Source organism: Streptomyces sp. NPDC126497 (genome assembly GCF_040302425.1).
In the GTDB taxonomy this organism is placed as follows: Bacteria; Actinomycetota; Actinomycetes; order Streptomycetales; family Streptomycetaceae; genus Streptomyces.
The window spans coordinates 1-55605 of sequence record NZ_JBEORT010000039.1; the positions used below are offsets into that span (position 1 = coordinate 1).

The window sequence follows — 55605 nt, forward strand, 5'->3', positions numbered from 1 at the left end:
CTCCTCCCACCTCCCCGCCCCTGAGCCCGACTCCCCGGGACGGCCCGCCGCCCACCCCCGCGGCGCCGGCGACGACGGGCACGGTCCGACGCCTGACGGAGCGGGGCGCGGGCGGGAGACGGGACCCGAGCGCGGACCCCGGGCTCCGGGGGCCGGTCAGCCCGCGAGCAGCCGCTTCACCGCGGCGGCGACCCGGCCGCCCTCCGCCTGCCCGGCCACCTTCGGGTTCACGATCTTCATCACGGCGCCCATGGCCCGCGGCCCCTCGGCACCCGCCGCCTTCGCCTCCTGCACGGCCTGGGCGACGATCGCGTCCAGCTCCTCGTCGGACAGCTGCTGGGGCAGGTACCGCGCCAGCACCTCGCCCTCCGCCTTCTCCCGCTCGGACTGCTCGGGACGGCCGCCCTGCGCGAAGGCCTCCGCCGCCTCACGGCGCTTCTTCGCCTCGCGGGTGATCACCTTCTGCACCTCGTCGTCGGAGAGCTCGCGCTTCTCCTTCCCCGCGACCTCCTCCTTGGTGATCGCGGCGAGCGTCAGCCGGAGCGTCGAGGAGCGGAGCTCGTCGCGCTCCTTGATCGCGGCGTTGAGGTCTTCCTGCAGCTTCGACTTGAGCGTGGTCATGGCTAGATTGTCGCAGGTGCGCGCGGCGGAACGCCTGCTGATTTAAAGGGCTCCGCGTCCCCGGGCGTGCGGAGCGCCCGACCGGGTCTGACACGATGGACGCATGCGCGCGCGATACAAGATCCCCCTGGGAATCACGGCGGCCGGCGCCGCCGGGCTGCTGTACGCGGCGGGCTTCGAGGCCCGCTTCTTCCGCCTCCGACGGGTGACCGTGCCCGTCCTCCCCTCCGGGATGCGCCCGCTGCGCGTACTGCAGGTCTCCGACATCCACATGGTCGGCGGCCAGCGCAAGAAGCAGCGCTGGCTGCGTTCCCTGGCGGGCCTGCGCCCCGACTTCGTGATCAACACGGGTGACAACCTGTCCGACCCCGAGGGCGTGCCGGAGGTCCTCGACGCGCTCGGCCCCCTGATGGAGTTCCCGGGCGCGTACGTCTTCGGCTCCAACGACTACTACGGCCCCAGGCTGCGCAACCCCGCCCGCTATCTGCTCGAGAAGGTCCAGGGCCGGCACGGCCTGAACGGCAACCCGCCGGCGGTCGGCGTGGTCCACAACCCGTGGGAGGACCTGCGGGACGGCTTCGACGCGGCGGGTTGGCTGAACCTGACGAACACCAGGGGCACCCTGAAGATCGAGGGCACCTCGATCGAGCTGACCGGCCTGGACGACCCGCACATCAAGCGCGACCGGTACGCGCAGGTCGCGGGCGGCCCGTCGGACGGGGTGGACTTCTCGATGGGCGTCGTCCACGCCCCGTACCTGCGCGCCCTGGACTCCTTCGCGGCCGACGGCTACCCCCTGATCCTGGCCGGCCACACCCACGGCGGCCAGCTCTGCATCCCCTTCTACGGCGCCCTGGTCACCAACTGCGACCTGGACACGGACCGGGTGAAGGGACTGTCCACGCACACGTCCGGGGGCCGCACGTCCTACCTCCACGTCTCCGCGGGCTGCGGCGCCAGCCGTTACACCCCGGTCCGCTTCGCCTGCCCCCCGGAGGCGACGCTGATGACCCTGGTGGGCCACGACCAGGACGCCCGCGGGTAACCCGTCCGGCCCACCCGCGTCGCCCCGGACCGGACGTCCGCCCACCCTGGGGTGCATGACCGCCCCGATACCCAGGGACCTCCCGGACCTCCCCGCCCTGCCGCGTACGCATCCGGCGTCGGCCCCCCTCTTCGCCCCCGCCAGAGCCGTCGTCCCCCTGGCGCGCCGCCCGCTGACAGCGGTGTACCGCCTGCTCCTGGCCCTGCTGGCGGCGGGCGCGGTGCTGGTGGAGACCCTCCTCGGCGGCCCGGTCCGGGTCCTGAGCCACTTCACGGTCCAGAGCGCGCTCCTGCTGGCGCTGGTCATGCTCGCCTCGGCCCGCCGGGCCTGGAGCGCCCGCCACCCGCTGCCGGGCTCGATCACGGGGGCGGCCCTGCTGTACGTGATCACGGCGGCCCTGGTCCACCACGTCCTCCTGGCGGACGCGGTCCCGTCCTTCTCCACCACGGACGGGACCACCGGGGCGGTGGGCCGGCTGGAGCCGCTCGCCGCCCACACCCTGCACACGGTGCTCCCCGTCGCCGCGGTGCTGGACTGGCTCCTGCTCTCCCCACCGGGCCGCCTCCGCCTCCGCCGGGCGGCCGCCTGGATGCTGTACCCCCTGGCCCACCTGGCCTTCACCCTGGCCCGGGGCGAGCTCTTCCCCGGCTCCCCCGCCCGCTACCCCTACCCCTTCCTCGACGTCGCCCGGCACGGCTACCGGCACGTCCTCGCCAACGCCCTCCTGCTGGGCCTCGCCCTCTACGGTCTGGCCGTCCTCCTCGTGGCCCTGGACCACATCCGCCCGAACCCGGTCCGCCGCCCCTCGAAAACCGGATTTCGTCTCCGGCTCCCGGTGGGCTAAAGTAAACGTCGTCGCCGCGAGAGCAGCGACGATCGGGGTGTAGCGCAGCTTGGCAGCGCGCTTCGTTCGGGACGAAGAGGTCGTGGGTTCAAATCCCGCCACCCCGACAGCCATAACAGCAGGTGGGGCACCTAGGAAAGTTCCTAGATGCCCCACCTGTTTTCGTGTGCGTGCCTATCTGCGTGACTACCGCTTCCCGCGTGTCTACGGCCGCTGTGGATCAGCGCCGAAGATCCCGTCCATGACCACGGCGCCGGTCTGGATCACGGGCCGGATCTGCTTCCGATAGACCTCCTCGGTCACGGCCGTCCCGGAGTGCCCGACGAGCCGGGAGATCACTTCCAGCGGGACGCCGCGGTCGGACAGCAGGGACACGAAGCTGTGCCTGAGCTCCCGGGGCGTCCACTCGTCTGCGTTGATCCCGTCGATGCCCTTGAGCGCCTGGCGGAAGGCGCGGCGGACGTTGGCCGCATCCAGCGGCTTACCCACGGCCGAGGAGAAGACGAGCCCGTGTTCCTCCCACTTGTCGCCGGCCGCCAGCCGATCCCAGCCCTGATCCTCGAACTGCTGCCAGAGGGCATCGACGCAGCGTGCCGGCAGAGCGAGCGTGCGCCGGGACTTCCGGGTCTTGGTGTCCCCGCCCCGCCGGACCGAGCGCCACACCGCAATGTGCGGAGGCTGCGGCGGATCGGCGTCCGGCTTGCCTTTGAGGAAGACGTGGTCCCAGGTGAGCGCCCGCAGTTCCTCGGTACGGGCACCGGTCAGCAGGGCGACGACGATGTACGCGTACATCGAGGTCCCCTCGGCCCCCTTGAGCACGGCTTCGGCTTGGGCGAAGGTGAGCGCCTTAGAAGGGCGCCCCGCTTGCCCCTGGGGCACCGAGCACAGCTCGACGACGTTCCGCTTCACCTTGTCCCGAGCCATGGCCCGCTTGACCGCACGGTTCAGGCACGAGTGGATCGCCTGGAGCGTGCGCGTACTGAGCGTCTTCGCCTTGGCAGCCAGCCAGCGGTCTACGTCCTCCGCACTGAGGTCGCGGAGCTTGCGTGCGCCGAGTGACGGGATGACGTGCTTCTGGCTCAGCAGCGTCGTCGTCTCGACGGTGCGCGGGTCGAGACCGGCCAGGCCGTAAGTGAGCCAGTCCGTCACCGCGTCCTCGACCGTGTAGTTGGTGGGCGCGATCGCAAGACCGTCCTCGTGGTCCCGCAACACCTCCTTGAGCTTGTTCTTCGCCTCCGTCTTGGTCTTGCCACTCCCCCGCTTGACGATCCGCTTGCCGCTCGGATCGAAGCCGAGATTCGCCGTGGCGATCCACCGTTGCCGCTTCTCGTCCCAGTGCAGGCCGCCATCCCCGCGGCTCCGACGCTTGGTCATCAGGCCGCACGCTCCATCTGTTCCGCGATGAAGTCGCCCAGGGCGGAGGCCGGGATACGCCGGCATCGGCCGATGGTGACCGAGGGAAGCCGTCGTGTGCGGATCAGGTCGTACACGGTGGACCGGCCGAGCCTGAGACGGGCCATCACCTCGGCGACGGTGAGCAGTTCGTCATCGCGCACGGTCGGGTTCTCCTTCTGCATTGTGAGAAGCGGGGTGCGAGGAAGTGAAAAGGGCTTCTGCGTCCGTGAGACCGGTGCCGGCGAAGCGCCAGTGCGAGAGGACAAGCACGGTGTCCGGGTCGGGCAGGGGGTGACCGGCTTCGGTCGCGCGTTCGCGGGCCAAAGCTTCGTTGTGGTCGGCTCGTTCCTGGCGGAGAGCGTCAAGGGTGACGGAGTAGGCGCGGGACTTGGTGGAGAAGTGGCCGCGGAAGCCGAGCATGTGGGCCCACTTGCGCAGGCGGAGGTCTTCCAGCTCGGGGAGCGCCCCGAGGTGCCAGCAGGTGAGGATCATGCGCCGGGCGTGGTCGGTGACGTCGGAGCCGATCAAGTCCGTGATCGGGTTGCGGATGGGCCGGTCGAGGGTGCCCGCCGTCTCGGCTCCCTTGGTGGCGTACTTGGCGATGTAGGCGGCCACGGCCCGGCTGGACAGTTCCGAGCTGCCTGTGAAGTCGGCCGACCGGATGGGGCGGATGTCGAGCTGGTCGCCGAAGCGGAAGGTGTACGCGTGTCCGTCGAGGACCGGACCGGGCACCTCGGCTTCCTTGGCCGCCCAGCGGATCGCATCAGTGAGGAGTTCGGTCGTGGCCCAGGCCGGCGGGGCGTCCTCGGCTCCGTCCGGGCCGTCGAGGCGGATGACGGCGTGGAAGTGGACGGCGCCGCGCCGCTGGTACTCGGCGACCTTGGCGTAGGAGACCTTGAGGCAGTGACGCAGCGCCGAGCGGCTGAGGCCCGCCCGGGAGGCGAGGTGCTGGCGCAGGTAGGTGGTGAAGCGGCCCCAGAGCTTCCCCGCGTGAGCGTTCCACAGGACGGCCGCGCGGTAGTCATATCGGTCCGGGTCCAGGGGCGTGCCGAGGGCGGGGTCGTCGTCCGGGTGAAGGCGTCCGCAGCGGCACCGGCCACCGCCGGGGCGGTTGTGCACGGGGCCGAAGGACGGTGCGGTGAAGGTGGCGAAGACCCGAGGGTGTTGGGCCACGGCCGGGCCGATGCCTTTGCCGCCGCTCAGACCGGCCGTGACGAGGTGGAAGGTGTCTTTGCGGTACACCTCGGCGCACGAGACGCACCGAGTGGCGCGGCGGTTGTTGCAGCGGATGAGGAGCTGTCCGGCCGGGAGGTCGCGGTCGGTGATCTCCCGGACGATCTCCCCGGTGGCGGCGTGGACGTCGAGCCGGTGGCCCTCCATTCGGATGGGCCGCTCGCAGCCGCCGAGGCGCTGGATCTGGTGGGCGTAGCTGCTGAGGTCGCCGTGCTGGGCGAGTGCTGCCAGCTGGCGGATAGCTGCGGTCGGAGCCGCAGGAGTCATGTTTGGGGTCCTCCTTGTGTGGGTGAGCGTGCAGTTGGGCGTGTCGAGGGGGCTAGACAGCGCGAGAACGCCGGGAGGTCGGGTCGGTGGTGTCAGCGGCGGGCGATGCAGGAGCGGACAGTGAGGGCACACACGGCCACGGATGTGGCGGTAAGGGCGACGGCGAGGAGCATGGAGACCAGGACGGCGCCGACGACCAGGACCACGGCGGTGCCGCCGCCGACCAGGGCGAGCACGGTGCCCGGTGTGAGCTGGACGGCCGGACGGTTCCGGGCCGGGGTGGCGGCTGTCGACGCCGGGGCCGGGGCGTGCGGCGTGACTGCGGTCGGTTCGACGACTGCGGGCGGGGTGGTCAGGCCGGTGGGCTGCGGCATGGTCGGGACCTTCGGTCGGAACATGAGCGGTCTCCCTTCGCGGGTCACTTGAGGGCGGGGTCGATGACGGGGGCGAGCAGGCTGTCGGCGAGGAGGTAGCCGCCGAGGAGCAGTACGGCGATGAGCCACCAGGGCGGGCGGATGAGCTTGATGCCGAGGACGCCGACGACGAGGAGGGCGAGCCAGAGCGGAACGTCCATGTCGGGTGGTCTCCTGTCAGGCCGGGCAGCGATGGGTGCGGGCGGTGAGTTCGGCGGCGGCGCGGCTGTCGTACTCGGCGGAGAAGTCGCAGCGGGGCGCGGTGCAGGCGGCCAGGTGGCGGTTCCGGCCGCGTTCGACGTAGGAGGCGACGTTGACGGGGCCGATGCGTCGGAGGTTGCGGAAACGGCGGTTCACGGTGGGGCTCCTCTCAGAGGTGTGTGGCGACGGATGCGGTCATGGACGGGGGCAGGCCGAGCCGAGTACGTACGGCGTCGGGGTCGGCGGGGCGGCCGGTGGCCGAGCGGTGTTCCTCGGCCAGGGCCCGGACGCGGTCGACGAGGGCGGGCGGCAGGGCGACGGCTGGAGCAGGCGCCGGGGCGGGAGCGGTGGCCGGGGTGGCAGCAGGCTCGGAAGCCGGTTCGGGGTCGGCCGGGTACGGAACCTTGTGATCGGGCCCTTCCACGCCGGACGAATCGCCGTCAGGAGCCGCTACCGCGTCCGTCGCGGGAGAGGCAGCGGGCCCTTCCGGGGTGTGCGGAGCGTGGGCCAGCAGCGTGCCGCCGAAGAAGGCGACAGCGGGCCAGCCCGCGACCGTCACGCGGAGCCAGGCGGGTACGTCGTCCAGGTCGAGGAGGCCGGCCGTGGCGACGTTGGCGCCGAGGGACGCGGCCAGGGCTACGAGGAACCACAGACGCGGACCGCCGGCCGCCTGACCCGCTCGCTGTGACTGGCGCATCCGACGCCAGGCGGCGACCAAGAGTAGGTCGACACTCACGGGGTAGGCCCACGCCTTCCAGCCGTCCTGTCCGGCCGCCGCGGCGACGTCGTGCAGGTGGGAGAAGGACAGGGCACCGGCGATGACGGCCTGCACGATCACGGCGTCCACACGGGCCAGGTGGGCTCGCATCGGCTCGGGCTCCTTCGGTTTCAGGCATGGCAGGGGTAGGGACTTGGCGTGAGGCGGTCACGCCGACCGTTGGAGGGGAAGTGCGGCTACCCGGTCACCGGGCGCGCGGTGGGCTGTGCGGCGGGAGCAGCGGAAGGCTGCGCCACAACAGGTCGGAAGGTGTCCAGGCGGGGCAGTTCCGGAATGAGGCCCGAGGTGTCGCGGCAGACGGCCGCCGCGTCTTCGAGGGTGAGGTGTGGGGAGCGGACCCGGGACCAGCCGCCGGAGGAGTCACCGACCACCGCGACGCCGGGTCGTTCGGCCGGGATCCTGGTGGCTGCCAGCGCCGCTTCCGGTGCGATGTCGCCGAGGGCCATGTTGGCGGACGTCTCGTCGTTGACGCGATGGCAGACCCGCCCGGTGAGCTGGGCGCGGAGCATGGTGGCGCCCTTGCCGAGTTCGGCGCCGAAGCGCTGCCCGCACACCTCTAGATAGATGCCGGCCGCGCGCCCGAGCTGGGCGAGGCGGATCAGCTTGGTGACCATGGCGTCTCGCCGCTTCTCGTCGTCCTTGCTCGCGGCGAGGAAGAGTTCGGCGACCTCGTCGACGACGACCACGACCGGCACCGGCCGCGTCTTCTCCGGCAGGCCCCAGACGTCCGAGGTGAGCACGGCATCCGGACCGGCCCCGCCCCTCATGCCGATGAGGCGGAAGCGTGCCTCCATCTCGTCCACCAGGACGTCAAGGAGGTCGTTCGCGCGGTCCGGTGTGTCGGCGAGCGCCGACAACCGGGCCGCGAAGGGCGCCAGTTCGACGCCCCACTTGCAGTCGATGCCGACGAGTGCGACGGGCTGCCGAGCCAGCCCGCAGAGCAGGTTGCGCAGGTACACGGACTTGCCCGACTGTGTTGCACCGAGGATGAGTTCGTGCGGCACGGTGCGGAAGTCCCGGACGTGCCAGTGTCCGTCCTCGCGCAGCGCCAGAGGCAAGGTCAGCGGTTCGGTCTGCAGCCACCGACGCGGGGGCCGCACGTCAGTGAGGACGTCCCAGCCGACCAACCGGAGCTCCAGTCGCCCTGGCTTGGTGGGCCGGACGTGCACGGCGTGCGCACCCCAGGCGTGCCGTAGCCGGTCGGCCGACGCGTTGAAGTCTTCGGGTACCTGGCCGGCCGCCATGCGCAGCCGCATCACGAGTCCGGACGCGGTCGGCAGTGGCAGCGACCGACGAGGCGGCACGGGAGCGGCCTGTCGCCCCACCATCCGGGCAGTGGCCCGGCGCATGGCAGAGGCGGGCACCGTCAGGCCGCAGGCGTTCATCGTGGCCCGGTACGTGGCGAGCACCCGCAGCATCACGGCCGGATACCCGACCAGCCACCAGAACAGGACCGGCAGTCGACGACGCACAACGGCCAGCGCAGCCGCCACCAGCAGCGCTAACAGCAGAATCCACAGGGCGTCGGTCATGACGGTCAGCCCTGCACCGCGGCCGGGGTGCCGGCCATGACGGCGTCCGCCCGGTAGGCGATGCCGTGCCGAGTACGGCCGCCGAACTCACTCTCCCAGGGCCGCGCGATCAGGCCGGACAGGAACACCGGTGCGCCCATGACCAGTCCCTCGCCGATGCCCTTCTCGGGCACGGTGACCTTGATCATGTCCGAGCCGCCCTTGGCGATGAACACCAGCTCCAGGACCATGAGCCGGTCGTTGGTGACCGGGTCCACGGCCACCTCGCCGGTCTGCCGGTCCCTCACCTTGACCTCGGGGAGCTTGGTGACCAGCAGAGTGGCGGACGAGGTGTCCACGGGGATGACACGCATTCTGAACCTCACTTGATCCGGGCGCCCTCGTGAACGCCGAGCCGTTGAATATCCCCCTAGACAGCACAGGGAGGCGACCACCCCAACTGTCTAGGGGGGTTGACGACAACCGTAAACCGATGCCCCGTCAACTGTCTAGGGGGGTATACGAGCGTGTCGCGCAAGCGTCGATAGGACCACCCGATCTCGCAGCGGCCGGTGACGCCATTCGGGAGCCCCTCACCCGCTTTTAGACCACCACCGTCACGGGTTGTCGAGCAGGCCCAGCGCCGTATCCGGGCGGCAGTGCACGCACGCCGGCACGCCATGCCGCAGAGCTTCAACCACCTGCTCGCGGGACGCGGGACGACACCGGCCCGACTTCGTCGCTGCCCAGCAGTCCCCGGCATGAACGGCATCCACGTTCTTCCGGTTGAGCCCGTACTGGAGCAGCCAGTCCGGAGGCGGCGACCGCACCTCCCCACCTCGACGCCGCTCGGCCTCGCGCCGCTCCTCGTCCGCGATCCACCCGTCGAGCTGCCGCACGGCGGCCGTCGCCTGCTGCACGACCACACGGCGCGCGAAGCGCAGGAGCTCTAGTCGGGACGGTTGGTCGCTCACACGTTCGATTCTACGGTTGGGTGTGTGCGGCTACAACGAGGGCACCCAGTGGATGACCGTCTCAACGAACCTTGACGGCGTCGCGGCGAAGTTTGACCGGTCCCCGCTGGACTGCGCATCAGGTGAAACGCACGGTCAGTCTCTCGTCCGGCGCGTTCGACTCGTCTTCCTCGGCAGCTCGGACCAGTACGGATGCGATCGCCTCGAACGCTTCGTCACCCATGCGGGCACGACTGGCTTCGGCGTTCTCCCAGACGATCTCGACCGGGCGCTCGACATCCCTGCTCAGGCGGTCCCACAGAGCGTTCAGGTTGTGCCCGTAGTACGGACCGAAGTCCAAAGGCCCGGCAAGAAACCGGTGCAGGTCCGCCTGGCTTCCGATGTGTGTCCCGTCAATGGCGATGCGCATGGTCCTCCACCTCTTCGACCAGCCAGGCGACTCTACGAAACCCCCGACGCCCTTGCGCCGTCGCCGCCACGAACCCTGGCAGTCAAACTCCGCTGAGACAAACTGCCATCGATCAAACTTCACTGAGACTCGTCGAATCTCGGTGAGATGGGACAGTGGAGAACCGTGGCGTCGTCCCTCGCCTTTCCGCGAGGCCATCGCTGCCCGTCGGGATCGGCGTTCTCCGCTTCCCGTACACGGCGGATGAGTTCGTCCGGGCCGGCGGAGGCAAGCACGTCCAGCACGTCCGTCCAGTCGGCGAGGCCGAACCGGTCGACGAGGCGTGTCGCGCCGTCGCTCAGCAAGGTCACGGACGCCAGCGACTCCAGCGGCACCGTTCCGGTGAGGGCGTGCTCGGCTGCCCGGGGTTCGGGGCCGGCGATCCAGAAGCCGCTCGGCCGGTTACGGAGTCCCGTCAGGTCGTCGCGGTACTGGGCCAGGGCGGCAGCGTGCTCGGGCGTGCCGGTGGGTAGTCGGTCGACCAGCGCGCGGAGCTGCTTGCCGACCTGGTCCAGACGGTCGTCGGTGACAGCGGTCGTCTTCCCGTCCTGGTGGGCCAGGAGGAGGGTCGAGTCACCGAGGACGAGGTGTTCCAGCGCTCCCTCGCCGACGCGGACCGCGACGACTGTGCTGGTCGGGCTGGCCCGGTAGGTCAGATCACACGTGTCCTCGTGCAGGGACCGGACGCAGCGGAGCGCGTCGGCGAGACAGTCGGCGAGCGGCCGGGCGGGATCTTGCGCGATGTTGCCCAGCAGCAGTCCGCCCAGGGTCGAGGAGAACCACGCGATGCCGTGCACGCAGCCGGTCTCGGCCCCGGCGACGCCGGCACCGTCGAGGAGGACGGCCGCACCGGGAGCGGCGGCCGCGAAGTCCTCGTTCTGCTGGTCTGGTTCGGCGGGCAGCGTGCCGAGGGCGACGTTCACGCCGTCGCCTCCTCGTCGTGCAGGTAGAGGGGGCAGAGGAGTTCGGCGGATTGCGGCTCTTCGGTCTCGGGGTCGTACTCGACACTCACCAGCGTGGAGAAGTGCCGCTCCCCCACCTGTCCCCACAACGTGCTGAGGTCCGAAGTGAGCAGGTGGACGACGCCGAGGGAGCCTGCCGTGTGGATGCCAGCGATGGCCAGCACCGAGCCGTTGCCGTCCGGGCGAGGCAGTCGCCCCAGGTATCCGACGTCATGCGGGCGGCTCGGCTCGAGGTCCGCCCCTGCGTGGTACGCCGTGCCGGTACGCCGGTCCACCAGCGCCCAGGGCTCACCCTCCGGGTGTTCCCAGGCGAGTACCGGGTCCTGGGCGTACAGGTCGCGCATGGCCTGGGACATGCCCGGCCCACAGACGACGACCAGGCCGTCACGGTCGAGGTCGACCTCGCCGCTCACCTGCACGTGGCCGGAGCTGACGTCGAGCCCGTACGACTTCGCCAGCTCCTCCAGCCGCTTGCCGGAGTTCATGTCGGCCATGGCGACGACCGGACGCTTCTTCGTGTCGTCCCACCGGAGCGGTGTCACCACCGTGACGGAGCCCGTCCCGAGGAAGGCACCCTCAGGTGCCGGGCCGGTGTGCCGGATCTGATGGATACGCCCGCGGCTCAGGCCGGCCTTCTCGGCGATCTGCGCGTAGGACATTCCTTGCGCGTGGAGGTCCTGAACCACGCGGCGGCGGAGCCGGGCGAGTTCGGTCACCTCCTGCTGCGCAGCGGCCAGCCTCGTGGTGACCTCACGCAGGAGCAGGTACGGATCACCGATCGCCATGATCCGCTGCAACTCGTCCGACATGACCACACCTCCCAGAAGTACCCAGGAGTCTAGGGCCCTAGACGGAATGGGCGGGAGGCGCCGTCCCGTACGACTTTCAACGACGAAGAAGCGCGACCTCCGCCGAGGCACACCCCGAGGAGTCACCCGTCACCGCCGGCACGGCAACGGCCACCCATCAGCGGGCGGCACCCGATCACGCGCCCTCCCAGGCCAGCTCCGCCCACACGGAACGCCCGTCGGGCCAGTTCTTCACACCCCAGCCCTTCGCACAGGCCGCGATCAGCAGCAATCCGCGCCCGCCCTCTTCCTGGCTGGTCACATCGCACAGGTGTGGGACGCGTTCGCCGCCCTGGTCGACCACCTCGATACGGATGAAGCCGTCGCCGAAGCCGACGACGACGAGGAACCAGCCGCCTTCCGCGCCGCTCAGCGAGTGACGTACGGCGTTGGTGGCCAGTTCGCTGACGACCAGGGTGGCGTCATCGACCGGCCCCTTCTCGGCGACTAAGGCAGCGACGAAGTGACGGGCCTGGACCACCTGCTCGGCAAGACCCGGGAAGGCGCGGCACCACTTGGTACGCATGGCAAGCTCCTTATCTGCGTCTAGGGGACTAGACAGCGCGACGGCAGGCTATGCCCACGAGAAGCCAGCAGGCTAGGCATGTAGAGGAATTATTCCTCTAAGGAGTGACCGTGTCTCCCAGCTCGCGGAACTCCTGCATCACCCGCAACAACAGCTCACGCGCCTCGCCACCGAAAACGGCTGCCTCTTGGAAGCGGCGGAAGGTCTCCTCGTACGCAGCCACCTCGGCGGAGTCCACCGACACCCGCTCACCGGTGAACGCCTCGATCACGACGGCCTGCTGGTCGCACAGCGTGAATCCGTGACGAGGCAGAAGCGGCACCGGGCGGCGCCACGGGATGACGCCGAGCCGGACGGTGCTCAGGCTCTCGACGGCGAGCAGCCGGTCGAGCTGAGCGAGCATCAGCGCCGGCGTGCCCGGCCAGGTCCGCAGTACGGCCTCCGTCAGCACGAACACCGACTCACGCCCCGGCTCGTACAACACGCTCTGCCGCTGTACTCGGGCAGCGACTGCCCGACCGACCGCCTCGGGGGTCAAGTCTGGCGCACTCTCGAAGACGTGACGGGCGTACTCGGCGCTCTGGAGCAGCGACGGCAGAACGACACACTGGAACGACCGCACCAACTGGGCACCGTGGACCGCGTCATCCACGATGAGCCCAGCGGGCAGCCCTGCCGCTTCGGAATCGCTCTCGATCGCAGACTCAACGGCGACGAGAAGGTCACGGACTCCCCGGGCCGCCGACTCATCGAGGTTGAGCGCCCGGCACAGCCGGTCCAGCACATCGACGCTTGGGACCATGCGCCCGGTTTCCACCTTGGAGACCGTCGGCTGACCAACGCCGGCCCGCTGAGCCAGAGCAGCACCCGTCAGACCAGCTTCCGCACGCAGAGCCCGAAGACATGCCCCAAGCACCCGCATCCGCTCGCGCCGTTCACTCCCCATACCCAGGGTTCTACACCACGAGCCGACAGCGACCAGGCGCAAGAGCAGCGTCAACAGCCGTCGGCATGAGCGTGATTCAAAGTCTCTCTACTAGTTCAAGGCGGCTCGCTCCGCTCCCCGCGCGCGGCCCGGCCCCCGGCCGGGCCTGCGCTCCTGTCTCCGCCCCGCTCCAGCCCGGCCGGCACCCGTACCGCGCGCACAGCAATCAGCCGCCTGACGTTAGAGAAGGGGTACGTCGGGGCTGGGGCGGTCGGCTCCACGGCTTTAGGCAGCCACTTTGGCGCGAGCCTCGAAGATCATGGCCCCAACGTCGTGCTTTACCGGGCAGGTCCACAGACTGCCCGACGCGCCGCAAGCTTACGGGGCCATGATCACTCGCGCCAAAGCAGCTCCAGCCCAAAGCCGCTCCACCGACCTTATGCGTTAGAAGCCATGTCAGTACCTTGATTCGGCACTCTTGCAGTAACCTCCATTGCCTGCTGCGCAAGCTTTCTATAGCTAGTTGCGGTGATATTTTTCCAAGCGGCATAGAAGCCCGCTGCACATAGCAGTCCCAGAAACACATCTACACTAAGCAGAAGTACCCGATCTTGGACCGGGAACCGCCAGATGAGCAGAGCAGAAGCAACCGACAGGAGCACACTGTTCAGGAACCACCCGCGACAGATTCTCATTCGAGACCGCGCGTAATCTGCCATCGCCACCACGTGTGGAGTTTCGACGATGGCATGACGGGCTTGGCTATAAGCGGCGTCCGACACAAAGTGACGGCTCCGCAGTCGCCGCCTAGGCGAGGTGAGTAAGTAGTCAGCTGCGCGATCAACGACAATACCCAGAGCGTACGAAAAGGCCAGCGCTGCTCCAGATGCAGGCGTGGAAGCAATAATCGGCGCAATTTCACGCATGTTTGAGTACCCGGCAGCAGCCGATACACAACCAACAACCCCCACGAGAGCACCGATGCCAACCACGAGGACTTCGACGAACATCGCAGTAGCAGCGATAACACCTGAGGCCTCAGGCTTGCTAGGTTGACTCACAAAGAAACCCCCCAGGCATCTGCCATGTCATTGAGCATGGATTCAGGTAATTCGTCGATCCAGCGCCCTTGCAAAAGGAGCTTCGCGCTAGATAGGCGTTCAAAGATGATCAAGCTCTCTGGCTGGCTGGCAAGTATGTAACGCCCATGCCGCAGAAAGTGATCACTATTAGGTCCGAAGTCCTTATAGGCACGTTCTAAGTCCTCCCGGCGATCTTCAACGAATCGAGAGAGTCGTTCAGGGTACGCGGCGAGGTCGGGAATTGTTTTCACCAGAACATCGACCACTTCTTCAGATAGATCGCGTCGAGGCTCATGTTCAGTGAACATGCGGAAGAGGTGCTCGACTTCATCCAGAAGAAGGTTACTCTGGGCAACATCGGGGTACTGTGCCATCGCTTCAACCCCCCGTCGGACCTCAAGATCGTAGAGCTCGATCAGAGCAATCAAACGGTACAGCGAGCGTCTGACATCGGATGGTACGGCTGACGCCTCAGCCTTGTACATGAGCTTGTGGGACATCCTTGCCCACAAGTCGATGGCCTCGGTACGTATCTGGATTTCACACTCGTACGGCTTGCCGTCGTCACTCATTTGGTCGCCGTACGCGATCACCTGAACGTGGAGCCGTGGGTACCGAAGGCGATCTTCCGCTCCAACCACGAGACGATCATCTTCCGGCTCACCAACTACGCTTAGTGACTCTTTGACGAGCTCGAGCATGGGGTCGAGTAGGCCGGCATGCTGCACTATTACGCGCACACCGGCCTTATCGGTAATTTGAGTCCAAGGATCTGCATAGTTTTTGTGCTGTGCTTTGGTTACAAAGCTACTCACTTCTTTAGAACGGTGAAAGACCTCACAATTTATCTTCGCCCGTGCTGCACGTCTCCGCACATGCGCCGCGGTTAGTTTGGCAGCCGTTTCGATACGAGGACGCTCACGTCGGTACCGAGATAGCGCTTCGCCGATGGCAGTCATTTCACCCCTGCATAGGGATATCTCCGTCAACTACCCCTTGGCTGGTATCTTGACTTTTACTCTGTCGCTGGGAACGACGTCCGCCACCTGGCGGAGCATATGCAGTCGTCGTGGTTACCGTACCAGTAATAGTGACGCTCGTAGTTCCATCACCTCGGTCTTCCAGAGTCATGTTGTTGTGGTCATCCCCAGCATCCACTGGCGCCACAATGAAGGCTCCGTTCGCGAAGCCGACACGCATGTTCTTCAAGCGGTTATCAAGAAGTTCCGTGTCCTTGTCGAAAGTTCGACACGGGATATTGGAAGCTTGCAGGTGTTCGATGAATGCATCGCGGTGCGCGATATCTAGGTGCTGCTGCGCGAAGGTGACTGGATTGAGGAAACGCATGGGGCTTTGCAACTCAGCCAGCGTCGCCAAGAGATAGTTAATGCGGGTGTCCGGGTCCGCGATGTACGAGTTGATCCACTCTGTAGTGGCATCATGGAAGCGCCGGGTTATCTCGCGCGGCTCATTCTTCTGGCGGCAACCCAGGAACCGTTCTAGGAAGAATGCCGCCATTTTTCCAGAAAGTTGACGGTCGGCAGCCCATCCTTCAATTCTTTCCTCACTGATCCCGTCCTCAGAGAAAAGCGCTACTTTGTGAATCTTCGACTTTTCAGTGAGTAGTAGATCGGCAAGGTATTTCACATCGAAGGTACGCAAGCCATTGACAACCGTTTCGACAGCCTGCATACCTGTCTCTTGCTCGAGCTTGACAATGAGCAAAGAACGCTTTCCACTCAGTCGAGCGTCTGCCACGAGGAGCAAGCCAGCGGAGTTCACACCTGACTGGCTGCTTCTTAGCAAGTGGACCAACTCTACAGATACATCAACAAGATTGGTCTCATCGGTTAAGAACGCGTAGACGTAGTCAGGAAGCGAGGACTTCGAATCTGGATTCTCAATGATCTCTCGGCCAGTAGAGGCGAGTACTCCCCTGAGTTTCGCTTGGAGCGCAGTACGCACGTCGTGATTCAAGTTGCACGGAGCTTGACTCAGTGGGATCGACTCGTTTGGGTCCGTGCGCCTGCGTTGCGGCACAATGTGCACGATCGCCTGCTCAATGACGAGGTCGCCGAAGTCTGTCCGCAACGCTTCCCACCCGTAGTTCGTTCGTCGGCCTGTCGGCCGTGCACCTCATCCCCCAAGCGCACCTCCATGTGCTTTGACACAGAGCCATCTGGGATCCGAACCCGGCAACGGTGCGCGTACCCGTATGGTGACACACCGCGACGATCCTGGGGAGGTGGGGAGAGGTTTTGAACAGATCAAGATCGTTATCCCTCCCGGTGCACTTTCCTTGTTCACGGATGGAAAATCGAACATGCTGTCGATTGTGGCGTTAGGGCACTAAGACCGTGTCCTATGTGGTGATGGCTCATTGAGCTGCGTATGGGCCGGGGTACGTGGAGTTGGATTGTTCCGGACGGGCTGTGGGAAATCGCGAGGCCGCTGATCCCGCCGTCAAAGGTGCGGCCGCAGGGTGACGGGACGCAGGACACGCCTGATGAGACGCTGTTTGCCGCGATCATCTATGTGCTGGTCAGCGGCTGCGCCTGGCGGGCACTGCCACCGTGCTTCGGTATATCGAAGTCCACTGCGCACCGCCGTTTCGTGATCTGGTCGCGGGCCGGTGTGTGGGGCCGGCTCCATGAGGAGATCCTGCGCCGGCTCGACGACACGGACCTCCTCGATCTTTCCCGTGTCGTCCTCGACTCCGCCCACGTGAGGGCTAAAAAGGGGGCGAACACACAGGTCCGAGTCCCGTGGACCGGGGCAAGCCGGGTTCCAAGATGCACATCCTGTCGGACGCGAAGGGACTGCCCCTTCTCGTCGGCATCTCCGCCGCCAACGTCCACGACAGCCAGACCCTGAAGCCCATGGTGCTCGGTCACCTAACGAGACACGACCCGCACACCGGCCGGTACTTCAAGCCCCAGTGCCTGCATGCCGACAAGGCCTACGACGTCCCCGAGCTGCGGAAATGGGTACGCGGCAAGTACATCGGCCTCCGCATCGCCCGCAAGGGCATCGAGTCCAGCGAACGGCTGAGCCGGCGTCGTTGGGTGATCGAACGGACCATGTCCTGGCTGACCGGCTACCGTCGGCTCAACCACCGCTACGAACGCAATCCCCGCAACTACCTGGCCTTTCTGGGGCTTGCCGCAGTCCTCCGCTGCTACAAGCGACTCCTCAAGCCCACCACATAGGACACAGTCTAAGGCCGCCCTCAGGTGCTGTGGCTAGCCTCGGCAGCACCGTCGTCAAGACCCTCTGCGATCTCCTTAATGCGATTCGTGGCATCATCGAAAGCAGTCGGCGGAAGATCCCTCCTGTGGTGCACCACATCGTTCCGCATAAGCCGCAGAAGGTCGAGCTCTTCTCTAATTCCAGGCGGCATCGGCACGCTTCTCAATAGCTGAACCATAGGTAGCTTATACCGTTGAGATTGGCCGGCGTTTCGCGCCAGTCGATTCAAAGTATTCTCAAGCTCTACCCAACTATGTAGGAAATCGCGCATTGCGCGTCCTGTCTCACGCTCCAGTTCAGACCTACCCAATTGCGAGGTATCACGAATTTCGTTATACGCTACGTAGCGCGATGAATCCTCGGCAAGCAGCGCGTCAATCACCTGCTCCGCCAAAGGACGTTTCTCTACGGCGCCATGCAGAGATTCAAGGTATGGCTTCAGCTCAGCGGGCGTGGTCTTGTTGAGCTGCTTGAGAAGTTTGAATAGGTCATCAACTCTTCCCAGGCCCGAATCGCCGATCGGCTGGCTTAGGGAATCGCTGGCGTGACGCAGCAGGTGCGCGGCGAGCTCGTAGTGATTCAAGAAACTTGTGCCATTGCGCGCCACGCGAGCTTCGCCAGCATCTTGAAGGAGCTTCAAAGAAATCTCCCCAGCAATCACGAGGCCATTCAGCTGGTCAAGGATGGCGTATTCCTCGTCGGAAAGGTCGCCGTCCATTTGCTTATAGACAAGATCGTGTTGCACTTCAGACCAGGCGTGCATGAGAACCGACGCCACTTGGATCTCCACTCGCGCCTTCAGATACCTCTTATTCGCGTCTCCGATATATTGCTCTCTCGGTTGAACGCGGTAGTGCACTGCCGAATATCCCGAAAACCTGCGGTCGTCATTTTTCTGCCCGGCGGGGTCATCTTTTTCCTGGCCGGCGGCAGGAAATACTCTTTTCTCATCCCACTGCTTAAAAAGGCGCGCAATTGACTTGTCTACCTGTTCTTGCTCTCCCGGAAAATAGAGCGCTACTCGGACCCCAGCCAAGTCAACAATGTCGCGAAAGATCTCCTCCACCGACTCGTAATTACTTCGAGAATTGCGTTGTATGCATTTTTCCCTGAGTCGCTCGATGTCCTTCGCTCGGTGAGTGACTATACAACGGACACCTGAAGAACGCAGGTCACTTTCTAGCATTTGAGCGACTAGGCGGGCTGCTTGACTATAGTAGTCATACTCTTTTGTGTACCGGTCGATAAACTGCTCGATCAATTCCATTGAGCCCGCCCCTGATCACCACAGCAAGTCGCACCCCAGAATGCTGTACTGTGGTTCAGCTCCGCAACTCCGTCCGAGGCGTACGCCCGATGGCTGTAATCGTTCAGCCACCGCCGAGCGCCAACAGGGTCCTGCAGCCGGACATGAGCAGGACCGCCACCCCTCGTCCTCGGGAGGAGCGGCTCGTGGACCATCCCGTGCCAGGTTCGTGCCAGATCGTGCGGGGAACCATGCGGAACACCGGAGACTGAGCCGGCGGGCAGCTGGGGGCCTGCACCGTTCCGTTGCTCGTCAGCCAGGCAATCGCCCCTAGAGCACTTAGCTTCCCAAGCCGATGGCTCCGAACTTGTCCCTAGGCTCGTTGCCGTGTCGCAACTGCCGCACCCAGCGAGGATCCACGTCCCCAAGGTGCGTGATTCTGCGCGATGAGAGGGGAATGCAGCTCTGGGGAGCCGAGCCAGGGGAGGGGCTAGCGAGTGGCGCAGCGCAGTGGTGGCCGAGGCAACGAGTACCAGCGGCAGCAGCAGGCTTTGCGACGGGCCCAGGAGCAACAGGCCCGCCAAGCGGAGCGTGCCCGCAAGACTGCTGAAGCGGCCAGCAAACGGCGGGCACAAGAGCGGAAGGCTGCGTATCTGGAGCAGCAAGCCGAGCAGGCCAAGGTGCAGACGATCGGGGTCGAGCACGAGGTCGAGCAGCTGAGCCAGTTGCTGCGTGACGCTCTGGTCGGTGACCCGCCCACAACGTTCGAGCGCCGGCGGAGGACTCATACGCCGACAGTGTTAGATGAACGGCCTTGGTCCCGACCAGAGCCTTCACCACGGTGGGAAGGCTTCGCACCCCCAGAGCCCGGCGGGCTCGCTGCCGTCCTGGGCATCGGCAGGAAGCGATACGAGGCACAGGTCGCCGAGGCCCGTGAACGCTTCAGCGAAGCGCAGCAGCGGCACGCGCGAGCTGAGGAAAAGCGCCGGGAGGCGCTGGAGCAGAAGCGCGCGGAGCACCGCCAGACGGAGCAGCGGGCTGCTGAGGAGGTCGAGGCCTTTAACAGGCAGTTGGATGAGCAGCGCGAGGCGTATCGCGCTGGCGATCCTGAAGCAGTGGAAGCGCACCTGGGGGCCGTCCTCGATGCTTCGTCCTACCCGATGGGCTTCCCACACGAGCATCGCATCGCCTTCCGACCCGCTACAGGGGACGTCCTTGTCGAGATTCAGCTGCCGCCGGAGACGATCGTGCCCGCCGCGCGCGGCTACAGGTATGTGAAGAGCCGGGACGAGATGACCGCGGTACCCAGGCCGGAGAAGGAACGCAAGGAGATCTACTCGTCTGTCTTGGCACAGGTCGCATTACGGACTGTCCACGAAATCCTGGCTAGCGACCCCGACCGGGTAGTCAACGGCGTCATCCTGAACGGTCGCGTCAAGACCATCGACCGAGCTACTGGTCAGGAGGTCTCACCCTGTCTCGTCACACTGAGCGCCAGCAGGGAACAGTTCGGCAAGCTGCGCCTCAGCCAGGTCGATCCAGCCGCCTGTCTCAAGGGACTCAATGCCCTTGTCTCTCCCAACCCTTACGACCTCGAACCCATTCGGCCCATCATCGAGTTCGATCTGACCAAGTACCGCCTGATGGACAGCATGGACGTGGTAGCTGACCTCGACAGCAGGCCCGTACTGGTCAAGCTGACCCCCACCGAGTTCGAACACCTGATCCGCCAACTCTTCGAAGCGATCGGGATGGAGGCATGGAACACCCAGGCCTCAAAAGACGAAGGTGTCGATGCGGTGGCCGTCAGCAAGGACCCAGTCTTCAACGGCGAGTGCATCATCCAAGCCAAGCGCTACAGCAAGCTCGTAGGTGTCGAGGCAGTTCAGGCGCTGGCCGGCGTTGTGGAGCACAAGCGCGCGGCCAAGGGCATCCTGATCACTACTTCATGGTTCGGCAGGGCCAGCCACGACTTCGCCCGTCAGCATGGTCGGCTTCAGCTCATCGAAGGACCGGAGCTCAAGTACCTGATCAAGGAACACCTAGGCAAGGACGTGATCCCGGGACCGGTCCCTCCAAAGCGTCCGTCTCGCTGAGATCAGACGGCCTACACGGGCCCAGTCGAGCCGTGATCCGGGCCGTCTCTGGGCCGTCCGAGGCCGCTCAACAGTGGCCAATGACGACCAACGACGACCGCCAGGCGGGCGAGCCCACGGCTCTTGAACAGGCAATTCCCAGCTCCCCGAGATCTCTGGCAAGACCCAGGGCAAGAAGAAGTAGGCCCGCGCTGGAAGCACAAGCGCCCGGTCCCGTTCTCAAGCAGGCACCGCAGCGGCTCATGCTGGCTAACTAGGCTGATGACCGGGGTTGTGCCGCACCGACGCTTCAAGGTTGATAGACATAGGCCATCGACGGGAGGGGACGGATGGGCATCCGGCCAACGGCATTCAGTGCCTTCGGGTTTGGCGTCAACTGGGAGTTCACGAAGTCGGACAGGGCCATCGCGCAGGAGGTCATGGACTTCCTAGCTGACAAACGCGTGTTGACGATCGGCTACGCGCGCCCAGAGAACGAAGCCACGGCGTGCCTCGCGTCGGCCACAGAGTGCCGGGCGCGGCTGTCCGAGTACCTGAACCAACTGAAGAAGCCGGGCGGAGACCTACGTACCTGGCTACGTGCCATGCGTCAGGGCTTCGTGGACTTCATCGAAGCAGGTGGTGTCGACGGCGAACGCTTCGGCCCCGGCCACTACACGGAGTTCAACGAGGCCTTGGCAAGGCTACGGAACCAGATCCAGCAGCAGGCTGACGAAGTCTCGGGACGCTATAAGCTGACCGGTCTCCGCCTTCCGATGCACTAAGTCAGCCCAGGAGCGGCGCAAGTCGTCCCGTGCCACAGTCGTGCCAGATGCGGGGGGAAGCCACGGTCAACAACGGGTACGAGCAGGTACATCTGTGCCCGCTTGCTCGCCCTAAGACGCCGCAGGTCACCGGCAAGACACCCCCGCCTCTCTCCTAAAGCGGGCGTCGCAGGTTCGAATCCTGCCGGGGCACACAGGTCAGAGGGGCACCTCCGGATCCTCGGAGCTACCCCTCTCTCTATCGAGTGCCCGAGCACCCGCCGACCTGTCTACTTGCCTCCTGCACGGATTCCAAGCGAGCACTCAGCCTCATAGTCGCACTGTTCCGTGTAGCTTGGGTTATGTCTCAACTTGTAGTTCAACTTCGAGTCCAACTTGGACTTGCGAACCACGCGATGAGTCATCTGAGGTCGGCTCCGTGGCGTGGCCCAGCCTGGTTGCGCCCAGGCTGGGCCAGCACCCACGGAGCAGTAGGTGAGCCTGGCCGTTCATCACACGGCCAGGCTCACCGCCCTACTTGCTCCGCGAGAGCAACGACCGCCACCAGAAGGCTGAGCGTCGACAAAATCACTTGCCAACGGTCGGAGTCAGGCCACTTCCTCCCGGCCTTCTTGAACAATCGAACCCTCATTGCTGCCCCTCTCTTCTCAGAGCACCCCGACACCGGGAAGCTTCGGCCGACTTGGCTGTCGGCCGAGACGGCATGGAGGAAGAGGAGTAACGCGTAGAGCGTAGCGTGCCAACTCGCCGCCACGTGAGGGCTCTTGTGCGCCCTGGCCCCGCTAATAATTATCGGCCGTACTTATGCGCATACTTATTTCGGAACCTCTCCTTGTTCGGGAGTCATTTTTGACCTCCAGCCTCCAGAGAGGCCGCTAGGCGACCGCTCAGCGATTGAGCGCGCTCAGACAAGTTGTCGACCTCGTCACCATGCTGCTCACGACATCGCGACCTCTGTGACGGATGTCACATGTTGTCGCGTAGTACAGGCGCATCAGATGGGACGGGGCCAGGGGAAGGGGTCCAGTGCACGAGGAGCAGCAACGGTGAGTGTCTAACTGCGTGACAACGCCGACGAACGATGGCGGACGAGCACGGACTTCTACGGAACATCAGCGCAGGTGACAGCCAGGCCGACCCGAGGCAGCACCGCCGTCCCAGTTGCTTCGGGACGAAGCGGTCACTCCGTTAGGGTGCACCGCATGACCGATGACGCCCCGGCCTGACCCGAGTGCAGCCAGCCCATGAAGTCCGGCGGCTTCGTCCTCGTCAAGCGGAAGGACGATGGCCGGCGAACCTGCCGGACACTGCTGAGGTGTACTGGTCGGCACGTCTGGTGGCGCTGGGCCGACCGGCCGGAGGGGCCGCTGGAGGCTCGCCCGGTGCCCGAGCTGTTCCGTTGACATCCAATGCTGACATCAACGACCCCGGACGACGGCGGCGCACAGCAGCTCTGGACGGCACCGGTTCACGAGGCGAGCCCCGACCAGGCCGAGGGAAGATCGAACTCCTAAAGCGGTGCTCTCTCGACCGACGGTGGGCTCAGCCTTCCTCTTCTTCGACCAGGCCGCAGGCGAAGGGGAACGACTGCAAGAACTCCCTTCGCGCAGGGTTCGGTTCTGCTTCGGCCAGGTCGGTGAGCACCTGCAAGAGGCGGTCGCGCTGGTCCAGAGGCAGCCGCAGCAGTTCCCCGCACACGCTTTCCATCATCTTCACCGCGGAGTCGGGATCGACTTCGTCGTCACCGCAGCTGTCGAGGAACCAGAGGGTGTCGGCAATCAGCCCGGCAAGAGCCGGCACAAGCGGATCCATCACAGTCATCCCCGCAACCTAGCCGACCCCTACGACAGCAAGGGCGCCATCCCCCGAGGCATGAGGAGGCTTCGAACGTCCCGGCTGGTGAGTGTCCAACTGCGTGACAACGCCTACGAACGAGCACGGACGTCTACGGAACATCAGCGCAGGTGACAGCCAAGCCGACCCGAGGCAGCACCCCCGTCCCAGTTGCTTCGGGACGAAGCGTCGCGGGTTCAAATCCCGCCACCCCACCTGCTTGGTCTGCGTGACCACCGGTCCCCGCGAGCGGGCGGGGGGACGGGAAGTTCCCGGCGCGGGGGTCCGGTGAGCCGTTACGCGCCTTCGGCGCTGCGGCTCGGGTGGGGACGCATCAGCACCGCCGCACACACCACCACGGGTACGGCGACGGCGGGCACGGTCCACCACGGGATGCCGGTCCACACCGCCGGCAGGCCCACCCCGAAACAGACCGCGGTGGTGGTGAGGAGCAGCCGCTTGCCGTACGGATTCCAGGTGAGGGGTTCGCAGTCCCCGGGCCTGACCAGACGCACCGCGCCGAACACGAAGGCCTGGGCCGCGACGAGTCCGGCGAGCACGCCGACGGCGGCGTTCATCTGGAGCTCGTCACGGGGCGCCTTCGAGGTGTTCTGCCGTACGCCGTCCTTGCTGAGCACCACGATGTCGCGGCGCCAGGCGGTGGCCTCGACCCGGTCGCCGGACTCGAGCCGCTCCAGGAGCGGACCGGGGTCGCCGAAGGACACCGTTCCCCGCCAGGAGTCCCGGTACGTCAGGGTCGCCTTGTAGGAGGAGCCCTTCCCGGCGGTCTTGTTCACCGTCTCCTCCACGGTGAGGTGCCAGGTGCTCAGGCAGTCCGTCCGCCCCCGCTCCAGCGCGCGGGGGGAGCACGGCTCGGCCGCGCGGTAGTCCCGGTAGCGCTCGCCGTCGGAGGGCAGCCACCGGGCGAACACCCAGTGGCAGACCGCCGCCGTCATCAGGGACAGCAGGATCAGCAGCACACCCGTGAACCGCGTCCGGCCCGGCGACCGCCGGTCGGCACGGCCTTTGTCCGGCGGCCTGCCCGTGCTGTACGCCGTACTCCTCGCCCGTGTTGTCATCACCTGCCTCCTCCGCTCCAGCCTTCACCCACCGGAAGCGGGAACACCATGCGTCCGGGCGGCAGTTCGGAAGAGGCAATGCCTTCCGCATTCCGGAAAGCACAGCCGCGACGAGGGCCACTGCCGGCCGTCCGGTGACCGCGGCCGGCGTCTCCGGCGACGCCGGCGGCATCCACCCGCTCCCGCGCCGACGGGAACGGCCCCCACGGAGCGCACGGAGCGGGTGTCACCGTGCGTGACCGTTCCGTCCCGGCGGGCCGTGCGCCCGGGGGTGCTCCCCGGCGATCGGGACGTCGGCGTCGTACCGGCGCCCCCGGTCGCCGGCCGCCCTCCGCAGCCGCGCGCCCAAGGGAGACAAATCCCGATCCGCGAGGATCCTCGGGATCCCAACGGAAAGCGCACTACAAATACCGGCTTATCGGCGAATCGGGCGGAAATTTAATTTCAGTACCCAACTGGTCGTCGGGTCCGGCCGGACCGACCGAATTCACGACGCGTACGGGAACCACGGCTTCCGGTGGAGCGTTTCCCTTTTCGAGAGGGGGATCCCATGACTGAGGATCTGACGATGGGCGAGCAGATCGTGCTGCTCGCACTGGACGAGGAGACCGGCACCCTGCGCGAAGCGCCGCTGCGGGTGTCCCTGGCGGTTTCGGCGGCCGCCCTGCTCGAACTGGGCTTCTCCGGGTTCCTGACGGAGCGTGACGGCGCACTCGTGCCCACCGGAGCGCCGACGCCGGTGGACCCGGCGGCCGCGGCCATGGCCGAGCACCTGCGGAGCCGTCCCGGGGAGACGCCCCGGGAGTGGCTGCTGGCCGTACGCGAGCAGACACTCGGCGCGGCGTACCGGGGACTGTCGGAGAAGGGGCTGGTGCGGGAGCAGGGGCGGCGGGTCCTCGGCGCCTTCGGATCGGTGAAGTACCCGGTCACGGGCCTGTCGGAACGCGCGGCGCTGTGCGGACGGCTGACGGCCGTCCTCACCCGGGGCCAGGAGCCCGACGAGCGCGCGGCGGCGCTGATCACCGTGCTGCACCACGCGGGCCTGCGGGCCGTCCTGCCGCGGGACCCCGGGGAGGAGGTGCCCGAGGAGCGCCTGACCGCGATCGCCGGAGGGCAGGGCTCGGCCGCGGCTCTCGGGGACACGATCCGCACCACGGTCGCCGCCCTCACCGCGGTCATCGCCTCGTCCGCCCTGTAGGGGAAGGCGCCGCCCCGGCCGGTGGGCGGACCCGGCCGTCGGGTCCGCCCACCGGCCGGGCGGCTTATTCGCTGCTTCGCTGCAGTGATTGACAGTTGCATGCACCAATGTTCGAATAGAGCCATGGGGGAAATGGCCTTGACCGCATTGGGCATATCCAGTTTCGATGAATCCGTGTACAAAACCCTTTTACAAGAAACAGAATGGGGGGTATCCGACCTGTGCCTGCTCCTCGACCGTGACGACGAGGACATCCGCGCCTCACTGCGAAGACTCGCCGAGCAGGGCATGGTCCGCCTGGACGAACACGGCGAGCCGACCGTCCTCAGCCCCGACGAGAGTGTCGGGCGGCTCCTGGACCAGCGGCTCAGAAGACTGCACGCGGAGCAGCAGGAGGTACTGTCGTTCGGTTACTCGCTGATCCGCCAGTCCGTCGCCTGGCGTTCCCGCGGACAGCCGCGGGAGGACGACAGGAGCGTGGGCGACCGGGCCGAGGAGCTCACCGGCCGGGCCCGGCGCGAAGTGCTGGCGATGCATCCGGACTGGACCCTTCCGCCAGAGATGATCCCGGTCGCGCGTCGTGTCGGCCTGTCGTGCCTGCGGCGCGGTGTGACCGTGAAGGCCCTGGTGCACAAGCGGGCCCTGGAGGACGAGGCCACGTCCGCGCTCCTCACCGAGATGATCCGGCACGGTGCACAGGTCCGCCTCCTGGACGGAGGGTTCGAGTACGTGCTGATCGCCGACCGGGAGACCGTCCTCGTGCAGGCCGAGCCGGGCGCTTCGCCGAGCACAACGCTGATGGAGCAGGAGGCGCTGGTCGGTACGCTCCTCTCCTTCTTCGATCGCTGCTGGTCCCAGGCGCTCGACGCCTCGGCGCTGCTCCTGCCGGACCACGGCCCCGCCCCACTGGACGGGACGCACCTGAAGGTGCTGCAGGCCATGACGCGCGCCGACAAGGACGAGGTCGGAGCACGTGAACTGGGCATGTCCGTACGCACCTACCGGGGGCGGGTCGCGGAGCTGCTGAAGCACCTCCACGCCGCCACCCGCTTCCAGGCGGCCCTACGAGCCAAGGAGAAGGGCCTCATCTGACCGGCGCGCCCGCCCGCCGGGACCGCCCTCGGCCAGGTTCCTCACCAGCTCCAGCACACGCGGCTGGACGGAGGGCACCAGCCGGGCGGCCCGGCGGGCGTGCTCCACGCGGGAGCAGAGCAGGTTCCGCGCGAGGGCGTACCGCCCCTGTTCGGGCACCAGCACGAGCTCCTCGAAGAGCCTCACCTCGCCCGAGACCACGCGTTCGATCTCCTCGTCGAGGTCCCCGCTCCAGTCGAGGGGCCGTACCAGCGCACCGGAGTCGTCCATCCGCCGGTACCAGTGCCTCATGTCCGCCAGTACGGCGGCGCGGAAGGCCTCGTCGTACCGGCCGGCCCTGAGTTCGCACAGCAGCGCATGGGCGGTTCTCGCGTCGTCGAGGACGACCAGGGGCAGCCGGTGGGGGCGCGGCATCCGGTTCCTTCGGGTGCCGCCGTCCATCAGCAGGGCCGCCGTCGGTGCCACGACGGTGCGAAAGGTGTGGCCGGCGTCGGCCGCCCGCAGCCACAGGTCCCAGTCCTCCAGGCCCGCGCCGTCGCGCCAGCCCCCGACCCGTTCCACGAGACCGCGGCGATGCCCCACCCTCGACGGCTCGAACATGGGGCCCATCAATTGGAGTTGGGGGTGCCAGAAGGCCGACAGCGGCGCGAACTCGGCGGCCTCCCCGCCGTCGGCGTCGTGGTAGGTGCAGCCCGTCGCCGCGAGGTCCGCGCCCGCCCGCAACATGCCGAGCAGGACACGAAGGTGATCGGGCCGCCAGACGTCGTCGTGGTCCAGGTAGGCGATGAACTCGCCACGTGCGAGGGCCAGCCCCGCGTTGCGCGGCCCGCTGGGGTGGCCGCTCCGTTCGATGCGGTGGAGCCTGACGCGGGCGTCCTGCCGCGCGGACCGGCGCACCCAGTCCTCGGTGTCGTCGTCGCTCCCGTCCGAGACCACGAGCAGCTCCCACTCCCGAAGGGTCTGCGCGCGGACGGAGTCGATGGTCTCCGTGATCTTCCGTGACCTGTTGTAGGTCGGGCAGATCACGGAGACCGCCACCGCGTCGTTGCCGTTCACGGTCCTTCCCACCCTCCGTCGTCGAACCGGTTCACAGGAACACCGGCGTCCCCGGAGCGGTGTCCGCGGCGCTCAGGGCGAGCATCACGCCTGCGGCTCCGGTCGCCAGGTCCGTCGTGAGGCGCACGTTCTCCAGGCCCAGGAACGCCGGCCCGTCCTCGTGGGTGACCTCGTACAGGCCGATCGTGGCGGCGAGACGCTCGACCGCGGCGGTTTCCGCCGGTCCGGCCAGACGGGCGGCCGCCAGCAGCACGCCGGCGAAGCCGTGGAACAGCCCCGCGGTGTGGGGGACGCAGTCCAGGGCCGCCCGCAGGACGGTCTCGCAGGCCAGGGCGAAGCGCGGCTCGTGGCGCCGGGCGAGGTACTCCCTCAGGACCACGGCGGTGCCGCCACCGCCGGCGGCGAACGTGGGACGCGCGCCGGCCGCGCCGGCCGCCCAGCCCTCCTCCGCGCCCGGTTCCGCCCTCCACCCGAGGGCGCGCAGATCGGTGTCGAGCAGTTCACGGGCCCCGTCGAGCAGGCCGGTGTCGGGTGTGTGGGCGTGCAGGCGCAGCAGGAGCAGCGCACCGCCGGACCTGCCGCGCATCAGACCGGCCTCGCCGCGGCGGGGAGGCCGGGTCGCCGCGTTCTCGACCAGCTGCTCCGCCAGGACCGTGGCGTGCTTCAGGGCGGCGTCGTCCCCCGTGGCCCGTGCCATGTGCAGATGGGCGAGTCCGAGCCCGGCCCGGCCGTCCAGGAGGCTGTCGTTCGCGGGTTCCACGCCGGACGCCTCCTCCAGCAGGGCCGCGGCGGCATCGGTACGGCCGAGGTGCTGCAGGGCGCACGCGACACCGGACGTGCCGGTGTAGAGCCCCGGGGACGGGTGGGTGAACCGGCGCGCGGACTCCTCGAGCCAGTCGACGTGGGCGGCGGGAACGTCCGTCCCCGTCTCGCTGAGGGCCCACAGCACCCCTGCGGCTCCGTAGGCGAGGCAGGCTCCGCCCTCCGGCAGGATGAACTGGGCCGTGTCACCGGGGAAGAGGCGGTCCGTGCGCCGGGGCGTGGCCGTCGCGAGAACGCCCCGGCCCACGGTGGCCGGGTCCGGCCGGCCCGCGGTGGCGCGCCGGGCCGGCGCGGTGGGCGCATTGCCGGCCGCGCCGTCGCCGGCCGTGGGGGGCGCGAGGTCGGCGCGGACCTTGGCCCCGTAGTCCTCCGGGACCGGGTACCGGGCCTCCACGAGCTCGATCAGCCGGTCCGTCTTGCCGGCGTCCCACGGCAGGAGACTGGTGAGCGGGGTGAACAGGGCGATGCGCAGGCAGCCCAGGGCGTACCTGTCGATGTCCTTGCCTCGGTGACCGGGGGGCGCGGCGAAGCCGGGTGCCGCGTGGATCTGGCGCGCGGTGAGGTCGGTCGACGCCGTCTCCAGGTCGATGAACGCGACGGAGCCGTCCGGGCGGACCATGACGTTGCCGGGGTGCAGGTCGCCGAAGACGACGCCCCGTTCGTGCATCGCCCGCACCCCCTGCTCGATCTGGTCGAGCACCTCGACCGCCCACCGGGTGTAGGCGGCGGTCCTGTCCGGATCGGCGTTGGGGGAGGACGGGTTGTCCCTGGTGATCCGTACCGCGAGCGTCTCGCCCTCCACGTACTCCCGGACCAGGAAGTGGTGTTCGTGCCCCACCCGGGCCTCGATGAGTTCCGGCACCCACCGCAGACCGGCGAGCTTCCGCAGGCAGTCGCGCTCCCGGAGGAGCCGGGCGACCGCGTCCTCACCGCCGGTGTCGATCCCGGCGAGCGGTCTCGCCTCCCGGAGCAGGACGGGCTCGCCGGTGCGCAGATCGGTTCCGCGGTAGACGCCCCCGCCGTTGGAGAAGTGCAGGGCCTGTTCGGCGCGGTAGGGGAAGTCGCGCAGGGTGCCCGCGTTGCGCGCCTCCACCGCTTCCGTCAGACAGTCGGGGACGGTCACCCACTCCGGGGGCCGGAACGACGGACCGCGCACATCCGGCACCAGCCTGCCCTCGGGGTCCTCGATGCAGGGGACGACCTCCCCCCTCTCCGACTTCATCGTGCGCGCGACGAAACCGCCGTAGCGCACGTAGAGGGGACCGGAGCGCCATCGGAGGTCGCTGAGGATGTAGGGACCCCGCTCCCCGTCGAGGACGGCTCCCAGCTCGTGCAGCACGGAGGCCAGGCGGGTCTCGTCCTCGGGGTAGACGGTGATGAACTTGCCGCTGGCTCCGCGGTCGCCGTACTTGCCGTTGCGCCGCAGCAGCACCTGCCTGCTGCGGATGAACTTGAACGCCATGCGGTGGGCCACCAGCCACTCCCAGGACCGGACGAGGATGCTGTGCGCATTCTCCGAAGTGGCGGACACATGGACCTTCCAGCCCTGCGACGGCATCCGGTACCCGTGGGGGGTCAGCATGGTCCAGTCGGGCCCCGTGTGGCACGACCAGTCGTCGGGCGTCCCGGACGTCACGGCACGGAAGTCGTCGTCCATGTCGCCGGTGCCGGCCTCGTCCCGGTCGAAGAAGGGCGTGCCGGGCGCCAGGAACATCACACGCCGATGAGCATCCATGACAGGTTCAACCGCCTTCGGGAGTACGGAGGGATCGGAAGTGGCGGGCGGGGATCAGCGCCAGAAGGGCGCCAGGTACTTGAGGTAGAGCCAGTCGCCCAGGCGTCGCTCGCCCGCGCTCACCACGGCCTGGCCCGAGGTCCCCGCTGCCGGCCGTCCGCCGTCGAGGGTGATCCCGGAGGCCGGTACCCGTACCGGGTCGAGGCCCTCCACGGGGACGAAGGCGGAGAGCGGCGCCGACAGGTCCACGAAATCGGTGGAGTTCACCGTGGCCGTGCCCACCTGCTTCTGGAGCACGACGCCGCCGCTCAGCAGACGCACCTCGGCGCCGGGTTCGATGGCGCCGCGGTCGGTCGTGCCGGTCGCCACGAACACCGTCCGGCCCTGCTCCTCGACGAAGCCGCCGGTGACGGTGTAGGGCACGGACACCCCCCACAGGACCGCCGCCACAGCCGCGACCCCCGTCACGGAGACGGCGACGCGACGCCACAGGGGCGCTTTCGCGGCCCGGGCCTCCGCGTTCAGCCTGAGGGCGCCGGCGTAGAGGCGCAGCATCAGGTACCCGAGGGCGACGGAGACGACGACCGCGCCCACCAGTCCCGTGCTCTCCAGGACCGGGCCCCAGAGCGTGAAGGCCATGCTCACGACGTACAGCGGAAACAGCATGCACGCCAGACCGAACAGGGGCGCCCAGTCGACCCCGGGGAGCGCGCGTTCGTGGCGTCCGCCGAACAGCAGCCCGGCGACGAACCGGCGCGCGTCCGTCATGGACCGGTCCCGCAGGTGGGAGACGTCCAGGTGGCTCATGAGCGCCAGGTAGCCGTCCAGCTTGACGAACGGGACGGCGTTGAAGAGACCGGAGGCGTAGCCGGCCACCGTGAGGAGCAGCAGGAACTCACGCAGCGCGGGGCTGCCGCCCGCGGCCGCCACGACCACGGAGCCGACGCCGGCCAGACCGGCGATGACCGCCTGGGTGGCGATGCCGGCCAGTGCGACGCGTACCCGCTGGCGGTTCTTCGGCAGCCGCCAGCCGTCGGACACGTCACAGAAGAACGCGGGCGTCAGGTAGAAGAGCATGAAGCCCATGCGGCTGGGCCGGCCACCGTAGTGGCTCAGCACCAGGCCGTGCGAGAGCTCGTGCAGCATGGTGCCGCAGTACGTGGCGGCCACCAGCGCGATCAGCGCCGGGACGGAGATCGGCTCGGTCAGGGCGTTCGAGGTCGCCTCGACCTGGGCGACGAGACACAGCAGTCCCGCCACGGCGATGACCGCGGCCGCGACCGCCCAGCCGCGGTTGGCGAGACGGGCGGTGAGCGGACGGAACCTGCCCAGCATGCGGTCCGGACGCACCAGGGTGAACTGGACGGTGAGCGGCGGGACGAAGGTGATCCTCCGGTCCCTGCGCGGTGGGTGTTCCGCGTCCTCGAGGAGCCGGGTGCGCTGGGCACGCAGCAGGCCCTCGCCCACCAGCTCGGCGGTCCAGGGATCGCCGAGCTCCCTCGCCATGTCCTCGGGGTTGCGCGTGCCGTCGGCAAGGCTCAGGAGTCTCGCCATGCCGGCGGCCACCCGCAGGTAGCGCTGCGGGCCGGACTGGACGAGCCAGGGGGCGCCGTCCTCGACCGGCTCGTGCACCCGCACGTCCGGCGCCAGGCGCGGACGCTCGGGCAGGGGTGCCGGGGCCGTGTCCGCCCGCGGCCGGATCAGGGTCGGTCTCACGGCAGGTCCCTGCGCAGGAACAGGGTCCGGGCGGCGACGGTGCCCGCGGCGATCCACACCGCGAGGACCACCAGGGCCCACGGGATCGGCAGCAGGTCCTCGTGGCCGCCCCGGTACACGGACGCCATGGCCTCGTCGATGGTGAACCTGCCGACCTCCGGGATCAGCCGCAGCAGGCCCTCCCCGACCAGCCAGGTGCTGATCAGCAGGACGAGGACGGCGGCGACCTGCTGCCGGATGAGCAGCCCGAGCAGCGCACCCCACACGGCGCCCACCACGATGACCAGCATCACCCCGAGCAGCGTCCAGGTGGTGGTCGCCGTCCACTCGGGTTCCTGTGCGCGCCCGGCCAGGAACACCCACGGGCTGGCGGCGGCCAGCACACCGGCCACCAGGGCGAACACCGTGCCGCAGCCGACGACGGCGATCAGCTTGGCCGTGAGCAGCCGGCCCCTCCCCCCGCTCAGCAGGACCGACCGGCTGATGGCGCCGTTCCCGAACTCCCTGGTCACCGCGAGCATGGCGACCACCGCGGCGGCGAGTTCGACCATGAACCACCCTTGCACCAGGGTGGAGGTGATCTCGCGGGTGTCGCTCCCCTCCGGAGCCGCGGCGAGCTCCTGCTGCAGGAAGCCGGCGTCGGCCATCACGCACATCAGCACGGCCGCGGCGGCCACGCCCCACCAGGCACGCCCGGTCCAGACCTTGCGCCACTCGGCTGCGATCAGGTCACGCATGGGCGTTCTCCTTCACCGCGGGTCCCACCAGCTCGAAGAAGCGGCTCTCCAGGCTGACGCCGCCGTTCCGCGTCAGGTCGGCGACCGTGCCGCTGTAGCGCAGCGTCTTCTGGAGGATGACGATGTCGTCGGCCATCTGCTCGACCTCCGCCAGGATGTGACTGGAGACCAGCACGGTGCGCCCTTCGTCCGCGAGGGACCGCAGGAGCTCCCGGAGCCAGCGGATGCCGTCGGGGTCGAGTCCGTTGGCGGGTTCGTCGAGGACGAGGAGTTCGGGGTCGGCGAGCAGCGCGGTCGCCAGGGCGTGCCGCTGTCGCATGCCCTGCGAGTAGTCGCGGAGTTTGCGGTGGGCGTCCCCGGCGAGTCCCACCTGTTCGAGGACGTCGTCCACCCTCGTCCGGGGGAGGCCGAGGGTCTTCGCCCAGATCCGCAGGTCGGCTCGTCCGGTGCCGGCGCCGGAAGGACCGATTCCGTCGATGCTGACCCCCACCCGGTGCGCCGCACGGGGCAGGCGCGCGTACGGATGACCGAAGAGCGCGGCGCGGCCCGAGGTCGGACGCGCGAGGCCCAGCAGCATCCGCAGGGTCGTCGTCTTTCCGGCCCCGTTGCGTCCGAGGAGACCCACCACCCGGCCCGACCGGACCGTGAAGGACACGTCCTCGACCGCGGTCAGCTCGCCGTAGCGTTTCGTGAGTCCCGTGATGTCGACGATGTCGGTCACCCTCCGACCCTCCCCCTCGCACGGAGGTACAGGCCGACACAGACGATGAGCGCCAACTCGACCCCGATGCAGATGAGGAGCCCTCTGGTGCGGTCCGGCCCCTGGGTGAGGGCGTAGACCACGCCCGGGGCGGCCACCGCGGTGACGAGCCCGAGGGCCATGAGGAACCGGACATGGCCGCGAGAAGCTGCTTGAGGCATCAGGTATTTCTCCTCTGCGGCTCGGGGCCGCACGTATATTCATCGGTGCGGCCCTGTTCCGGATGCTCATGGCCAGCATCCGGAACAGGGCTTCGTCCGTCAGGCGTCCGACCGGTCAGGTCGCGATGACGGAGGTGACGGCGATGGTGCTGTAGGCAGCGCTGACGCCGGCCGAGATGGCGGTGCTCGCGAGGAAGCTGTCCCACCAGTCAGGCGCCTCCATGCCCTCCAGCTCCTCCATGGCCAGCTCCTGCATGGCCAGCTCCAGGGCGGAGTTGTTGTCGTCCTTCATTCCTTCTCACCTCCTTCGAGGGGTCTTCGGCGGCTGCTTCCGGAGGCCGCCCCGTTCGGCGGCCCTCCGGATCAGGTCGCCAGCGTGACGATGGAGACGTAGGAGATGACGCCTCCTGCGCTCAGGCCTCCGACGGCGCTCAGCGCCTCGCTCCAGCTGAAGTCCGGGGCGTCGAGCGCCTCCAGCTCCTGCATGTCCAGCTGCTGGGCCTCCAGCTCCTGCAGAGCCAGTTCCAGAGGTGCGGACACGGCGCTGTTGTTCGCGGTCTGCATGGTGTTTCCCCCTCCCGTGGTGTCGCGGGCCGTCCGCCGGCGGACGCCGGCGGAAGTCTGTGGTGTGTGATGTCCTCGCGGTGCGCCGTCACCGCGCCGCGAGCTGTGGCTGTCCGACGGCCTCGGCCATCACCCGCCGGACATCGGCGAGTGCGAGGGCGCCCAGGGTGGGCAGGCCGTCGCCCCACGCGCGCATCGTGGACCGGGCGATCCGGTCCGTCCGCTCCGCGGTCGCGTCGATGCCGCGCCCGATCCGCCAGGCGTCCAGCAGATCCGTGACGCCCTCGACCGGGTCCGCGGACAGCGCCGGCCGGTGGGCCGGGGCGACGGCCTCCCAGAGCCGCCGCAGCCGGCGGGCGCAGCCCCAGCGGTCGTCGCCTTCCGCGATCCGCCGCCACAGGGGTGGCAGCACCGCGGCCGCGGCCGTCATCTTGCGGAGGCCCAGACCGGTGGAGAGCTCGTTGGCCAGGTACCAGCCCTTGCAGGCGCACGGGTCCCGGCCGAGGTTGAACCACTGGCCGTGGCTCACCCCGCTGAGCTTGGCGATCTCCAGACGCAGCAGGTCGCCGGGGGCCTCGCCCGCCCGCCGGACGGACGCCAGCTCGGCGCCCAGCACGACCAGCCGCCCGAGGAGCGTGAGGGCGAAGGCGTCCTCCGAGGGAAGGTCCTGCGGGTCCCCCACGTACATGCCGGCCACCCGGAAGAACACTTCGAGGACGCCTTCCGCGAGGAGCTCCACGGGCAGTGTCCGGGTGGCGACGGGGTCGAGCACCGCCACGTCCGGCTGCAGCCCGTTGCCGAGCACCAGGCGTTTGCCCTGCGGGCCGGCGAGGCAGGCGCCGCCGCTCAGCTCGCTGCCGGTGCCCACCGTGGTCGGCACCGTGACCAGGGGGATCCTGGGCTCCGCCTCGGCCGGGAGCAGCACCAGACCGCTGCGGTGCCGCACCGCCAGCCTGTCCCGCACCACGGGGGCCGCGCTCATCAGCACGGCCAGCTTGGCCTGGTCGAGCAGTGTTCCCCCGCCGACCGCCAGGACGAGTTCGCTGTCACGGAGCCGCTCGGCCAGTGCCGTCACGCTCTCCAGCGTGCCGGGGCCGTCCGGCACCAGGCGCTCCACCGACCGTCCCGCCCACGCCGCGCACGCGGACACCTGGTCCACGGTCTCCGAGTCGGCGACAGCCGGGTCCGCGAGCAGGGTCAGCGTCCGTCCCTCGTGGAGGGGCAGCCACTTGGCCAGTCCGCCGATCCCGTAGGCGACCTGGGTGAGGCGGCGGTTGCTCAGGTTCCACACCGGATCCATTCAGACCGCCTCGGACTCTCTGCCGAGCCCGGAGCGTTCCCGGGCGTGCGCCCTCACCCCGAGACGGACGCACTCCAGCAGCTCGGCGAGTTCGTCGTCGGTGTAGATCAGCGCCGGGAGGATCTGCACCCCGTTGACGCTGGGGTGGACCACCGCGCCGGCCCGGCGGATCGCGGCGACGACCTCCGGCACCTCCTGCTGGGGCAGTGGGTCTCCCCCGGGCGTGCGCAGCCGGATGGATCGGAAGCAGCCGATGCCCGTGGTGGCCGAGACCAGCGGTTCGGTGGCGACCAGGTCCTCCAGTCGCTCGTCCAGCAGGGCCGACAGGCGTCGCGCCGAGGCGACCGCGTCGAGCCGTCGCATCTCCTCCACCGTGGCGAGGATCGCCGCACAGGTGACGGGCGTTCCGGCCTGGGTCTCCCCGTGGACGAACACGTCACCCGTCGCGTCGAAGGGTTCGGCGAGCGCCCGGGGCATCAGTACGGCTGCCGCGGCGTGCGTGCCGTTGGTCAGTCCCTTCGACGTGATCAGCAGATCCGGTGGGGCCGGCCACCGCTGTGAGGCGAAGAAGTCGCCGGTGCGGCCGAACCCGGTGGCGACCTCGTCGGCCACGAGGAGGAACCCGTGGCGGTCCCGGAGTTCGAGCAGCGTCTCCACGTACTCCGGGGTGAGGGGCACCGCCCCGCTGCCGAGGACGGGTTCCACCACCACGGCCGCGGTCCGGCTTCCCTGCTGGGCCGCCAACCGGACGATCTCGTCGCCCGCGTTGGGCGTCACATGCCTGACGAACCGCTGGTCGACGCCGTAGACGGACTGGCCGAGATTCTCGCCGGTGAGTGCGAACCCGCCGAAGGTCAGCCCGTGGTAGCTGTCGCGGAGGCCCACCACGAGCTTGCGCGTGCCGTCGCCGCGCAGCGCGTGGTAGTGCCTGGCCAGCTTCATCACCAGGTCGTTGGCGGCACCGCCGGAGGTCGAGAAGACCACCCGGCCGTAGTGCTCCGCCCCCGCCGCCTCGACCAGCGCCCGCGCGGCGCGCCTGGCGTAGACGTTCTCGTAGCGGAACACCGACAGGTAGGAGGCGTCACGCAGGGCGTCCGCGCAGGCCCGGGCGATCGCCTCGTTGCCGTAGCCGAGGTTCGCGTTCCACAGGCCGCTGGCGCCGCAGAGCAGTTCACGGCCGTCCTGGAAGCGGATCCTGACGCCTTGCGCCGACACGGCGCACAGTTCGTCGGCCCCGTGCAGGCGGGGTTCGAGCAGCGAGGGCCACAGTTCGGTGGGCATCAGACGGCCTCCGCCTCGAGCAGGACACCGGTGTGGCGGGGGGAGGCGGCGGGCAGCGGATGACGCGCCACGACGCGCAGTCCCGCGGAAGCCAGTTCCCGTGCGAGGTCGTCGGCGGGGAGGACCCGGATGGCCGTGGTGAGCACCCGTACCGGTCCGTCCTGCGGCGTCTCCCGCTGGACCGGCAGGATGGTGACCCTGCGGACCTCCTGGCCGGCCCGCCAGTGTTCGATCATCCGGTAGCGTCGGCCGCTGGCGCCCACCGCCTCGAGGTCCAGATCGTCCCCGTCGGCGCCGGTCACGTCGACGGTGGAGAGCAGAAACCTTCCGCCGGGCCTGAGGTGGGCCCGCACGGCCGCGTAGAGTCCGGCCCGCCCCTCGGCGTCGAGCAGGGAGACGGATGTGGTGCCGAGCACCACCACGGCGTAGGTGCCGTCGAGCTCGAACGCGGACATGTCGCCCCGCACCACGGTGCACCGCTCCCCGATGCCCGCCGGGGCCCCGGCGAGCCGCTCGCGGAGCAGCGCCACCATGCTCTCCTCGAGCTCCAGGGCCGTGACCTCCCGGCCCAGCGCGAGCAGGGGCAGCGTCAGCCGGCCGGATCCGGCGGCGAGTTCCAGCACGGGACCGGGAACGGCGCGGACCGACCGCAGCAGTTCCCTGATCTCGGTGGTGTCGACGGCCGCCAGGTCGTGATAGACCGAAGCACCCGCCTCGTCGTACAGGTCGTGCATGCTGACCCGGTCCCCGTACCCGGCCAGGACCCGGCCGGCCAGTCCCGGGACCGCCGTGGCCTCCGTCGTCGTCATGCGGTCGCCTCCAGCACGGGGGCACCCGAAGCCAGCGGGGCTCCCCTGTCGGCGAAGAACGCGAGGACCCGTTCGACGACGGCCCGGTCCACCGGCCCGCTCCCCGTGTCCGCGGCGTTCCCTTCCGCGTACGCGCACACGGCTTCGGCGCTGCCGAGGACCAGCAGCATCTCCGTGATCTCCGCCGCGCGCCGGCCGAGCTGGAAGATCCGGTCGTCACCCGGGACCCTGACGTACGCCTTGTCCGACGTCCAGCAGAGGAACGGCGCCTCCGGGTCGTCCGTGTCCAGGGCCCCGTCGACGGCGTCGAGCCCGGGCACGAGCCGGTGGCCGAAGCCGGAGACCCTGGGGTCGGTGATCCCCCGCGTCCGGAGGTCGCGCAGCAGATCCAGCGTGGCCAGGTAGCGGGCGAGCCAGGGCCTTCGGAGCACGGCGGGGCCGCGCACCTCTTCCGGGAGCACCGCTCCGAGCGGCACCGCGCCACCCGCCTCGCCGGCCGCGTTCAGGCGCCGCCATGCCGCGTGCAGGGCCGCGGCCGGATCCCCGGCGCTCCCCAGCCGCAGTCCCTGCGGCGAGACGGAGACCCCTCCGTCCCGGTCCACGTAGAGCCTGGTGCCCGGTCCGTCGCCCGGGACGCGGGCTCCGAGGGCGGAGAGGTCGGCGATCTGCACGGCCGGGCTGACCGTGAACGGAGCGAACCCGCCCTCCGCCCTGGCGGCGTCGGCGTCCGCGAGGAACATCTCGAAGTCCGTGCCGCCGGCCACCCGTACGAGCGTCGTGCCGAGCAGCGACATGTAAGGGCTGACGCCGTAGTCCTGGCTCTGGAGGAACAGGACGTCACCGATCGAGGCGTCGCCCTCCGACCCGCTCAGCGATCCCTCGTACCCCACGACGGTGGCACCGGACCCGTCGTCCCGGCCGTCCCGTGCCGCCGGGGCGAGGACGAGCGTCCGCGGCCCCACGGCGTCCGAGCCGAGCAGCGCGTCCAGGAAGGCCGGGTCCTCCAGCACGACGGTGGCGGCCTCCGGCCCCGACGTGTCACCAACCGGCGGGCGCCCGGTGACCCAGGAGCGCAGATGGCGTCCCACCCGGGGGATCAGTTCCTTATTCACCGGAGTCCCTCCGATCCGCGCCTACCGCGGCGAGAATCTGCTTCAAGTCATCCATTGCGGCATTCGCGCCGTAGAGACGGCATACGCCCGTGAGATTCAGCACGACTTCATCGACCCCGGCGTCACGATACTCGTCGAGGTTCTTCACGATCTGATCGATGTTTCCGTACAGGAATGCTCCGGATTCCGCCATGAGTCGCGCAGCCGCCCGCGAGTCGAGATCGGAGAAATCAATTCCCGCTTTTCCGAGCATGTCAAGGTAGTGGGGCGCCTGCATGTGCGCGGAATTGCTCGCGAGCACGAAATCGGAGACGTCCCGGTCGGAGCGCTCGAGGGCCACCGGCACCATCGCGGTGATGCGGGGCGCGGGCCGGCCCGCGGCGTCCGCCCCCTCCCGCAGCGCGGGGCGGACGACACCGTCGAGGTAGGCCGCCGGCGTGAGCCAGGTGACCGCCACGTCGGCGACCTCGCCCGCGAGGCGGGCCATGCCGGGGCGCAGCACTCCGAGTCCGAGGCGCACCGGGGGCGACATGGCCGGTCCCATCCCCGCGTGGCAGGAGTAGTACTCACCGTCGAAGTCGACCGGGTCGCCGCCGAGCAGGCCCCGGACCACCGTCATGTATTCACGGACCGCCGTGAGCTGGCTGCGGTACGGGGCGCCGAGCAGGCTCTGCTGGAACGTTTTCGCACCCGGTCCGAAGCCGGCCACCACGTCCTTGCCGGTCGCCATCGCCAGGGTCTTGACCTTGTGGGCCGCTTCGAACGGATGCCGCAGCGGCATCAGCGTCACTCCGAGCCCGGTCGGCACCCGGAAGCCCGCGCCCGCAACCGCGGAAAAGGTCTGGAAGGGCTCCATCAGCAGGCTTTGCCCCTGCCAGAGCCTCGCCGCTCCCGTCCATTCGACCAGCGCCGCATAAGGAAGAACCTGTTCTGTGCGGCGCGGCAGGAATGGCACCAGTATCGAGTAGTCCACTTTTCCCCCCGGGCCGCGGCTTCTGACGCCGTGAATGTTTCCAGAAAGATCATCGGACACGCAAGGATCTTCGCTGCAACTTACTGAAAGCGGGACTGCATGAAACTGCAGCAGGGAATTGCCCGACAGAGAAGCGGACCGGTAAATTCCGTATGCCTGGACGTCCGGGGGGAGCAGCCCCCGCGCCCGCGGGAGGCCGGGCCCCACACCGCCCGTTCACCGCCGGCCCGCCCGCGCTCCGGCCGGGGTGAGCGGTGGGCCGGGGACGGGGTCAGGAGCCGTCGAGCGCTCCTTCCGGGGCCGCTGGGGGCCGGCGGCGCAGGACCGCGCCGGCGCAGGCCAGGACGACGGCGAGCCCCGCCGGCAGGAGGACGAGCACGTTGACCCACGCGGAGACGTGCTCCACCGTCGCACCGTCGGAGTAGACGCAGGCGCTGCGGAGGGGCCAGTGCTCCTGCACCATGCGTGCCAACGCGGCGCCCGCGGCGTTCCGGTCCTCGCACAGCGCGGGAAACGGCCCTCCCAGGGTGACGGAGAACCAGCCGTGGCAGTACACGGCCACCGCCGAGGAACCGAAGACCAGGGCGAGGGCCGCACAGAGCCGGGACGAGGACAGGGGCGGGTCGTTCAGCACCAGGACGACGGTCACGGCACCCGCCGCCGCGGTGCCCAGAGCGACGAGCAGCAGCACGCCCGTCAGAGGCACCGGCACGGTGCCCCCTTCCCGCGGAACCGCGCGGTGCGCCGGGCCGGGCCCGCCACGACGCCCTCCGGTCTCATGTCCTGCCCCCGACCACGCGGATGCGGTGGCCCGGCGCCCGTCCGAAGGCGGCGTCGACGGCCTCCCGCCGGCGCGGCCCGGCCGGACGCGCCGCACCGTCCCGCCACGGCACCGGGCGGACGCGCCCCTCCCCCGGGACGTCCGGGACCGCAACGGTCCGCCGGTGGATGCCCACGGCCCCTTCCCCTCTCCCGGTGCGGTCGGTCCCCCTGCCCCCAGACGGTAGACGACCCGGCGGTCACCCGGGCCTGTGCCGCCGCGGCCTCGGCCCGGCGCCGCCGCACCGGGACGCCCGCGTCGAGCAGCCCGTCCGCCACCGCGTCCAGAACGGGGACGCCGGCCGTGAGCGCCACCAGCGCGGCGACCGGGACGGTCAGCACGTCCTCGGCCTCGCGGTCGGCGTAACCGGCGGAGCTCTGGTCCCAGTCCCCTGGCCGAGGCCGTCGGGGCCCGGATCGGGGAAGTCGGCGGCCCCGCTCTCCGTCGTGCCCGTCCGCGGACGCGGCGGGCGGACCGACCGCAGGGCGGAGCCGACGAAGAACTCTTGAAGAACCCGTCAGCCGGCCGTGCGCGTCGAGGTCCCGCCGGCCGAGGGCACCGCCGCCCCGGCGGGGGCCGTCCACTCGACGAACCGGACGACGATCCCGTTGGGGTCGGTGACCTGGAAGAGCGTCTCGCCCCACGGTTCCCTGCGCAGCGGCATGGTGATGGCCACGCCCCGCTCCCGCAGTCGCCGTTCCTCGTCCTCGACGCCGGTGACCGTGAAGGCCAGGACGATCCCGGTCGCGTGCCGGTCGCGCTGGTCGGCGGACAGCACCTCGGTGCCCCGGCGCAGCAGCACGATGTCGACGGCCGCGTCGCCCCGGGTCAGTGAGGCGAATCCGTCGGCGGCGGCGATCTCCTCGTAGCCGAGGTGGGAGGTGAAGAACCGCCGCGAGGCGGCCACGTCGTCGACGGTGAGCGACACGGTGGAGACGGTGATCTGCACGGCTGTCTCTTCTCTTTGAGAGGTCGGGCGGGACGCCTACGTGACGACTCCCTCGTCACCACCGGCTTCGGTCACGGGTGAAGCATGCGGGAGCGGGGGGCCTGCGCGCTTGTGCAGGGTGCGGCAGTGTTGCGGCCGGTCACGTTGCCGACCACGGTCACCGTCTGGTGTGGTGGTTCGGGGGACCGAGGCCCGGGAAGGGACGACGACATGATCATTTTTGGCACCAAGGGCTATCTGCACCAGCTCGCGATACTGACGCTGGTGTGCGCGCGGTGCGGGAATCCCGCCGCGCACGCGCTCAGGAAGCGGGTCACCAAGTTCACCCTGTTCTTCGTCCCGTTGTTCCCGGTCTCGACGACGTACACGACGCAGTGCACCTTCTGCGGCGCGGAGCAGAAGGTGACCGGGGAGCAGGCCGAGCGGCTCCGGGCGCAGGCCGTCGGCGGCGGGCAGGGGTACGGGCAGGGGTACGGACAGCGGTCGCCGCAGCAGCCGTACCGGCCGTAGCCGGCCGCGCCGGGGCGGGCCGGCGGGGCCGCCCGGCCCCTCCCCCCGGTGCGCGGGGCGGGCACGGGCGTTCGGGTCCGGCCTGGAACCACCCGTCACGATGAGGCAGTCTCTTTCCCCGTGGTGAGCCTCCTTCCCAACCCGTCCCTGCCCAGCGACCCGTCGGCACACATGGTGGTGTGCGGGGACGACGGGCTCGCGCACCGGCTCGCCGCCGAACTGCGCGGTGTGTACCGCGAGCAGGTGACCCTCGTCGTGCCGCCGGCCGGGCGCGGTGTGCGGCAGCCGGTGGCCGGGCGGGCCCGGGCGGCCTCCGCGGCCCTGATCGACCGGTTCGTGACCGCGGTCAACCGGGGCAACGGCGGGTCCGACGACACCCTGGCGCCCGGCGAACGGGTCGTGGAGGCCGCCGAGCCCACCGAGGCCGTGCTCGCCGGGGCCGGGGTGGAGCGCGCCGCCGCGCTGGCGCTGGTGTACGACGACGACGAGACCAACATCCGTGCCGCCCTGACCGCCCGCCGACTCAATCCCCGGCTGCGGCTCGTCCTGCGGCTCTACAACCGGCGGCTCGGTCAGCACATCGAGGAACTCCTGGACCAGGCGGCCGAGTTGACGGGCGCCGACGGTCCACCGGGGCGGGTCGGGACCGACATCACCACGACCGTGCTGTCCGACGCCGACACGGCCGCGCCCGCGCTGGTCGCCACCGCGCTCGTCGGCACCGGCAAGGTCGTCGACGCGGAGGGGCTGCTGCTGCGGGCGGTGGAGCGCCGGCCCCCGGGTCCCGGCGAGGTCGCCGACCCGGGGCTGTGCACCCTCGCGCTGCTCTCCGCGACCAGCAACGACCCCGCCGGGGACGAGGGTTCGGAGGACAGCGGCGATCAGGGGCCGCGCCTGCTGCCCGACGCGGCGGCGGTGGCGGCGGCGACCGGGCGCGGGACGGTCGTGCTGGAGCAGCTCTCGTACTCCGGGCCGCCGTTGCCGGCCCGGCGGGGCGGGCCGCCGCTCGCCTCGCTGTTCTCACGGCGGCTGCGGTGGTCGCTGGCGGGGCTGGTGGCGGCGGTGGTCGCGCTCGCCGTCGCCCTGACGGTGGTGACCCGGGACAACCCGCTGCACGCCACGTACGTCACGCTGCTCGACCTCTTCGCGATCAACGAGCCCGCCCATCGCCAGTCCACCGGACGGCAGGTGCTGCAACTGCTCTCCATGATCGTGGGGTTGCTGCTGCTGCCGGTGCTGCTGGCGGCGGTGCTGGAGGCGCTGGGGACGTTCCGCACGGCGTCGGCGCTGCGGAAGCCGCCGCGCGGGCTGAGCGGGCACATCGTGCTGCTCGGACTGGGCAAGATCGGGACGCGGGTGCTGACGCGCCTGCGGGAGCTGCACATCCCGGTGGTGTGCGTCGAGGCCGATCCGGAGGCGCGGGGGATGGCCGTGGCGCGGCGGCTGCGGGTGCCGGTGGTGCTGGGTGACGTCACGCAGGAGGGGGTCCTGGAGGCCGCGAAGATCCATCGCGCGGACGCGCTGCTCGCGCTGACCAGCGCGGACACGACGAACCTGGAGGCGGTGCTGTACGCGCGGTCCGTACGGCCCGATCTGCGGGCGGTGCTGCGGCTGTACGACGACGACTTCGCCAAGGCGGTGTACCGGACGCTGCGGACCGCGCACCCCTCGGCGCTGACGCGGAGCCGGAGCGTCTCGCACCTGGCCGCGCCCGCGTTCGCCGGGGCGATGATGGGGCGGCAGATCCTGGGGGCGATCCCGGTGGAGCGGCGGGTGCTGCTGTTCGCGGCGGTCGTCGTGGGCGGGTACGCGCAGTTGGAGGGGCGGACGGTGGGGGAGGCGTTCCGGGCGGGGGCCTGGCGGGTGCTGGCGCTGGACACGGCGGGGTCGGGGGACGGCGCGGGGGCTCCGCCGGGCTCCGGACTGGTGTGGGACCTCCCGGACACGTACGTGCTGCGGGCGGAGGACCGGGTGGTGCTGGCCGCCACCCGGCGGGGGCTGGCGGAGCTGCTGGGGCGGCGGGCGCGGAGCGCGACGTGACGCTTGCCGCCGGCTGCTGGGCGGGTTTCCGCTTGCCCGCGGGGTGCGCGGGTTGCCGCTGGGCGGGGGTGGGCCCTGCTCACCCCCGCCTGCCGGGTGCCGCCGCGCCCACCCGTGCCGCCCCGGCGGCACGACTGCCCGCAGAGCGGCGGGTGGCACGGGTGGCCGCGGCTACGAGGGGAGGTGCTTGGCGGCGAAGGCCAGTTCCAGGCGGACCTGTTTGATGCGTTCGTCGACGACCAGGGAGCCGTGGCCGGCGTCGTAGCGGTAGACCTCGTGGACCGCGCCGCGGGACTCGAGGCGCTTCACGTAGTTCTCGATCTGCTGGATGGGACAGCGGGGGTCGTTGACGCCCGCCGAGATGTAGACCGGGGCCTTCACCCGGTCGACGTACGTGATCGGGGAGGACGCCTCGAAGCGGTCGGGGACCTCCTCCGGGGTGCCGCCGAGCAGCGTGCGGTCCATCGCCTTCAGCGCCTCCATCTCGTCGTGGTACGCCGTGACGTAGTCGGCGACCGGGACCGCCGCGATGCCCAGCGCCCACGCGTCCGGCTGCGTGCCGAGACCGAGCAGGGTGAGGTAGCCGCCCCAGGAGCCGCCGGTGAGGACCAGCCGGGCGGGGTCGGCGAGACCCGAGGTGATCGCCCACTCCCGCACCGCCGCGATGTCCTCCAGCTCGATCAGGCCCACCCGGTGCTTGAGCGCGTCGGTCCAGGCGCGGCCGTACCCCGTGGAGCCCCGGTAGTTGACGCGGACCACCGCGTAGCCGTGGTCGACCCAGGCGGCCGGGCCGGCCGCGAAGGAGTCGCTGTCGTGCCAGGTGGGGCCGCCGTGGATGTCGAAGACCGTCGGCAGCGGGCCGGTCGCGCCGGCCGGCTTCTGCACGAGCGCGTGGATGCGGCCGCCGGGTCCCTCCACCCACACGTCCTCCACCGGAACCGACCCGGGCGACTTCGCGCCGGGCGGGTCGAGGACCACTCCGCCCGCCGTGGAGCGCACCGCCGGCGGCTGCGCCGCCGACGACCACAGGTACTCCACGCTGCCGTCGGGCCGCGCGGTCGCGCCCGAGACCGCGCCGCGCGGGGTGGGGATCTCCACCAGCCGGCGCGTGGCCAGGTCGTAGCGGAAGAGCTCGCCGCGGGCCTCGAAGCCGTGCACGACGAGCAGGCCCGAGCCGTCCGGGTACCACTCGGCGCTCACGTCACCGGGCAGCTCCAGCGCGAGGTCGGTCTCCTCCCCCGTCGCCACGTCCCACACCAGCGGCTCCCAGCGTCCGCGCCGCTGGTGTCCGACGAGCAGCCGGGTGTCGCCCGCCACCGGGGCGAAGCCCAGCACCTCCAGACCCAGTTCCCGGGTACCGCCCCCGGTGTCGTCGAGCTCGGCGACCGTGGTCCCGTCGGGCCGCAGCACCCGCAGCGCGGAGTGCATCGCGTCACCGTGCTCGGTGTGCTCCACGGCGATCAGCGAACCGTCGTGGGAGAGGTCCCCGACGCCGGCCGACTCACGGTGCCGGTAGATCTCCACGGGCGCCTCGCCCGTGCGGACCAGGTGGATCGTCGTGCCGTCCTCGTCCGTGGAACGGCCCACGACCGCCGTGCGGCCGTCCCGGCCCAGCGCGAGTCCCGCGGGGTAGGAGGGGTCGAGGCCCGGGGCCGCGAGCTCGTCCTCGCCGCCCGCGAACCGCTGCCGGCGCCAGACGCCGAACTCGTCGCCGTCCTTGTCGTCGAACCACCAGATCCACTCGCCGTCCGGCGAGAGCACGCCGTCCGTCGTGCCGTTGGGCCGGTGCGTCACCTGGCGCTGCTCGCCCGTCGCCCGGTCCCAGGCGTACAGCTCGTACGTCCCCGTCGCGTTCGACACGAACAGGGAGCGGTCGGGGGCGTCCTCCGCCCAGTCGGGCAGGGACACCCGGGGCGCCCGGAAGCGCTTCTCCCAGTCGGGCGTGTCCGCGCCCCGCTGCACTCGCTCGGTCTGGTGGTCCGCCCGGCCCGGCGCGTCGGACCCGTTGCTCTCAGTCATGACCCCATACTGCCCGCCCGGGCGGACATCGCGCCGCCGAGGTCCCCAGCCTGTGGACAACTTCTTCCGGTTCTTTCACCGGCCCCTCGCCACCGGCCCCACCCCGCGGGACGGGAACCGCCCGCGGGCCCGTACCGTTGAGGGCGTGTACCGGTTTCTGCTGACGCCCCGCTGGTGGGGGATCAACGTCTTCCTGCTGCTCTCCATCCCCTTCTGCGTCTTCATGGGGTCCTGGCAGCTGGGCCGGTTCGAGGACCGGGTGGACAGCCACCGCGACGCCGAGGCACGGATCGCCACGGACCAGCGGGAGGCGGCCAGGCCGCTGGACGAGCTGCTGCCCGTGACCAAGGCGACCTCCGGCAAGCAGGCCACCGCGAGCGGCCGGTACGACACCCAGTTCCTCGTGCCCGACCGCACCCTGGACGACGAGGACGGGTACTACGTCCTGACCCTGCTGCGGACCGGCACCGGCCGGGCGCTGCCCGTCGTCCGGGGCTGGCTGCCCGGCTCCCCCGACCCGGCGAAGGTGCCCGCGGCGCCCACCGGGGAGGTCACCGTCACCGGCGCGCTCCAGGCGTCCGAGACACCGGGCGACAACGGCGTCAGCGCCCGCGGCGGACTGCCCGAGGGGCAGACGGCGGCGATCAGCTCGGCGTCGCTGGTGAACCTCGTGGAGTACGACGTGTACGACGCCTGGGTCACCCTCAACCGCGGCGACTCCGGCATGAAGGCCGTGCCGGCGACCGCGCCGGGCGGCACCGGGCTGGACCTGAAGGCGTTCCAGAACCTCGGCTACACCGCCGAGTGGTTCGCCTTCGTGGGCTTCGTGGTCTTCATGTGGTTCCGGCTGTTCCGCCGCGAGCTGGAGTTCGCCCGCGACGCGGAACTGGGCCTGCTCCCGGACGAGGACCGGAACACGGGCGAGGACGGGGAACGGGAACCGGAGCGGTCGAGTCCGTCCGCGGTCTGACGCCGGGGCCGCACCGCCGTTCCCGTCACACCGCCGTTCCCGTCACACCGTGGTCAGCAGCCCCGTGTAGTACACCGTGCCCGCGCACGCGTTGCTCACCGTCGTGGTGGCCGAACCCGAGCCGGTGGACGGCGTGTACGTCACCGCCACGCTGCCGTCGGCCGAGCCGTCCTCCATGACCAGCTGGGTGGACGCACCGCTCTCGGTGCCCGCGGACGCGCCGGTCGTCGTGGTCGGGTCGCCCGTGGGCGAGGGGTCGGGCGAGGGTCCGCCGGTGCCGCCGCCCGTGCCCTCCCCCGGAGCCGTGCAGGTCTCGGAGGGCACCCAGCCGAACTTCACCTCGTACGCCGCCCCCGGCTTGAGCACCGGTCGCGCGGTCTCCAGGGAGGGGTCGGGCAGTCCGGCCGCCGCGTCCCCCGCCACGTGCGGCGCCGAGCCCACCTTGGCGGCGTCGGCGGCGCCCTGCGGGAGCGCGCTCACGGAGCCGGCGCCCTCGACGGCGCAGGTCGCGGTGGAGACGTTGACGACCCGGAAGGAGCCGTAGACCGCGCCCGTGGAGTCGGGTGCGGCGCTCGACGCGGTCGCCGGGCCGAGCTGGGCGGCGGTACAGGCGGGCACCCCGACGGCGGCGCTGGACGAGGGGTCGGCCCCCTCCGTCGCGCCCGTGCCGGATCCGCCGCCCGGCCCGTCCTCGTCCTCGTCCTTCCCGCCGCCCTTGTCGGTGCCCTCGACCTGGTCCGAGGCGCCGCCCGCGGTGCTCTCGCCGCCGCCCGGATCCTCGCCCTGGCCGGTGCCGCCCTGCGCCTGCGCGGCGTGGCCGACGGCGGAGGGGCTGGCGTCGGAGCCGGTGACGCCGGAGACGTGGACGAGGGCGGGGACGGCGGTGCCGAGGAAGAGGGCGGCGGCGGCCATGCCGACGAGGGCCTGGCGCTTGCGGGCCCGGCGGGCCGGGACGGCCCTGCGCAGGTAGTCCAGGGTGCCGTCGCTCGGCTCCACCTCCTGCACCGCCTGCCGCAACAGGGCGCGCAGCGCCAGCTCGTCCGAGTCGAGCCCCTCGGAGCTCTGTCCGTCCAGGCCGTCGTTCACAGTTCCGTTCCCAGCGTGCGTGTGCTTCGGCTCGTTCCCGGCGCCGGATTCCCGTGCGTCCCCGCGCACGGGCACGTCCCCGGACTCCCGCGCGGCGCCGGACGGGCGGGAGGTCTCCCGGTCCTTCGGCCCGCGCCCCTCTCGACGCGCGTCCTTGCCGTCGCTCATGCCGGCGCTCCCATGGCCAGCCGCAGCGCGGCGATGCCGCGCGAGCCGTACGCCTTCACCGAGCCCAGCGAGATGCCGAGGGTCTCGGCGACCTGCGCCTCGGTCATGTCCGCGAAGTAACGCAGCACCAGCACCTCGCGCTGGCGGCGCTGCAGGCCCTTCATCGCCTTGATGAGGGAGTCGCGCTCCAGCTGGTCGTAGGCGCCCTCCTCCGCGCTCGCCATGTCGGGCATGGGCTTGGAGAGCAGCTTGAGGCCGAGGATGCGGCGGCGCAGCGCGGAGCGGGACAGGTTGACGACGGTCTGGCGCAGGTAGGCCAGGGTCTTCTCCGGGTCCCGGACGCGCTTGCGGGCCGAGTGGACGCGGATGAACGCCTCCTGCACGACGTCCTCGCAGGAGGCGGTGTCGTCGAGGAGGAGCGCCGCGAGGCCCAGCAGCGAGCGGTAGTGCGCGCGGTAGGTCTCGGTGAGGTGGTCGACGGTGGTGCCGGCCGCCACGACGTCGTCGGTGCCGTCACGCTGACCTGGTATGCGGGCGGGGCGCGCTGCGGGCATGGGCGCGATCACCGGCATGCCGCCGCCGGGCGCACCGGGCACGCGGGGTCGGCGAGCCGGGCGGGGCGGCCGTAGGGCCGTGCCGCGGGGCGCTGTGAAGTCGAGTACCTCAGCCACGCCAGTTGGACACGCTCCCCCCGGCAAGGGTTGTACGCCCCGGGCGTCATGTTCGCGGCGGCCGGCCCGGCCGGCCGCACGCCCGCGTCGGGCAGCACCACCGACAGCACGTCAAATGCCCTCATGTGTCCCGCTCTTCCCCTGTGTCCCATGTGAACGGGCGTCCCCACGCCCGGTTCCGGACGTCCCCACGTCCGGAGAGCAGCGCCCCCACGTCCCCGGCAAGGGCGACCGCAAAGACGCTCCCCGTCCTCCGCGCGGTTGCGGGGACGGGGAGGCGAATCCTCGTACAAGCCTCGATCAATCCTCTGCTGCCGGAACGACCTGATCAAGAGGCCACGGCCGGGAATCCGGATCACAGGAATCACACAGATCCTACAAACGAATACTGTGCGATCCAGAACTTTTCACAGTTCAAGCGCCACCAGTTCGGCGATCTGCGCGGTGTTCAGCGCCGCCCCCTTGCGCAGGTTGTCCCCGCACACGAAGAGTTCCAGCGCCGTGGGGTCGTCCAGGGCCCTCCGCACCCGTCCGACCCAGGTCGGATCGGTGCCCACGACGTCGGCGGGGGTGGGGAACTCCCCCGCCGCCGGGTTGTCGAACAGGACCACGCCGGGCGCGGTGGCGAGGATCTCGCGCGCCCTGTCGACGGTGACCTCGCTCTCGAAGCGGGCGTGCACGGTGAGGGAGTGCGCGGTGACCACCGGGACGCGCACACAGGTGACCGCCACGGGCAGGCGGGGCAGGCCGAGGATCTTGCGGGTCTCGTCCCGCACCTTCATCTCCTCCGAGGACCAGCCGTCCTCGCGCAGCGACCCGGCCCACGGCACCACGTTCAGCGCGACCGGCTCCGGGAACGGCCCGGTGTCGTCCCCCACGGCCCGCCGCACGTCGCCGGGGTGGGTCCCCAGCTCCGTACCGGCCACCAGGGACAGCTGCTCGCGCAGGGTCCGCACGCCCGCGTGCCCGGCGCCGCTCACCGCCTGGTACGAGGAGACCACCAGTTCGCGCAGGCAGAACTCGGCGTGCAGCGCGCCCAGCGCCACGATCATCGACAGGGTGGTGCAGTTCGGGTTGGCGACGATCCCCCGCGGACGCCGCCGCACGGCGTGCGGGTTGACCTCGGGGACGACGAGCGGCACGTCCGGGTCCATCCGGAACGCGCCCGAGCCGTCCACCACCACCGCGCCCCGCGCGGCGGCGACCGGCGCCCACCGCTCGGCGACCTCGTCGGGCACGTCGAACAGGGCGACGTCGATCCCGTCGAGGGCCTCCTCGGTGAGCGCCACGACCTCGGACTCCTCGCCGCGCACGGTCAGCTTGCGGCCGGCCGAGCGCGGGGAGGCGATGAGCCGGATCTCGCCCCAGACGTCCGCCCGCTGGGACAGGATCTGGAGCATGACCGCGCCGACGGCCCCGGTCGCTCCCACGACCGCGAGCGTCGGCCGCCCGGAACGGCCGGGTCCCGCGGCTGCGGCCATCAGCGGCCGGTGCCTCCGTAGACCACGGCCTCGTCGCTGTCGGAGTCGAGCCCGAACGCGGAGTGCACGGCGCGGACGGCCTCCGCCACGTCGTCCTTGCGGGTGACGACCGAGATGCGGATCTCGGAGGTCGAGATCAGCTCGATGTTCACGCCGGCGTTGCTGAGCGCCGTGAAGAAGTCGGCGGTGACGCCCGGGTTGGTCTTCATGCCGGCGCCGACCAGGGAGATCTTGCCGATCTGGTCGTCGTAGCGCAGGGAGTCGAAGCCGATGGTGCCCTTGTTCTTCTCCAGCGCGTCGATGGCCTTGCGGCCCTCGGTCTTCGGCAGGGTGAAGGAGATGTCCGTCAGGCCGGTGGCCGCGGCGGACACGTTCTGCACGACCATGTCGATGTTGACCTCGGCATCGGCGATCGTGCGGAAGATCGCGGCGGCCTCTCCGGGCTTGTCCGGCACGCCGACGACCGTGATCTTGGCCTCGGAGGTGTCGTGCGCGACACCGGAGATGAGAGCCTGCTCCACCTGCTTGTCCCCTTGCTTCGTCGGCTCGCTGCTGACCCACGTGCCCTGCAGTCCGCTGAAGGACGAACGGACGTGGATCGGGATGTTGTACCGGCGGGCGTACTCCACGCAGCGGTGGAGCAGCACCTTGGACCCGGAGGCCGCCAGTTCGAGCATGTCCTCGAACGCGATCCAGTCGATCTTCCGGGCCTTGCTCACCACGCGCGGGTCGGCGGTGAACACACCGTCCACGTCCGTGTAGATCTCGCACACCTCGGCGTCGAGCGCGGCGGCGAGGGCGACGGCGGTGGTGTCGGAACCGCCGCGGCCGAGCGTGGTGATGTCCTTGGTGTCCTGGCTGACACCCTGGAAGCCGGCGACGATGGCGATGTTGCCCTCGTCCACCGAGGCCTTGATCCGGCCCGGCGTGACATCGATGATGCGGGCCTTGTTGTGGACCGAGTCGGTGATGACACCTGCCTGGCTGCCGGTGAAGCTCTGGGCGTTGTGGCCCAGGTTCTTGATCGCCATGGCCAGCAGGGCCATGGAGATCCGCTCCCCGGCGGTCAGCAGCATGTCGAGCTCGCGTCCGGCAGGGATCGGGGAAACCTGCTCGGCGAGATCGATCAGCTCGTCCGTCGTGTCGCCCATCGCGGAAACCACGGCGACCACCTGGTGGCCGTTCTTCTTGGCTTCCACGATCCGCTTGGCGACGCGCTTGATGCCCTCGGCATCGGCTACGGAGGAGCCTCCGTACTTCTGCACGACAAGGCCCACGTGCGCTCCTCGCTCAGTCCGTCGTTTTCCGCAGTCCGCACGCACAGGTGTCCGCTGCGGTCGGTCCAGTCTATCGAGCGTCCGAAAAACCCCTCCGCGATACCGCATCGTGAGACATCCGGCCACTCGTGCAGGGGGTTCCTGCCCGCCCCGACCCGGACCACTCGGAAAAGCGACCCGCGTCACACGCGAACCCGGTCGACGAGGTCCTCATCGCCGACCGCCCCCTCGGGCACACGGATGTCGTGGGACTGGTGCTGGACCGCGGGTCGGGCATCGAGGACCGGGCCTCCAAGGGCAGGTCGCCCCTGGAGCGGACGGCCTCGTTCGGACGGGCGGCGGCGGTGCGCCTGCTGCCCGACCGCGGCGCCGGACCCACGGCGAGGGCCTCGGCCGACGCGCGTGCGGGCGCGGAGGGGTGCCCGGAGCGGGCCGGGGACTACGCACGCGGCCTCGACGCCCTGCACGCCGCCGAGGCCGCCGTCACCCGACCGGTCGCACGCCCAGGGGGGTGCCGATCTCCTCGGCCATGACCTTGCCCGCCTCGAACTCCAGGGTGTCGTCCCCCATGCCCTGGTCGGTGTCGAGGCCGTCGAGTTCGGCGAGGGGCTGGTTGAGGCGGACGTGGGCGACCACGGACTGGAGGGCGCGCAACGCCGCGGACGCCGTGGAGCCCCAGTTGGAGAAGTAGGAGAACTGCCACCACCACAGGGCCTCCGTGGTGCGGCCGGCCTTGTAGTGGGCCAGGCCGTGGCGGAGGTCGGTGATGACGTCGGTGAGGTCGTCGGAGATGCGGGCCGGGACCGGGGCCCTGCGGGGCTCGTAGGGGTCGAAGACCTCCGAGTAGACGTCGATCGGGTCGAGCATGCGGGCGAGGTTCTCGCGGAGTTCGTCCACGTCGGCCTCGGGGCCCAGGTCGGGTTCGTAGCGCTCGTCGGGGACGATGTCCTCGTGGGCGCCCAGGCGGCCGCCGGCCAGGAGGAGCTGGGAGACCTCCAGGAGGAGGAAGGGGACGGCCGAGTCCGGCTCGTCGCCCTTCGCGACCTCGGTGACGGCGACCAGGAAACTCTCGATCTGATCGGCGATCTGTACCGCGAAGTCGTCCGGGTTCTGGTGCGTCGCGTGCAGCGTGGCGTCAGACATCTAGGAGTCGTCTCCCCTCGAAGGCGCGGCCGAGGGTCACCTCGTCCGCGTACTCCAGGTCGCCGCCCACCGGGAGGCCGCTGGCCAGGCGGGTGACCTTCAGGCCCATGGGCTTGATCATGCGGGCGAGGTACGTGGCCGTGGCCTCGCCCTCGAGATTGGGGTCCGTGGCCAGGATGAGCTCCGTGACCGTGCCGTCGGCCAACCTCGCGAGAAGTTCTCGTATGCGCAGGTCGTCGGGGCCCACCCCGTCGATGGGGCTGATGGCGCCGCCCAGCACGTGGTAGCGGCCCCGGAACTCACGGGTGCGCTCGATCGCCACGACGTCCTTGGGCTCCTCCACGACGCAGATGACCGCGGGGTCGCGGCGGGTGTCGCGGCAGATGGCGCACTGCTCCTCCTGCGCGACGTTCCCGCAGGTCGCGCAGAAGCGGACCTTCGCCTTGACCTCCATCAGCGCGTGCGCCAGACGCCGCACGTCCGTCGGTTCCGCCTGGAGGATGTGGAAGGCGATCCGCTGCGCGCTCTTGGGACCGACGCCGGGCAGCCGCCCCAGCTCGTCGATGAGGTCCTGGACCACGCCTTCGTACAACGGACTGCCGTCCTTCCTGGTGTTCCTTCAGTACGTACGGTAGAGGCCCGCGGGCCCTTCGAGAAAGGTCGGGGACGTCAGAAGGGGAGACCGGGGATGCCGCCGCCGCCCAGCCCCTGGGCCAGCGGGCCGAGCTTCTGCTGCTGGAGGGCCTGGGCGTTCTCGTTGGCCGCCTGGACCGCCGCGACGATCAGGTCGGCGAGGGTCTCGGTGTCCTCCGGGTCCACCGCCTTCGGGTCGATCACGAGGCCGCGCAGCTCGCCGGAGCCGGTGACGGTGGCCTTCACCAGGCCGCCTCCCGACTGCCCGTCGACCTCCGTCCTCGCCAGCTCCTCCTGCGCCCTGGCCAGGTCCTGCTGCATCTTCTGGGCCTGCTGGAGCAGCTGCTGCATGTTCGGCTGGCCACCACCGGGGATCACGATTGGGCTCCTTGGTCGGTCCGTCGGTAAGGGTTTTACCGCTCGGCACGAGCCTACGTGGTCCCGGAGGCCGTTGCCCCGGCACTCTTTCGAGTGAGTCACGGTGGGGCCCTATACCTGATCACGGCCGCCTTCCGGGCGAAAAGGAGCCCGAACCCCCGGTGCCGCCACCCATTGGGCGGTAGGAAGGGTCAGGCGCGTGAACACCTGGCGTCACACTTCGTGGACGGACAGTGCGCGGGGTCGGCAGGGGTCGACAGGGGTCAGTAGGGAGATACCGGGTGGGTCAGCCGGAGATGCAGCCCGAGGATCGGCCTCAGGACGGGCGGGGCGAGGAGGCGACCGGGCCGCGGCCGGGCGACGTGGGGGGACGGGAGTTCCCGCTCGGGGACTGGGGCGAGCCGGCGGCCCGGCTGGACGAGCTGTACCGGTGGGTGGAGCGCGGGGCGCTGGAGACGGCCGCCCGGTACCTCGCGGACCGGGCGTGGAAGCGGCGCTGCGCGTGGGCGCTGCGGGCCGGGACGGCCGTGGGCGCGCTGACCGGGTCCGCGCTGCCGCTGCTCGACCTGACCGGGGCGGCCGACGGGTCCGCGCCCTGGGGCTATCTGGCGCTGCTGCTCGGGGCGGCCTGCGTGGCCGGGGACCGGTTCTTCGGGATGACGTCCGGCTGGATGCGCGACGTGGCGACCGCGCAGGCCGTGCAGCGGCGGCTGCAGGCGTTCCAGTTCGACTGGGCGTCGGAGTGCGTGCGTGAGGTGCTCGGCCCGACCGAGGGCACGGCGAGCGAGGCGGCCGAGCGGTGCCTGGCGGTGCTGCGGCGCTTCTCGGAGGACGTCACCGAGCTGGTGCGGGTCGAGACGGCCGACTGGATGGTGGAGTTCCGCACCGGCGGCGTGCCGCTGGGCATCCAGACGGCGGTGGCGGGCGCGGGCCGCCCGGAGGCCCCCCTCGCGCACGGTCGCTTCCCGTCCCCGCAGGGACCGGCCCGCCCCAACATGCCGCGCCAGCGTCCGCCCGAGCCGCGCTGAGCGGGCTGGTCACGGCGCGTTCCGTGCGCACGGCCCCCTTCCCGCCGGTCCCCTTCCCGCCGGGGTCCGGCACGGCAGGCGGCCGTGGGCGTTCGTCCGCGGGAGTCCGTCGGGCGTTCAGTCCCGCGTGTAGGTGAGCTGCTCGCCGTTGCCGGTGGTCACGCGCCGGAGGGAGTCGCCGGGGAGCAGGGTGATCTCGCTGGCGGAGCCCGGGGCGCAGGCGCTGCGCGGCCGGCCGACCGCCACGGAGGACGGGCCGAGTTCCAGCCGGCCGCCGGAGTCGGCGGTGAGGCGGGCCTCGAAGACGCAGTGGTAGGTGCCGTTGCCGGTGGGTCCGTCGGCGACGAGGGACATGACCGTGTCGCCGACCTCGCCCTGCTGGAGGGTCAGCCTGCGGGTGTGGCGGCCGCTCGCGTTGTCGATGGTGGCGGACCAGTTGCCCAGGTAGTCGGCGGGGACGGCCCCGTCCGCGGGCGCGGAGGTGTCGGACCGCCGGGTCCCGTCGGGAGTGGTGGGGGCGGTGCTCGGGGGTGCGCCGCCGTGCGACGGGGGCGCGGTGGGGTCGCCGCCGGCCCGGTGGTCGACCTCCCCTCCGCTCATCAGCGCGTACACGGTGCCGCCGGCGGCGAGCGCGACGACCAGCGCGATCACCACGAGCAGCACGGTGGACCGGTTGTCCCGGCGCGGCTCGGACACCGGGCCGTACGGCGGCGGCCCGTAGGACGGGGTGTGGCCGACGGCGGGACCGTTGTGGGGGTGGCCGTACGCGGGCTGCT

57 protein-coding genes, 2 tRNA genes and 1 pseudogene (1 of these 60 only partly in view) are annotated in these 55605 nt (G+C 70.0%); 13 read left to right on the forward strand and 47 right to left on the reverse strand.

All coding sequences use genetic code 11. The features are described 5' to 3' along the window. Positions 1 to 156: 156 nt before the first annotated feature. A complete protein-coding gene (locus tag ABTY20_RS17995) occupies positions 157 to 621 on the reverse strand; it encodes a GatB/YqeY domain-containing protein (RefSeq protein ID WP_351997975.1) in 465 nt (154 codons plus the stop codon). Positions 622 to 724: 103 nt separating this feature from the next. On the opposite strand from ABTY20_RS17995, the gene ABTY20_RS18000 reads away from it, so the two are divergent. From ABTY20_RS18000 to ABTY20_RS18010, 3 genes are all read left to right on the forward strand, one after another. After that, entirely contained in the window at positions 725 to 1666 is a 942-nt protein-coding gene (locus ABTY20_RS18000) for a metallophosphoesterase (protein ID WP_351997976.1), read from the forward strand. A 55-nt stretch (positions 1667 to 1721) separates the two neighbouring features. Beyond that, complete coding sequence (locus ABTY20_RS18005; RefSeq protein WP_351997977.1) at positions 1722 to 2510, forward strand: Pr6Pr family membrane protein; 789 nt, start codon at positions 1722 to 1724, stop codon at positions 2508 to 2510. Positions 2511 to 2543: 33 nt separating this feature from the next. Then, positions 2544 to 2617 (forward strand) — tRNA-Pro (locus tag ABTY20_RS18010). A 97-nt stretch (positions 2618 to 2714) separates the two neighbouring features. Here ABTY20_RS18010 and ABTY20_RS18015 read toward each other — a convergent pair. The 18 genes from ABTY20_RS18015 to ABTY20_RS18100 all read right to left on the reverse strand — a co-directional run bounded on the left by ABTY20_RS18015 (position 2715) and on the right by ABTY20_RS18100 (position 16122). Continuing rightward, on the reverse strand, positions 2715 to 3884 hold the full coding sequence (locus ABTY20_RS18015) for a site-specific integrase (RefSeq protein ID WP_266547893.1): 1170 nt from the start codon (positions 3882 to 3884) through the stop codon (positions 2715 to 2717). Next, entirely contained in the window at positions 3884 to 4066 is a 183-nt protein-coding gene (locus tag ABTY20_RS18020) for a helix-turn-helix domain-containing protein (RefSeq protein ID WP_031020012.1), read from the reverse strand. The genes ABTY20_RS18015 and ABTY20_RS18020 overlap by 1 nt, the downstream gene beginning before the upstream one ends. After that, positions 4056 to 5405, reverse strand: coding sequence for a replication initiator (locus tag ABTY20_RS18025; RefSeq protein ID WP_351997978.1), 1350 nt, complete (start codon positions 5403 to 5405; stop codon positions 4056 to 4058). The genes ABTY20_RS18020 and ABTY20_RS18025 overlap by 11 nt, the downstream gene beginning before the upstream one ends. Before the next feature lie 92 nt (positions 5406 to 5497). Further along, a complete protein-coding gene (locus ABTY20_RS18030) occupies positions 5498 to 5803 on the reverse strand; it encodes a SpdD-like protein (RefSeq protein WP_351997979.1) in 306 nt (101 codons plus the stop codon). Between the two features lie 20 nt (positions 5804 to 5823). Further along, a complete protein-coding gene (locus ABTY20_RS18035; protein WP_103543452.1) occupies positions 5824 to 5979 on the reverse strand; it encodes a hypothetical protein in 156 nt (51 codons plus the stop codon). 16 nt (positions 5980 to 5995) lie between these two features. Further along, a complete protein-coding gene (locus ABTY20_RS18040; RefSeq protein WP_351997980.1) occupies positions 5996 to 6175 on the reverse strand; it encodes a mobile element transfer protein in 180 nt (59 codons plus the stop codon). Between the two features lie 13 nt (positions 6176 to 6188). Then, complete coding sequence (locus tag ABTY20_RS18045; RefSeq protein ID WP_351997981.1) at positions 6189 to 6887, reverse strand: DUF2637 domain-containing protein; 699 nt, start codon at positions 6885 to 6887, stop codon at positions 6189 to 6191. Between the two features lie 86 nt (positions 6888 to 6973). Further along, the gene (locus ABTY20_RS18050; RefSeq protein ID WP_351997982.1) at positions 6974 to 8329 is read right to left on the reverse strand and encodes an FtsK/SpoIIIE domain-containing protein; all 1356 of its coding nucleotides are present in this window, start codon (positions 8327 to 8329) and stop codon (positions 6974 to 6976) included. A gap of 5 nt (positions 8330 to 8334) precedes the next feature. Further along, positions 8335 to 8682 (reverse strand): SCO3933 family regulatory protein, encoded by a 348-nt coding sequence (locus ABTY20_RS18055; RefSeq protein ID WP_167744653.1) that lies wholly within the window; start codon positions 8680 to 8682, stop codon positions 8335 to 8337. Positions 8683 to 8925: 243 nt separating this feature from the next. Beyond that, on the reverse strand, positions 8926 to 9282 hold the full coding sequence (locus ABTY20_RS18060) for a DUF6233 domain-containing protein (RefSeq protein WP_351997983.1): 357 nt from the start codon (positions 9280 to 9282) through the stop codon (positions 8926 to 8928). 118 nt (positions 9283 to 9400) lie between these two features. Further along, a complete protein-coding gene (locus ABTY20_RS18065) occupies positions 9401 to 9691 on the reverse strand; it encodes a barstar family protein (protein ID WP_163040994.1) in 291 nt (96 codons plus the stop codon). Positions 9692 to 9810: 119 nt separating this feature from the next. Beyond that, positions 9811 to 10653, reverse strand: a complete 843-nt coding sequence (locus ABTY20_RS18070) for a protein phosphatase 2C domain-containing protein (protein WP_351997984.1) — start codon at positions 10651 to 10653, stop codon at positions 9811 to 9813. Next, complete coding sequence (locus ABTY20_RS18075) at positions 10650 to 11501, reverse strand: sigma factor-like helix-turn-helix DNA-binding protein (RefSeq protein WP_351997985.1); 852 nt, start codon at positions 11499 to 11501, stop codon at positions 10650 to 10652. Before ABTY20_RS18075 ends, ABTY20_RS18070 begins: the two co-directional genes overlap by 4 nt. Before the next feature lie 175 nt (positions 11502 to 11676). After that, complete coding sequence (locus ABTY20_RS18080; protein WP_351997986.1) at positions 11677 to 12066, reverse strand: ATP-binding protein; 390 nt, start codon at positions 12064 to 12066, stop codon at positions 11677 to 11679. Between the two features lie 97 nt (positions 12067 to 12163). Continuing rightward, complete coding sequence (locus ABTY20_RS18085; RefSeq protein WP_351998022.1) at positions 12164 to 13012, reverse strand: helix-turn-helix domain-containing protein; 849 nt, start codon at positions 13010 to 13012, stop codon at positions 12164 to 12166. A gap of 416 nt (positions 13013 to 13428) precedes the next feature. After that, entirely contained in the window at positions 13429 to 14001 is a 573-nt protein-coding gene (locus ABTY20_RS18090; protein WP_351997987.1) for a hypothetical protein, read from the reverse strand. A gap of 47 nt (positions 14002 to 14048) precedes the next feature. Next, complete coding sequence (locus ABTY20_RS18095) at positions 14049 to 15032, reverse strand: RelA/SpoT-related domain-containing protein (protein WP_351997988.1); 984 nt, start codon at positions 15030 to 15032, stop codon at positions 14049 to 14051. A gap of 1 nt (position 15033) precedes the next feature. After that, the gene (locus ABTY20_RS18100) at positions 15034 to 16122 is read right to left on the reverse strand and encodes a nucleoid-associated protein (RefSeq protein WP_351998023.1); all 1089 of its coding nucleotides are present in this window, start codon (positions 16120 to 16122) and stop codon (positions 15034 to 15036) included. A 342-nt stretch (positions 16123 to 16464) separates the two neighbouring features. On the opposite strand from ABTY20_RS18100, the gene ABTY20_RS18105 reads away from it, so the two are divergent. Continuing rightward, a protein-coding gene (locus ABTY20_RS18105) for an IS5 family transposase (RefSeq protein ID WP_351997989.1) occupies positions 16465 to 17282 on the forward strand; the annotation gives its coding sequence in 2 pieces (ribosomal slippage) (positions 16465 to 16807 and positions 16807 to 17282; 819 coding nt in all). A 20-nt stretch (positions 17283 to 17302) separates the two neighbouring features. On the opposite strand, the gene ABTY20_RS18110 is transcribed toward ABTY20_RS18105, so the two are convergent. Next, positions 17303 to 18589 carry a GTP pyrophosphokinase gene (locus ABTY20_RS18110; protein WP_351997990.1) on the reverse strand — a complete coding sequence of 429 codons (1287 nt, stop codon included), beginning with the start codon at positions 18587 to 18589 and terminating at the stop codon, positions 17303 to 17305. Between the two features lie 476 nt (positions 18590 to 19065). Here ABTY20_RS18110 and ABTY20_RS18115 point away from each other — a divergent pair, with 476 nt between their 5' ends. From ABTY20_RS18115 to ABTY20_RS18125, 3 genes are all read left to right on the forward strand, one after another. Then, on the forward strand, positions 19066 to 20664 hold the full coding sequence (locus ABTY20_RS18115; RefSeq protein ID WP_351997991.1) for a restriction endonuclease: 1599 nt from the start codon (positions 19066 to 19068) through the stop codon (positions 20662 to 20664). 329 nt (positions 20665 to 20993) lie between these two features. Then, positions 20994 to 21428, forward strand: coding sequence for a DUF6650 family protein (locus ABTY20_RS18120; protein WP_351997992.1), 435 nt, complete (start codon positions 20994 to 20996; stop codon positions 21426 to 21428). Positions 21429 to 21548: 120 nt separating this feature from the next. Continuing rightward, positions 21549 to 21621 (forward strand) — tRNA-OTHER (locus tag ABTY20_RS18125). Between the two features lie 1349 nt (positions 21622 to 22970). Here ABTY20_RS18125 and ABTY20_RS18130 read toward each other — a convergent pair. Together ABTY20_RS18130 and ABTY20_RS18135 are read right to left on the reverse strand one after the other, a co-directional pair. Further along, the gene (locus ABTY20_RS18130) at positions 22971 to 23249 is read right to left on the reverse strand and encodes a hypothetical protein (RefSeq protein WP_351997993.1); all 279 of its coding nucleotides are present in this window, start codon (positions 23247 to 23249) and stop codon (positions 22971 to 22973) included. A gap of 308 nt (positions 23250 to 23557) precedes the next feature. Continuing rightward, positions 23558 to 24340: a hypothetical protein gene (locus tag ABTY20_RS18135; RefSeq protein ID WP_351997994.1), complete on the reverse strand. Its 783-nt coding sequence runs from the start codon at positions 24338 to 24340 to the stop codon at positions 23558 to 23560. 550 nt (positions 24341 to 24890) lie between these two features. Here ABTY20_RS18135 and ABTY20_RS18140 point away from each other — a divergent pair. Together ABTY20_RS18140 and ABTY20_RS18145 are read left to right on the forward strand one after the other, a co-directional pair. Continuing rightward, complete coding sequence (locus tag ABTY20_RS18140) at positions 24891 to 25538, forward strand: GOLPH3/VPS74 family protein (protein ID WP_351997995.1); 648 nt, start codon at positions 24891 to 24893, stop codon at positions 25536 to 25538. Between the two features lie 132 nt (positions 25539 to 25670). After that, a complete protein-coding gene (locus tag ABTY20_RS18145; protein WP_351997996.1) occupies positions 25671 to 26630 on the forward strand; it encodes a helix-turn-helix domain-containing protein in 960 nt (319 codons plus the stop codon). Here the strand turns inward: ABTY20_RS18145 and ABTY20_RS18150 are convergent. The 15 genes from ABTY20_RS18150 to ABTY20_RS18220 all read right to left on the reverse strand — a co-directional run bounded on the left by ABTY20_RS18150 (position 26601) and on the right by ABTY20_RS18220 (position 41425). Next, positions 26601 to 27686, reverse strand: coding sequence for a glycosyltransferase family 2 protein (locus ABTY20_RS18150; protein WP_351997997.1), 1086 nt, complete (start codon positions 27684 to 27686; stop codon positions 26601 to 26603). The genes ABTY20_RS18145 and ABTY20_RS18150 overlap by 30 nt on opposite strands. Before the next feature lie 31 nt (positions 27687 to 27717). Continuing rightward, entirely contained in the window at positions 27718 to 30243 is a 2526-nt protein-coding gene (gene lanKC / locus ABTY20_RS18155) for a class III lanthionine synthetase LanKC (RefSeq protein ID WP_351997998.1), read from the reverse strand. A gap of 54 nt (positions 30244 to 30297) precedes the next feature. Next, entirely contained in the window at positions 30298 to 31959 is a 1662-nt protein-coding gene (gene mpaP / locus ABTY20_RS18160) for a daptide biosynthesis intramembrane metalloprotease (protein ID WP_351997999.1), read from the reverse strand. Further along, entirely contained in the window at positions 31956 to 32696 is a 741-nt protein-coding gene (locus tag ABTY20_RS18165) for an ABC transporter permease (RefSeq protein ID WP_351998000.1), read from the reverse strand. The genes mpaP and ABTY20_RS18165 overlap by 4 nt, the downstream gene beginning before the upstream one ends. After that, a complete protein-coding gene (locus tag ABTY20_RS18170; RefSeq protein ID WP_351998001.1) occupies positions 32689 to 33417 on the reverse strand; it encodes an ABC transporter ATP-binding protein in 729 nt (242 codons plus the stop codon). The genes ABTY20_RS18165 and ABTY20_RS18170 overlap by 8 nt, the downstream gene beginning before the upstream one ends. Continuing rightward, positions 33414 to 33617: a hypothetical protein gene (locus tag ABTY20_RS18175; protein ID WP_351998002.1), complete on the reverse strand. Its 204-nt coding sequence runs from the start codon at positions 33615 to 33617 to the stop codon at positions 33414 to 33416. Before ABTY20_RS18175 ends, ABTY20_RS18170 begins: the two co-directional genes overlap by 4 nt. Before the next feature lie 115 nt (positions 33618 to 33732). Next, entirely contained in the window at positions 33733 to 33909 is a 177-nt protein-coding gene (locus ABTY20_RS18180) for a hypothetical protein (protein WP_351998003.1), read from the reverse strand. A 71-nt stretch (positions 33910 to 33980) separates the two neighbouring features. Further along, positions 33981 to 34181: a daptide-type RiPP gene (locus ABTY20_RS18185; RefSeq protein WP_351998004.1), complete on the reverse strand. Its 201-nt coding sequence runs from the start codon at positions 34179 to 34181 to the stop codon at positions 33981 to 33983. Between the two features lie 88 nt (positions 34182 to 34269). Next, positions 34270 to 35481 carry a daptide-type RiPP biosynthesis dehydogenase gene (mpaC, locus tag ABTY20_RS18190; RefSeq protein ID WP_351998005.1) on the reverse strand — a complete coding sequence of 404 codons (1212 nt, stop codon included), beginning with the start codon at positions 35479 to 35481 and terminating at the stop codon, positions 34270 to 34272. Beyond that, positions 35482 to 36762 carry a daptide-type RiPP biosynthesis aminotransferase gene (mpaD, locus tag ABTY20_RS18195; protein WP_351998006.1) on the reverse strand — a complete coding sequence of 427 codons (1281 nt, stop codon included), beginning with the start codon at positions 36760 to 36762 and terminating at the stop codon, positions 35482 to 35484. Continuing rightward, the gene (mpaM, locus tag ABTY20_RS18200) at positions 36762 to 37571 is read right to left on the reverse strand and encodes a daptide-type RiPP biosynthesis methyltransferase (protein WP_351998007.1); all 810 of its coding nucleotides are present in this window, start codon (positions 37569 to 37571) and stop codon (positions 36762 to 36764) included. Before mpaM ends, mpaD begins: the two co-directional genes overlap by 1 nt. Continuing rightward, the gene (mpaB, locus tag ABTY20_RS18205) at positions 37568 to 38659 is read right to left on the reverse strand and encodes a daptide biosynthesis RiPP recognition protein (protein WP_351998008.1); all 1092 of its coding nucleotides are present in this window, start codon (positions 38657 to 38659) and stop codon (positions 37568 to 37570) included. The genes mpaM and mpaB overlap by 4 nt, the downstream gene beginning before the upstream one ends. A 16-nt stretch (positions 38660 to 38675) precedes the next feature. Then, positions 38676 to 39656 carry an LLM class flavin-dependent oxidoreductase gene (locus ABTY20_RS18210; protein ID WP_502991834.1) on the reverse strand — a complete coding sequence of 327 codons (981 nt, stop codon included), beginning with the start codon at positions 39654 to 39656 and terminating at the stop codon, positions 38676 to 38678. A gap of 271 nt (positions 39657 to 39927) precedes the next feature. Then, a complete protein-coding gene (locus tag ABTY20_RS18215) occupies positions 39928 to 40368 on the reverse strand; it encodes a hypothetical protein (RefSeq protein ID WP_351998010.1) in 441 nt (146 codons plus the stop codon). A gap of 625 nt (positions 40369 to 40993) precedes the next feature. After that, the gene (locus ABTY20_RS18220; protein ID WP_351998011.1) at positions 40994 to 41425 is read right to left on the reverse strand and encodes a VOC family protein; all 432 of its coding nucleotides are present in this window, start codon (positions 41423 to 41425) and stop codon (positions 40994 to 40996) included. A 210-nt stretch (positions 41426 to 41635) separates the two neighbouring features. Here ABTY20_RS18220 and ABTY20_RS18225 point away from each other — a divergent pair, with 210 nt between their 5' ends. After that, a complete protein-coding gene (locus ABTY20_RS18225; protein ID WP_351998012.1) occupies positions 41636 to 41935 on the forward strand; it encodes a zinc-ribbon domain-containing protein in 300 nt (99 codons plus the stop codon). A gap of 171 nt (positions 41936 to 42106) precedes the next feature. Continuing rightward, positions 42107 to 43975, forward strand: coding sequence for an NAD-binding protein (locus tag ABTY20_RS18230; protein ID WP_351998024.1), 1869 nt, complete (start codon positions 42107 to 42109; stop codon positions 43973 to 43975). A gap of 171 nt (positions 43976 to 44146) precedes the next feature. Here the strand turns inward: ABTY20_RS18230 and ABTY20_RS18235 are convergent, their stop codons facing one another. After that, positions 44147 to 45994, reverse strand: a complete 1848-nt coding sequence (locus ABTY20_RS18235) for a S9 family peptidase (RefSeq protein WP_351998013.1) — start codon at positions 45992 to 45994, stop codon at positions 44147 to 44149. 145 nt (positions 45995 to 46139) lie between these two features. Here ABTY20_RS18235 and ABTY20_RS18240 point away from each other — a divergent pair, with 145 nt between their 5' ends. Continuing rightward, a complete protein-coding gene (locus ABTY20_RS18240; RefSeq protein ID WP_351998014.1) occupies positions 46140 to 46964 on the forward strand; it encodes an SURF1 family protein in 825 nt (274 codons plus the stop codon). Between the two features lie 42 nt (positions 46965 to 47006). Here ABTY20_RS18240 and ABTY20_RS18245 read toward each other — a convergent pair whose 3' ends face one another. The 8 genes from ABTY20_RS18245 to ABTY20_RS18280 form a co-directional block, all read right to left on the reverse strand. Then, positions 47007 to 48218 carry a hypothetical protein gene (locus tag ABTY20_RS18245; protein ID WP_351998015.1) on the reverse strand — a complete coding sequence of 404 codons (1212 nt, stop codon included), beginning with the start codon at positions 48216 to 48218 and terminating at the stop codon, positions 47007 to 47009. Continuing rightward, entirely contained in the window at positions 48215 to 48889 is a 675-nt protein-coding gene (locus ABTY20_RS18250; RefSeq protein WP_502991833.1) for a SigE family RNA polymerase sigma factor, read from the reverse strand. Before ABTY20_RS18250 ends, ABTY20_RS18245 begins: the two co-directional genes overlap by 4 nt. Then, positions 48781 to 49014 (reverse strand): hypothetical protein, encoded by a 234-nt coding sequence (locus ABTY20_RS18255; protein WP_351998026.1) that lies wholly within the window; start codon positions 49012 to 49014, stop codon positions 48781 to 48783. The genes ABTY20_RS18250 and ABTY20_RS18255 overlap by 109 nt, the downstream gene beginning before the upstream one ends. Positions 49015 to 49296: 282 nt before the next feature. Beyond that, positions 49297 to 50370 (reverse strand): aspartate-semialdehyde dehydrogenase, encoded by a 1074-nt coding sequence (locus ABTY20_RS18260; RefSeq protein WP_351998016.1) that lies wholly within the window; start codon positions 50368 to 50370, stop codon positions 49297 to 49299. Continuing rightward, positions 50370 to 51647 (reverse strand): aspartate kinase, encoded by a 1278-nt coding sequence (locus ABTY20_RS18265; RefSeq protein WP_351998017.1) that lies wholly within the window; start codon positions 51645 to 51647, stop codon positions 50370 to 50372. The genes ABTY20_RS18260 and ABTY20_RS18265 overlap by 1 nt, the downstream gene beginning before the upstream one ends. 483 nt (positions 51648 to 52130) lie before the next feature. Beyond that, the gene (locus ABTY20_RS18270; protein ID WP_351998018.1) at positions 52131 to 52790 is read right to left on the reverse strand and encodes a DUF5063 domain-containing protein; all 660 of its coding nucleotides are present in this window, start codon (positions 52788 to 52790) and stop codon (positions 52131 to 52133) included. Then, positions 52783 to 53382, reverse strand: coding sequence for a recombination mediator RecR (gene recR, locus ABTY20_RS18275; RefSeq protein WP_351998019.1), 600 nt, complete (start codon positions 53380 to 53382; stop codon positions 52783 to 52785). The genes ABTY20_RS18270 and recR overlap by 8 nt, the downstream gene beginning before the upstream one ends. 77 nt (positions 53383 to 53459) lie before the next feature. Continuing rightward, the gene (locus tag ABTY20_RS18280; RefSeq protein WP_351998020.1) at positions 53460 to 53801 is read right to left on the reverse strand and encodes a YbaB/EbfC family nucleoid-associated protein; all 342 of its coding nucleotides are present in this window, start codon (positions 53799 to 53801) and stop codon (positions 53460 to 53462) included. A 281-nt stretch (positions 53802 to 54082) separates the two neighbouring features. On the opposite strand from ABTY20_RS18280, the gene ABTY20_RS18285 reads away from it, so the two are divergent. Next, positions 54083 to 54829 (forward strand): SLATT domain-containing protein, encoded by a 747-nt coding sequence (locus tag ABTY20_RS18285; protein ID WP_351998021.1) that lies wholly within the window; start codon positions 54083 to 54085, stop codon positions 54827 to 54829. A gap of 117 nt (positions 54830 to 54946) precedes the next feature. On the opposite strand, the pseudogene ABTY20_RS18290 reads toward ABTY20_RS18285, so the two are convergent. Then, positions 54947 to 55605 (reverse strand): annotated as a pseudogene (locus ABTY20_RS18290) (serine/threonine protein kinase); its annotated part runs 231 nt beyond the window's last position; the annotation flags it as partial.

Excerpts from the sequence above, each read along its gene's own strand:
- ABTY20_RS17995 (WP_351997975.1), bottom strand. The coding sequence starts at position 621 with ATGACCACGCTCAAGTCGAAGCTGCAGGAAGACCTCAACGCCGCGATC.
- ABTY20_RS18000 (WP_351997976.1), top strand. The coding sequence starts at position 725 with ATGCGCGCGCGATACAAGATCCCCCTGGGAATCACGGCGGCCGGCGCC.
- ABTY20_RS18005 (WP_351997977.1), top strand. The coding sequence starts at position 1,722 with ATGACCGCCCCGATACCCAGGGACCTCCCGGACCTCCCCGCCCTGCCG.
- ABTY20_RS18015 (WP_266547893.1), bottom strand. The coding sequence starts at position 3,884 with ATGACCAAGCGTCGGAGCCGCGGGGATGGCGGCCTGCACTGGGACGAG.
- ABTY20_RS18025 (WP_351997978.1), bottom strand. The coding sequence starts at position 5,405 with ATGACTCCTGCGGCTCCGACCGCAGCTATCCGCCAGCTGGCAGCACTC.
- ABTY20_RS18030 (WP_351997979.1), bottom strand. The coding sequence starts at position 5,803 with ATGTTCCGACCGAAGGTCCCGACCATGCCGCAGCCCACCGGCCTGACC.
- ABTY20_RS18035 (WP_103543452.1), bottom strand. The coding sequence starts at position 5,979 with ATGGACGTTCCGCTCTGGCTCGCCCTCCTCGTCGTCGGCGTCCTCGGC.
- ABTY20_RS18045 (WP_351997981.1), bottom strand. The coding sequence starts at position 6,887 with ATGCGAGCCCACCTGGCCCGTGTGGACGCCGTGATCGTGCAGGCCGTC.
- ABTY20_RS18050 (WP_351997982.1), bottom strand. The coding sequence starts at position 8,329 with ATGACCGACGCCCTGTGGATTCTGCTGTTAGCGCTGCTGGTGGCGGCT.
- ABTY20_RS18055 (WP_167744653.1), bottom strand. The coding sequence starts at position 8,682 with ATGCGTGTCATCCCCGTGGACACCTCGTCCGCCACTCTGCTGGTCACC.
- ABTY20_RS18065 (WP_163040994.1), bottom strand. The coding sequence starts at position 9,691 with ATGCGCATCGCCATTGACGGGACACACATCGGAAGCCAGGCGGACCTG.
- ABTY20_RS18075 (WP_351997985.1), bottom strand. The coding sequence starts at position 11,501 with ATGTCGGACGAGTTGCAGCGGATCATGGCGATCGGTGATCCGTACCTG.
- ABTY20_RS18080 (WP_351997986.1), bottom strand. The coding sequence starts at position 12,066 with ATGCGTACCAAGTGGTGCCGCGCCTTCCCGGGTCTTGCCGAGCAGGTG.
- ABTY20_RS18085 (WP_351998022.1), bottom strand. The coding sequence starts at position 13,012 with ATGGGGAGTGAACGGCGCGAGCGGATGCGGGTGCTTGGGGCATGTCTT.
- ABTY20_RS18090 (WP_351997987.1), bottom strand. The coding sequence starts at position 14,001 with ATGTTCGTCGAAGTCCTCGTGGTTGGCATCGGTGCTCTCGTGGGGGTT.
- ABTY20_RS18095 (WP_351997988.1), bottom strand. The coding sequence starts at position 15,032 with ATGACTGCCATCGGCGAAGCGCTATCTCGGTACCGACGTGAGCGTCCT.
- ABTY20_RS18110 (WP_351997990.1), bottom strand. The coding sequence starts at position 18,589 with ATGGAATTGATCGAGCAGTTTATCGACCGGTACACAAAAGAGTATGAC.
- ABTY20_RS18120 (WP_351997992.1), top strand. The coding sequence starts at position 20,994 with ATGGGCATCCGGCCAACGGCATTCAGTGCCTTCGGGTTTGGCGTCAAC.
- ABTY20_RS18130 (WP_351997993.1), bottom strand. The coding sequence starts at position 23,249 with ATGACTGTGATGGATCCGCTTGTGCCGGCTCTTGCCGGGCTGATTGCC.
- ABTY20_RS18135 (WP_351997994.1), bottom strand. The coding sequence starts at position 24,340 with ATGACAACACGGGCGAGGAGTACGGCGTACAGCACGGGCAGGCCGCCG.
- ABTY20_RS18140 (WP_351997995.1), top strand. The coding sequence starts at position 24,891 with ATGACTGAGGATCTGACGATGGGCGAGCAGATCGTGCTGCTCGCACTG.
- ABTY20_RS18145 (WP_351997996.1), top strand. The coding sequence starts at position 25,671 with ATGGCCTTGACCGCATTGGGCATATCCAGTTTCGATGAATCCGTGTAC.
- lanKC (WP_351997998.1), bottom strand. The coding sequence starts at position 30,243 with ATGGATGCTCATCGGCGTGTGATGTTCCTGGCGCCCGGCACGCCCTTC.
- ABTY20_RS18165 (WP_351998000.1), bottom strand. The coding sequence starts at position 32,696 with ATGCGTGACCTGATCGCAGCCGAGTGGCGCAAGGTCTGGACCGGGCGT.
- ABTY20_RS18175 (WP_351998002.1), bottom strand. The coding sequence starts at position 33,617 with ATGCCTCAAGCAGCTTCTCGCGGCCATGTCCGGTTCCTCATGGCCCTC.
- ABTY20_RS18180 (WP_351998003.1), bottom strand. The coding sequence starts at position 33,909 with ATGAAGGACGACAACAACTCCGCCCTGGAGCTGGCCATGCAGGAGCTG.
- ABTY20_RS18185 (WP_351998004.1), bottom strand. The coding sequence starts at position 34,181 with ATGCAGACCGCGAACAACAGCGCCGTGTCCGCACCTCTGGAACTGGCT.
- mpaC (WP_351998005.1), bottom strand. The coding sequence starts at position 35,481 with ATGGATCCGGTGTGGAACCTGAGCAACCGCCGCCTCACCCAGGTCGCC.
- mpaD (WP_351998006.1), bottom strand. The coding sequence starts at position 36,762 with ATGCCCACCGAACTGTGGCCCTCGCTGCTCGAACCCCGCCTGCACGGG.
- mpaM (WP_351998007.1), bottom strand. The coding sequence starts at position 37,571 with ATGACGACGACGGAGGCCACGGCGGTCCCGGGACTGGCCGGCCGGGTC.
- ABTY20_RS18225 (WP_351998012.1), top strand. The coding sequence starts at position 41,636 with ATGATCATTTTTGGCACCAAGGGCTATCTGCACCAGCTCGCGATACTG.
- ABTY20_RS18230 (WP_351998024.1), top strand. The coding sequence starts at position 42,107 with ATGGTGGTGTGCGGGGACGACGGGCTCGCGCACCGGCTCGCCGCCGAA.
- ABTY20_RS18235 (WP_351998013.1), bottom strand. The coding sequence starts at position 45,994 with ATGACTGAGAGCAACGGGTCCGACGCGCCGGGCCGGGCGGACCACCAG.
- ABTY20_RS18245 (WP_351998015.1), bottom strand. The coding sequence starts at position 48,218 with ATGAGCGACGGCAAGGACGCGCGTCGAGAGGGGCGCGGGCCGAAGGAC.
- ABTY20_RS18255 (WP_351998026.1), bottom strand. The coding sequence starts at position 49,014 with ATGAGGGCATTTGACGTGCTGTCGGTGGTGCTGCCCGACGCGGGCGTG.
- ABTY20_RS18260 (WP_351998016.1), bottom strand. The coding sequence starts at position 50,370 with ATGGCCGCAGCCGCGGGACCCGGCCGTTCCGGGCGGCCGACGCTCGCG.
- ABTY20_RS18270 (WP_351998018.1), bottom strand. The coding sequence starts at position 52,790 with ATGTCTGACGCCACGCTGCACGCGACGCACCAGAACCCGGACGACTTC.